General features: G+C 63.9%; 55 protein-coding genes and 4 pseudogenes. 29 read left to right on the top strand and 30 right to left on the bottom strand.

The window, feature by feature from the left end; all coding sequences use genetic code 11:
• The first annotated feature begins 221 nt into the window (after nt 1-221).
• A complete protein-coding gene (locus tag J7E83_RS18820) occupies nt 222-974 on the top strand; it encodes an ASCH domain-containing protein (protein ID WP_214965217.1) in 753 nt (250 codons plus the stop codon).
• Nucleotides 975-1,415: 441 nt separating this feature from the next.
• Here the strand turns inward: J7E83_RS18820 and J7E83_RS18815 are convergent, their stop codons facing one another.
• Complete coding sequence (locus J7E83_RS18815) at nt 1,416-2,090, bottom strand: ScbR family autoregulator-binding transcription factor (protein WP_214965215.1); 675 nt, start codon at nt 2,088-2,090, stop codon at nt 1,416-1,418.
• 402 nt (nt 2,091-2,492) lie between these two features.
• On the opposite strand from J7E83_RS18815, the pseudogene J7E83_RS18810 reads away from it, so the two are divergent.
• The 5 genes and pseudogenes from J7E83_RS18810 to J7E83_RS18790 all read left to right on the top strand — a co-directional run.
• A pseudogene (locus tag J7E83_RS18810) lies at nt 2,493-2,576 on the top strand (recombinase family protein); the annotation flags it as partial.
• A 219-nt stretch (nt 2,577-2,795) separates the two neighbouring features.
• Entirely contained in the window at nt 2,796-3,566 is a 771-nt protein-coding gene (map, locus tag J7E83_RS18805; RefSeq protein ID WP_214965213.1) for a type I methionyl aminopeptidase, read from the top strand.
• 45 nt (nt 3,567-3,611) lie between these two features.
• Complete coding sequence (locus J7E83_RS18800; RefSeq protein ID WP_214965211.1) at nt 3,612-4,445, top strand: alpha/beta hydrolase family protein; 834 nt, start codon at nt 3,612-3,614, stop codon at nt 4,443-4,445.
• Nucleotides 4,446-4,627: 182 nt separating this feature from the next.
• On the top strand, nt 4,628-5,065 hold the full coding sequence (locus J7E83_RS18795; RefSeq protein ID WP_214965209.1) for a helix-turn-helix transcriptional regulator: 438 nt from the start codon (nt 4,628-4,630) through the stop codon (nt 5,063-5,065).
• Between the two features lie 10 nt (nt 5,066-5,075).
• Nucleotides 5,076-5,477, top strand: coding sequence for a VOC family protein (locus J7E83_RS18790; protein WP_214965207.1), 402 nt, complete (start codon nt 5,076-5,078; stop codon nt 5,475-5,477).
• Nucleotides 5,478-5,626: 149 nt separating this feature from the next.
• Here J7E83_RS18790 and J7E83_RS18785 read toward each other — a convergent pair.
• The 3 genes and pseudogenes from J7E83_RS18785 to J7E83_RS18775 form a co-directional block, all read right to left on the bottom strand.
• A pseudogene (locus J7E83_RS18785) lies at nt 5,627-6,326 on the bottom strand (alpha/beta fold hydrolase).
• A gap of 19 nt (nt 6,327-6,345) precedes the next feature.
• A complete protein-coding gene (locus J7E83_RS18780) occupies nt 6,346-6,819 on the bottom strand; it encodes a zinc-binding dehydrogenase (protein WP_311379799.1) in 474 nt (157 codons plus the stop codon).
• Nucleotides 6,810-7,394: an alcohol dehydrogenase catalytic domain-containing protein gene (locus tag J7E83_RS18775; RefSeq protein WP_214965204.1), complete on the bottom strand. Its 585-nt coding sequence runs from the start codon at nt 7,392-7,394 to the stop codon at nt 6,810-6,812. Before J7E83_RS18775 ends, J7E83_RS18780 begins: the two co-directional genes overlap by 10 nt.
• A 134-nt stretch (nt 7,395-7,528) precedes the next feature.
• Here J7E83_RS18775 and J7E83_RS18770 point away from each other — a divergent pair, with 134 nt between their 5' ends.
• On the top strand, nt 7,529-8,101 hold the full coding sequence (locus tag J7E83_RS18770; protein ID WP_214965203.1) for a TetR/AcrR family transcriptional regulator: 573 nt from the start codon (nt 7,529-7,531) through the stop codon (nt 8,099-8,101).
• A 1-nt stretch (nt 8,102) separates the two neighbouring features.
• Here J7E83_RS18770 and J7E83_RS18765 read toward each other — a convergent pair whose 3' ends face one another.
• Nucleotides 8,103-9,170, bottom strand: a complete 1,068-nt coding sequence (locus J7E83_RS18765) for a LacI family DNA-binding transcriptional regulator (RefSeq protein ID WP_214965201.1) — start codon at nt 9,168-9,170, stop codon at nt 8,103-8,105.
• 227 nt (nt 9,171-9,397) lie between these two features.
• On the opposite strand from J7E83_RS18765, the gene J7E83_RS18760 reads away from it, so the two are divergent.
• The 5 genes from J7E83_RS18760 (at nt 9,398) to J7E83_RS18740 (ending at nt 18,530) form a co-directional block, all read left to right on the top strand.
• Nucleotides 9,398-10,660 (top strand): extracellular solute-binding protein, encoded by a 1,263-nt coding sequence (locus J7E83_RS18760; protein WP_214965199.1) that lies wholly within the window; start codon nt 9,398-9,400, stop codon nt 10,658-10,660.
• 32 nt (nt 10,661-10,692) lie between these two features.
• On the top strand, nt 10,693-11,661 hold the full coding sequence (locus tag J7E83_RS18755; protein WP_251044091.1) for a carbohydrate ABC transporter permease: 969 nt from the start codon (nt 10,693-10,695) through the stop codon (nt 11,659-11,661).
• Complete coding sequence (locus J7E83_RS18750) at nt 11,658-12,476, top strand: carbohydrate ABC transporter permease (protein ID WP_214965197.1); 819 nt, start codon at nt 11,658-11,660, stop codon at nt 12,474-12,476. Before J7E83_RS18755 ends, J7E83_RS18750 begins: the two co-directional genes overlap by 4 nt.
• A gap of 89 nt (nt 12,477-12,565) precedes the next feature.
• The gene (locus J7E83_RS18745; protein WP_214965195.1) at nt 12,566-14,473 is read left to right on the top strand and encodes a beta-L-arabinofuranosidase domain-containing protein; all 1,908 of its coding nucleotides are present in this window, start codon (nt 12,566-12,568) and stop codon (nt 14,471-14,473) included.
• Between the two features lie 121 nt (nt 14,474-14,594).
• Nucleotides 14,595-18,530, top strand: coding sequence for a LamG-like jellyroll fold domain-containing protein (locus J7E83_RS18740; RefSeq protein ID WP_214965193.1), 3,936 nt, complete (start codon nt 14,595-14,597; stop codon nt 18,528-18,530).
• A 67-nt stretch (nt 18,531-18,597) separates the two neighbouring features.
• Here the strand turns inward: J7E83_RS18740 and J7E83_RS18735 are convergent, their stop codons facing one another.
• The 3 genes from J7E83_RS18735 to J7E83_RS18725 form a co-directional block, all read right to left on the bottom strand.
• Nucleotides 18,598-20,883 carry a glycoside hydrolase family 127 protein gene (locus tag J7E83_RS18735; protein WP_214965191.1) on the bottom strand — a complete coding sequence of 762 codons (2,286 nt, stop codon included), beginning with the start codon at nt 20,881-20,883 and terminating at the stop codon, nt 18,598-18,600.
• 109 nt (nt 20,884-20,992) lie between these two features.
• The gene (rsgA, locus tag J7E83_RS18730) at nt 20,993-22,162 is read right to left on the bottom strand and encodes a ribosome small subunit-dependent GTPase A (RefSeq protein ID WP_396020575.1); all 1,170 of its coding nucleotides are present in this window, start codon (nt 22,160-22,162) and stop codon (nt 20,993-20,995) included.
• A gap of 234 nt (nt 22,163-22,396) precedes the next feature.
• Nucleotides 22,397-22,600, bottom strand: coding sequence for a DUF2306 domain-containing protein (locus tag J7E83_RS18725; protein WP_214965190.1), 204 nt, complete (start codon nt 22,598-22,600; stop codon nt 22,397-22,399).
• Between the two features lie 215 nt (nt 22,601-22,815).
• On the opposite strand from J7E83_RS18725, the gene J7E83_RS18720 reads away from it, so the two are divergent.
• Nucleotides 22,816-23,037 (top strand): hypothetical protein, encoded by a 222-nt coding sequence (locus tag J7E83_RS18720; protein ID WP_214965188.1) that lies wholly within the window; start codon nt 22,816-22,818, stop codon nt 23,035-23,037.
• Between the two features lie 1,028 nt (nt 23,038-24,065).
• On the opposite strand, the gene J7E83_RS18715 is transcribed toward J7E83_RS18720, so the two are convergent.
• The 6 genes from J7E83_RS18715 to J7E83_RS18690 form a co-directional block, all read right to left on the bottom strand.
• Nucleotides 24,066-24,530: a VOC family protein gene (locus tag J7E83_RS18715; protein ID WP_214965186.1), complete on the bottom strand. Its 465-nt coding sequence runs from the start codon at nt 24,528-24,530 to the stop codon at nt 24,066-24,068.
• Complete coding sequence (locus tag J7E83_RS18710; RefSeq protein WP_214965184.1) at nt 24,469-24,906, bottom strand: MerR family transcriptional regulator; 438 nt, start codon at nt 24,904-24,906, stop codon at nt 24,469-24,471. The genes J7E83_RS18715 and J7E83_RS18710 overlap by 62 nt, the downstream gene beginning before the upstream one ends.
• Before the next feature lie 162 nt (nt 24,907-25,068).
• Nucleotides 25,069-25,308, bottom strand: a complete 240-nt coding sequence (locus J7E83_RS18705; protein WP_214965183.1) for a hypothetical protein — start codon at nt 25,306-25,308, stop codon at nt 25,069-25,071.
• A 117-nt stretch (nt 25,309-25,425) separates the two neighbouring features.
• A complete protein-coding gene (locus J7E83_RS18700) occupies nt 25,426-25,839 on the bottom strand; it encodes a hypothetical protein (RefSeq protein WP_214965181.1) in 414 nt (137 codons plus the stop codon).
• Nucleotides 25,832-26,416, bottom strand: coding sequence for an Asp23/Gls24 family envelope stress response protein (locus J7E83_RS18695; protein WP_214965179.1), 585 nt, complete (start codon nt 26,414-26,416; stop codon nt 25,832-25,834). The genes J7E83_RS18700 and J7E83_RS18695 overlap by 8 nt, the downstream gene beginning before the upstream one ends.
• Nucleotides 26,407-27,009, bottom strand: coding sequence for an RNA polymerase sigma factor (locus J7E83_RS18690; RefSeq protein WP_214965177.1), 603 nt, complete (start codon nt 27,007-27,009; stop codon nt 26,407-26,409). The genes J7E83_RS18695 and J7E83_RS18690 overlap by 10 nt, the downstream gene beginning before the upstream one ends.
• Before the next feature lie 200 nt (nt 27,010-27,209).
• Here J7E83_RS18690 and J7E83_RS18685 point away from each other — a divergent pair, with 200 nt between their 5' ends.
• From J7E83_RS18685 to J7E83_RS18665, 5 genes are read left to right on the top strand one after another with little or no spacing between them, the layout of a single operon-like run.
• A complete protein-coding gene (locus J7E83_RS18685) occupies nt 27,210-27,722 on the top strand; it encodes an Asp23/Gls24 family envelope stress response protein (RefSeq protein WP_396020574.1) in 513 nt (170 codons plus the stop codon).
• Between the two features lie 58 nt (nt 27,723-27,780).
• Nucleotides 27,781-27,960 (top strand): hypothetical protein, encoded by a 180-nt coding sequence (locus J7E83_RS18680; RefSeq protein WP_214965176.1) that lies wholly within the window; start codon nt 27,781-27,783, stop codon nt 27,958-27,960.
• Nucleotides 27,957-28,352, top strand: coding sequence for an Asp23/Gls24 family envelope stress response protein (locus J7E83_RS18675; protein WP_214965174.1), 396 nt, complete (start codon nt 27,957-27,959; stop codon nt 28,350-28,352). The genes J7E83_RS18680 and J7E83_RS18675 overlap by 4 nt, the downstream gene beginning before the upstream one ends.
• Complete coding sequence (locus J7E83_RS18670) at nt 28,349-28,930, top strand: DUF6286 domain-containing protein (protein WP_214965172.1); 582 nt, start codon at nt 28,349-28,351, stop codon at nt 28,928-28,930. Before J7E83_RS18675 ends, J7E83_RS18670 begins: the two co-directional genes overlap by 4 nt.
• Before the next feature lie 44 nt (nt 28,931-28,974).
• The gene (locus tag J7E83_RS18665) at nt 28,975-29,595 is read left to right on the top strand and encodes a hypothetical protein (protein WP_214965170.1); all 621 of its coding nucleotides are present in this window, start codon (nt 28,975-28,977) and stop codon (nt 29,593-29,595) included.
• 310 nt (nt 29,596-29,905) lie between these two features.
• Here J7E83_RS18665 and J7E83_RS18660 read toward each other — a convergent pair whose 3' ends face one another.
• Nucleotides 29,906-30,559, bottom strand: a complete 654-nt coding sequence (locus J7E83_RS18660; RefSeq protein WP_214965168.1) for a lactate utilization protein — start codon at nt 30,557-30,559, stop codon at nt 29,906-29,908.
• Nucleotides 30,560-30,666: 107 nt separating this feature from the next.
• Nucleotides 30,667-31,041 carry a DoxX family protein gene (locus tag J7E83_RS18655; protein WP_214965166.1) on the bottom strand — a complete coding sequence of 125 codons (375 nt, stop codon included), beginning with the start codon at nt 31,039-31,041 and terminating at the stop codon, nt 30,667-30,669.
• 171 nt (nt 31,042-31,212) lie between these two features.
• Here J7E83_RS18655 and J7E83_RS18650 point away from each other — a divergent pair, with 171 nt between their 5' ends.
• From J7E83_RS18650 to J7E83_RS18630, 5 genes and pseudogenes are all read left to right on the top strand, one after another.
• On the top strand, nt 31,213-31,692 hold the full coding sequence (locus J7E83_RS18650; protein ID WP_214965164.1) for a MarR family winged helix-turn-helix transcriptional regulator: 480 nt from the start codon (nt 31,213-31,215) through the stop codon (nt 31,690-31,692).
• 164 nt (nt 31,693-31,856) lie between these two features.
• A pseudogene (locus tag J7E83_RS18645) lies at nt 31,857-32,392 on the top strand (recombinase family protein); the annotation flags it as partial.
• A 169-nt stretch (nt 32,393-32,561) separates the two neighbouring features.
• Entirely contained in the window at nt 32,562-33,251 is a 690-nt protein-coding gene (locus J7E83_RS18640) for a TetR/AcrR family transcriptional regulator C-terminal domain-containing protein (protein ID WP_311379788.1), read from the top strand.
• 105 nt (nt 33,252-33,356) lie between these two features.
• Complete coding sequence (locus J7E83_RS18635; protein WP_214965162.1) at nt 33,357-33,950, top strand: DM13 domain-containing protein; 594 nt, start codon at nt 33,357-33,359, stop codon at nt 33,948-33,950.
• Nucleotides 33,951-34,018: 68 nt separating this feature from the next.
• A complete protein-coding gene (locus J7E83_RS18630; RefSeq protein WP_214965160.1) occupies nt 34,019-35,170 on the top strand; it encodes a GGDEF domain-containing protein in 1,152 nt (383 codons plus the stop codon).
• Here J7E83_RS18630 and J7E83_RS18625 read toward each other — a convergent pair.
• The 3 genes from J7E83_RS18625 to J7E83_RS18615 are packed head-to-tail and all read right to left on the bottom strand — an operon-like array spanning nt 35,126 to nt 38,171.
• On the bottom strand, nt 35,126-36,250 hold the full coding sequence (locus J7E83_RS18625; protein WP_214965158.1) for a Gfo/Idh/MocA family protein: 1,125 nt from the start codon (nt 36,248-36,250) through the stop codon (nt 35,126-35,128). The two genes, J7E83_RS18630 and J7E83_RS18625, sit on opposite strands and share 45 nt — an antisense overlap.
• Nucleotides 36,235-36,933 carry a ThuA domain-containing protein gene (locus J7E83_RS18620; RefSeq protein ID WP_214965156.1) on the bottom strand — a complete coding sequence of 233 codons (699 nt, stop codon included), beginning with the start codon at nt 36,931-36,933 and terminating at the stop codon, nt 36,235-36,237. Before J7E83_RS18620 ends, J7E83_RS18625 begins: the two co-directional genes overlap by 16 nt.
• Nucleotides 36,934-36,962: 29 nt before the next feature.
• Entirely contained in the window at nt 36,963-38,171 is a 1,209-nt protein-coding gene (locus tag J7E83_RS18615; RefSeq protein WP_214965154.1) for a Gfo/Idh/MocA family protein, read from the bottom strand.
• Between the two features lie 147 nt (nt 38,172-38,318).
• Between J7E83_RS18615 and J7E83_RS18610 the strand changes: the two genes are divergently transcribed.
• Nucleotides 38,319-39,350, top strand: a complete 1,032-nt coding sequence (locus tag J7E83_RS18610; RefSeq protein ID WP_214965152.1) for a LacI family DNA-binding transcriptional regulator — start codon at nt 38,319-38,321, stop codon at nt 39,348-39,350.
• A 50-nt stretch (nt 39,351-39,400) separates the two neighbouring features.
• Here J7E83_RS18610 and J7E83_RS18605 read toward each other — a convergent pair whose 3' ends face one another.
• The 6 genes from J7E83_RS18605 to J7E83_RS18580 all read right to left on the bottom strand — a co-directional run bounded on the left by J7E83_RS18605 (nt 39,401) and on the right by J7E83_RS18580 (nt 46,078).
• Entirely contained in the window at nt 39,401-40,984 is a 1,584-nt protein-coding gene (locus J7E83_RS18605; protein WP_214965146.1) for a long-chain fatty acid--CoA ligase, read from the bottom strand.
• Between the two features lie 56 nt (nt 40,985-41,040).
• Entirely contained in the window at nt 41,041-42,408 is a 1,368-nt protein-coding gene (locus tag J7E83_RS18600; RefSeq protein ID WP_214965144.1) for an MFS transporter, read from the bottom strand.
• 42 nt (nt 42,409-42,450) lie between these two features.
• Nucleotides 42,451-42,906, bottom strand: coding sequence for a MaoC family dehydratase (locus J7E83_RS18595; protein ID WP_214965143.1), 456 nt, complete (start codon nt 42,904-42,906; stop codon nt 42,451-42,453).
• 86 nt (nt 42,907-42,992) lie between these two features.
• Nucleotides 42,993-44,246, bottom strand: coding sequence for an acyl-CoA dehydrogenase family protein (locus tag J7E83_RS18590; protein ID WP_214965141.1), 1,254 nt, complete (start codon nt 44,244-44,246; stop codon nt 42,993-42,995).
• Nucleotide 44,247: 1 nt separating this feature from the next.
• Complete coding sequence (locus tag J7E83_RS18585; RefSeq protein ID WP_214965244.1) at nt 44,248-45,084, bottom strand: amidohydrolase family protein; 837 nt, start codon at nt 45,082-45,084, stop codon at nt 44,248-44,250.
• Between the two features lie 58 nt (nt 45,085-45,142).
• Nucleotides 45,143-46,078 carry an SDR family NAD(P)-dependent oxidoreductase gene (locus J7E83_RS18580; RefSeq protein ID WP_214965139.1) on the bottom strand — a complete coding sequence of 312 codons (936 nt, stop codon included), beginning with the start codon at nt 46,076-46,078 and terminating at the stop codon, nt 45,143-45,145.
• A gap of 125 nt (nt 46,079-46,203) precedes the next feature.
• On the opposite strand from J7E83_RS18580, the gene J7E83_RS18575 reads away from it, so the two are divergent.
• Nucleotides 46,204-46,674 carry a MarR family winged helix-turn-helix transcriptional regulator gene (locus J7E83_RS18575; RefSeq protein WP_214965137.1) on the top strand — a complete coding sequence of 157 codons (471 nt, stop codon included), beginning with the start codon at nt 46,204-46,206 and terminating at the stop codon, nt 46,672-46,674.
• Nucleotides 46,675-46,722: 48 nt separating this feature from the next.
• On the opposite strand, the gene J7E83_RS18570 is transcribed toward J7E83_RS18575, so the two are convergent.
• Genes J7E83_RS18570 through J7E83_RS18560 form a run of 3 tightly spaced genes read right to left on the bottom strand, consistent with a single transcriptional unit; the run spans nt 46,723 to nt 50,256 of the window.
• Complete coding sequence (locus tag J7E83_RS18570) at nt 46,723-48,225, bottom strand: SulP family inorganic anion transporter (RefSeq protein ID WP_214965136.1); 1,503 nt, start codon at nt 48,223-48,225, stop codon at nt 46,723-46,725.
• A 5-nt stretch (nt 48,226-48,230) separates the two neighbouring features.
• Nucleotides 48,231-49,337, bottom strand: a complete 1,107-nt coding sequence (locus J7E83_RS18565; protein ID WP_214965134.1) for a GTP pyrophosphokinase family protein — start codon at nt 49,335-49,337, stop codon at nt 48,231-48,233.
• A gap of 58 nt (nt 49,338-49,395) precedes the next feature.
• Nucleotides 49,396-50,256: a polysaccharide deacetylase family protein gene (locus J7E83_RS18560; RefSeq protein ID WP_214965132.1), complete on the bottom strand. Its 861-nt coding sequence runs from the start codon at nt 50,254-50,256 to the stop codon at nt 49,396-49,398.
• Nucleotides 50,257-50,552: 296 nt separating this feature from the next.
• On the opposite strand from J7E83_RS18560, the gene J7E83_RS18555 reads away from it, so the two are divergent.
• From J7E83_RS18555 to J7E83_RS18540, 4 genes are all read left to right on the top strand, one after another.
• Complete coding sequence (locus J7E83_RS18555; protein WP_214965131.1) at nt 50,553-51,398, top strand: alpha/beta hydrolase; 846 nt, start codon at nt 50,553-50,555, stop codon at nt 51,396-51,398.
• 2 nt (nt 51,399-51,400) lie between these two features.
• Nucleotides 51,401-52,339 (top strand): carbohydrate kinase, encoded by a 939-nt coding sequence (locus J7E83_RS18550; protein WP_214965129.1) that lies wholly within the window; start codon nt 51,401-51,403, stop codon nt 52,337-52,339.
• A 129-nt stretch (nt 52,340-52,468) separates the two neighbouring features.
• The gene (locus tag J7E83_RS18545) at nt 52,469-53,650 is read left to right on the top strand and encodes a glycosyltransferase family 9 protein (RefSeq protein WP_214965127.1); all 1,182 of its coding nucleotides are present in this window, start codon (nt 52,469-52,471) and stop codon (nt 53,648-53,650) included.
• Complete coding sequence (locus J7E83_RS18540) at nt 53,647-54,582, top strand: glycosyltransferase family 9 protein (protein WP_214965242.1); 936 nt, start codon at nt 53,647-53,649, stop codon at nt 54,580-54,582. Before J7E83_RS18545 ends, J7E83_RS18540 begins: the two co-directional genes overlap by 4 nt.
• Before the next feature lie 30 nt (nt 54,583-54,612).
• Here J7E83_RS18540 and J7E83_RS18535 read toward each other — a convergent pair whose 3' ends face one another.
• Nucleotides 54,613-55,017, bottom strand: a complete 405-nt coding sequence (locus J7E83_RS18535) for a hypothetical protein (protein WP_214965125.1) — start codon at nt 55,015-55,017, stop codon at nt 54,613-54,615.
• A 126-nt stretch (nt 55,018-55,143) separates the two neighbouring features.
• Nucleotides 55,144-55,406 (bottom strand): annotated as a pseudogene (locus tag J7E83_RS18530) (sulfonate ABC transporter substrate-binding protein); the annotation flags it as partial.

The raw sequence follows: 55,406 nt of genomic DNA, 5'->3' as shown, positions 1-55,406 counted from the left end.
GTCCCTGGGCAGTACAACTAGGACAGACCGACACCAACCGCGTCACCTTCTACCGGCTCCTCGACCAGTTTTTCTAAGACCTCATCTACCGGGACCGTTTATATGCGCCAAAGGCGTGGCGTACCTTGCAAGCAAGCTAGGCGCGGTCCGAAACAAGGACACCGGCAACACCAATGGATCCATTGCGTTAAGACTGCGCCCCAGCTCGCACGGCTCATGGGATGCTGGTCTTCATGGAACCCCTGGACATGGAACGCCGCGTCATCGAGGCAGCAGAGGCGCTGGCTCGATCACTCGGTAACGACCCGAACCACACGGTGGCGGCCGCCGCCATGGACACCAACGGCCGGATACACACAGCTGTGAATGTCTTTCATTTCACCGGTGGGCCCTGCGCCGAGCTTGTCACGCTGGGGGTTGCCGCAACCGCTGAAGCTGGTCCTTTGGTCGCGATGGCAGCCGCCGGGGATGGAGGACGTGGTCTTATTTCGCCGTGTGGCCGATGCCGGCAGGTGCTGCTTGATCTGCACCCCGATATTCTCGTTGCGGTCCCTACCGTTGCTGGCCCCCGGATGCGCCCCATCGCCAAGCTCCTTTCCGACACCTACTTCTTTCCCGATACACAGGCCAAGCGAGTGTTCAGCTTTAACCGGCGCTACTATGATGCGGTCGTAAGCGGCCGGAAAACCTCTTCGGTCCGTTGGGACGAACAGATTGCAGTTGGCCCCGCGATTTTCTACTTCGAAGACGACGCGGAGTGTCCACCGCTGCGTGGCGAGATCCTTGAGGTCCAGCGGTATCGGCTCAGTGACCTGACTCCCGAACGACTTCGCCTATTAAACGGTGAAGCAACCGAGGGCTACCTCGAAGGTCTTCAACGGCACTACCCGGCTATGCCGCCCGACGCGTTCGTGGACATCGTGGACTTTCAGGTAATTCCGTCCGGCCTCGATCATGCTTCGATGAACTCGTAGAAATCCTCTACCGTTGCTTCGCTGCAAAGAAGGCGGCCGTCAGTGGCCCCTACCCTGTGCAACAGTATGCGGACTCGGAGTCCGAGAGAACCCTGCAGCCACGGAAAGTGATGCACGCCCGGACCAGGCAGAGACATTATGGCGAGCTGTCCCGGTGGTTCCGGCCGGAGATCAAGGGATCGCCGTGGCGGGCGCTCTCGTGGAATAGGGCCGGGCCAGCGGGCAGGTCCAATCCCGGGGGTCTGTGCGGCGCCCCCCCAATAGTGCGCCGACACAGCCGCTCATCGAGCGGATCTCCCAATGGATCCGTGACAAGAGTAAATGATGACCATGGCATAAACAAGACGGTCATCCGGTTTTGGATTTGGGGGAGCGAGCCAGAGGATGGCGACTAAGGCGACCCCTCCCAAAAGGCCCAGCCTCGTTGGCCGTGCGAGCCGGTCAGGGCCCCGGTAAGGTAGGACTCTGAGCCGGGCTGGGGATTGCGGCGGAAATGAGTCGGGAAAGGGCACGGGGGTCCTCGTGAAAATTCTCATGCAAGATCCCGGGCAGCAGGATCCCCCACATCTCTTCGATCCGTTGCATGACGTCCGCACGGCCGGTCAGCACGCCGGATACCATCTGAACTCCGGTGAAGGAGGCAACAAGGTACCGGGCGAATGCTCCGGCATCGACGGAGGGCCGGATCTGCAATTCTGTCTTGGCCCGCTCGGTCAGCTGCACCATGACGGCGATCCAGTCCTCGTAAGGGCCGCGTGCGGGTGGACCAAATGCCGTCGCTTCGATCGTCAAGCGAATGCCTGCTCTGACAACTGGCTCGTGCAGGAGCTGGAGGCCGAAAGCGCGGCACAGGATGATCATGGCCGTCAGGCCTGGCGCATCCTCGTTAAGGATGCTCACGCTTTCGGCCAGGACGATCCGATGCTGCTCCTCGATGACAGCCCGGGCGAGATCTTCCTTGGACTGAAAGTGGAAATAGAGCGCGCCCTTGGTCACCCCGGCCGCTTCAGCTACCTGGGTCAGGCTGGCACTCCCGTAGCCGTGCTCCTCAAAGACTGCAGCGGCACCGATGATGATGGCCCCACGGGTGGCTTTCGCCCGATTCTGAAGGACCATCTAACCTCAACTCTTGGACGTGAAAATCGGGATTATCAACCGCCCGCTGCGCGCGATGGGAACTGCTGCGGCCGCGTGCCGGTGTTTCCGTGATGGCATAAAGGTGTGCGGCACGCTGACAGTCCGGGTACTCCGTCCGCGCACTGATCCCTTGGAGGCTGATGACTCATTTGATCCTAACAAGACGGTCCTGTTTGCTGAACTTCATCACCCTGCAGGTCACCGCCACGGGGATTCCACCGCCGGTGTCTTGAAAACAACAGCTTTCCAAGACACCCCTCCATGGCCCAAATGAGCCGGTCGAGTCGGCGGAAAAGCCGGACTTCTTATGACTCGGAAACGCATCTCACCAAAACGTCTCGCCGGCGGGCGCATAATGGACTTTCGAGTCAGAATGGCCTGGTGAGACGACTGGGCTACATACGCGTCAGCACTTCCAGCCAGGACGCCCAGCTGCAACTGGATGGGCTGGTCGCCGCCGGAGTGCTGATCATGCAGCGGGTCAACGCCGGCATCGCCGCCGCCAGGCTACCGGCATCAGCAAGCCCTCGCTGCACGCCAGAACAGCAACCTGGAGGTGCTCCTGAACGGCGGGTGACGGGGGCCTCGTTTTCTAACTTCGCAGTGTGAAGCCGCAGCTCGCCGATCAGCGCGGCCGATAGGCGTTGGCGAACGGTTAATACTGGTACTACCTTGGAGGACACATTGATTGAGCTACTCACGCCCCGAGAAATTGACGCGGCACGCATCTCTGGTCAATTCGTCGCGAAGACTCTCTCGGACCTGCGGGACAGAATCGAACCCGGCACGAATCTCCTGGAGATCAACGACTGGGCAGCCACGATGATCCGGGTAGCAGGAGCTCGCTCCTGCTATGTCGACTACGCCCCCTCATTCGGACGCGGCCCATTTGGAAAGGTCATCTGCACCTCGGTCAACGAAGCCGTTTTGCACGGCCTGCCTCACGACTACGTTCTAATGGATGGCGATCTGCTCACCCTTGATTTCGCAGCGAGCGTTAACGGGTGGGTCACAGATTCCGCCATCAGCTTCGTTGTCGGGGATTCCTCTGCACCTGAAGACCGGCACATGATTGAAACCACGGAGAAAGCGCTTCTTGCCGCGATCCAGGCGGCCCAGTCCGGAGCGCGTATTGGAGATATCTCTCATGCAATCGGCTCAGTGCTCGAATCAGCACGCTTTCAGGTCAACACCGAATTTGGCGGACACGGTGTGGGAAGCACCATGCATCAAGACCCGCACATACCGAACATCGGTACCCCCGGTCGCGGGTACGTGCTTCGTCCGGGACTGCTTCTGGCAATAGAACCCTGGGTCATGCATGGCACCAGCAAGCTTGTGACGGCTCCTGACGGGTGGACGTTGTGCAGTTCCAATGGTCGCCGGACCGCGCACTCCGAGCACACGATTGCTGTCACGGAATCCGGACCCGTCATTCTCACGCAGCGGTCCTAAGAGCAACGTCCCGACTCATCCCCGTAGGGGGCCTATGATCGGGCGATGGGATCGCTTGGAATTTCCCGACGCCGGCTGCTGGGCCTCGGAACTGGCGCCGTGGCAGCCGCTTCGCTGGCGGCCTGCACTGACTGGACCGCGTCCGGCCAGGCCTCGCCAATCGCCATGCGCACCGGCAGTTTCACGTCTCAGTTCCGGCCTCAGGTACCCACAGGCTGGTCCGTGGCGGTGCCCGAACCCGCCGACGTGGACTCTTCCCAGCACCCCGTTGCCGTCTTCCTGCATGGGGTGGGCGCGGACAACCGCATGGTCTTCGACGACCTGCACGCGGACCGCGTCCTGGCGCAGCACGTGGCCCGTGGAGGGACGCCTTTCGCGATCGCTGCCGTGGACGGAGGTGAAAGCTGGTGGCACCGCCGCGCATCAGGCACAGACACCCAGTCCATGCTGTCGGAAGAACTCCTCCCCCTGTTGGCGGGCCAGGGACTCAACACCGGGCGGCTCGCTGTGTTCGGCTTGTCGATGGGCGGATTCGGTGCCCTGCTCCTCGCCGCCCAGCACCGCGTCCCTGGTCTCCGCGCCGTCGCCGCAATGAGTCCCGCAGTCTGGAGCCTGTACGACGCCGGCCGGTCAGATAATTTCGACGACGCCGAGGACTTCGCGGCCAACGACATCTTTGCCCTGCGGCCGGAGCTTGAGTCGCTGCCGAAGAGAATTGACTGCGGCACACGGGACAACCTGGTGTACAGCGTAAAGGACTACGTGAAGGGCCTCCCGGGCGAACACGAGGGAGAGTTCCAGGACGGCGGGCACGACAGCGGCTACTGGAGCTCAATTCTCCCGGATGTCCTGTCATTCCTGGGCCGGAACCTGGCTTGATACCGGGGCTATCGGAAGAGAGCTGCTCCATCCCCAGCGCGGGGGACTGTCCCCGTTCAGTTGCCTGGAAGGCGACGTTCGTGGGCAAAGGCTTTCACCAGGAATCTCAGACTAAAGTCGGGGATTATTCATCCCGAAGGCCAGTTCTCAACATGCCGCCCCTCAACAACTAGAATGGCGGCATGACACCGCAGGAGTTGGCCAACCTCGCCCACCTGCGCCGGGCCCGCGACCTGATCGATCGCGAATACGCCCGGCCGCTTGATGTGCCCACCATGGCCGCCGGTGCACTCATGTCCGCCGCGCACTTCTCCCGCCAGTTCAAGGCGGCCTACGGCGAGACGCCGTACAACTACCTCATGACGCGGCGGATCGAACGGGCGATGGCGCTGCTGCGGGCCGGTGCCAGCGTGACGGATGCCTGCATGGAGGTCGGCTGTACCTCGCTGGGCTCGTTCAGCTCGCGCTTCACCGAGATCGTTGGCTTGACGCCGAGCGCCTACAGGGCTGGGGAACACCATGCAGTGAAGGCCATGCCATCGTGCATTGCCCGTCAGCACACGCGCCCCCCGCGCAAGCCGAGCAGGATTGAAGAAGTATTCCAGCCACCGCTGCAATAGCGTGTGAGACATGAACATTTCACTTCAGTATGCACAGATCACCGTCAACGACCTCGACGAGTCGCTCAAGTTCTACCGTGACGTCCTCGGGCTGGAAGTGCGCAACGACGTCGGCTCGGACGGGCAGCGCTGGGTCACCCTCGGCAGCGCAGCACAGCCCAATCTCGAGTTCGTGTTGTCCGTCCCGCACGCCGGCCGCTCCCAGGAAGACGGCGACGCGCTCCAGCAGTTGCTCACCAAGGGCGTCCTGCCCATCCTCGTCTTCCGCACCGACGATCTGGACGCCACCTTCGAGGCCGTCCGGGCCTCCGGCGCGGAGGTCCTCCAGGAACCCATCGTCCAGCCCTGGGGCCCTCGCGACTGCGCCTTCCGCGACCCTTCCGGCAACATGGTCCGCTTCAACCAGTCCTGACACCCTTCGGTCAGGTCTTATCCCCAGGCACCCTAACGAGGAGGACCACCAATGGACGCGGGGTGGCACGCGTCTATGACATGGCCTTTGTGGATGGCGTCTGGTCGCTTTTCCGGACGGGCCCGACTGGCCTCTGCCGCAAACCATGGTCAGCCCGGGCGGTCCACTGCCCTGAGGATGGCCTGGCCGAGCTCAGCAGGTTTGGTGAACTGGGGCCAATGTGGGCAGGTCCACAAACTCCACGTCGTGAATGCGCGCCAGCTCCGCAACGAACGGATGGCCGGAGTCGATCCATTCCTCGAGCAGAGAGGACGGGAACTCGCAGGCGATCACCGTAGCGGGGACCTCGTAGCGCCGCTCATCGTGAAGCTGCTGCCTGTCGTAGGCAACGCCCTTCGGCTGTGGGATCGCACGGGCCCGGAATGCCGCGCGGAGGCCGTCGTCGAGGTCCACGAGGTCAGCCTCCTCGAAGCCGTCCCACGGCGGAAGCGGCACGTCGTCGCCGTCGGCCGGAAGTTCGTCATTGATGACGCCGCCCTCACCCAGGGGTCCGCTGTCGACATAGATCGCCCGCGCCACCCGGTCCGGACGGGCGTCAACCACACCGTGGATGATGGCCCCGCCGCCGGAGTGGCCCACCAGGACCACCTTGCCTTCGAGGTCATCGACGGCGGCCACGACGGCGTTGATATGGTCCCGCAGACCGATGCCTGAGCGCGGTGCGTCAGGTGATTCGAGGCCGGGCAGAGTCAGCGGATGGGGCCGGTGGCCGGCCGCCGCAAGGGGTGGAGTGACCTCCGCCCACGACGAGGCGTCCAGCCAGAAACCGGGTACAAGGATGATGTCCATGACGGGAACCCTACCGGCATCAGTCGAACGTCACCACAACCTTGTCCGCCGCTCCCGGTGTTCCGGCCGTGGTCAGCGCCTGCTCGACGTCGTCGAAATCGAATTGGTCGCTGACGATTGGAGCGTAGCGTTCCCAGTTTTCGATGATGTCTTCGGTCACCTCGAAGATCTCGGTGGGGTAGCCGCTGGACATCACGATGGTCAGTTCCGTGCTGAGGATTGCGCCGAAATCGACTTCCACGGGCTTCTTGTGCACCGCCACGATACCGAGTGTTGCTCCGGGTTTTGCGATGCGCAGCACGGACTGAATCACGGACGGGGCTCCGGCCGCGTCCAGGTAGATATCCGTTCCGGGGCGTTTTTCGCCCGGCCGCCGCGGAGCGTTCCCGTGCAGTTCCACGAGCCGCTCGACCAGATCCTCCTCGGCTGAATTGATGACGGCATGGGCGCCGACCTGCAGCGCCTTTTCAAGGCGGGAGGGGATCATGTCCACGACCACCACGCTCTCAGCGCCGCGGAGCTTGAAGCTGATGGCGGCCCCCAGACCGATGGGTCCCGCACCGAAGACCACCACACGGTCGCCGGGAGCGGGTTGGTCCGATTTACCCCGTGACGTGCGACGGCCATGGGTTCGTTGAGCGCGGCGACGGCGAAGGGGACATGATCCGGCACGATCGCCAGGCTCTTGCCGAGCTCGGCATTCTCGATTAGCAGGTAGTCGGCGAGGGCGCCGGCGGCACCGCCGTTGCCGATGATCCCACTAGGGGCCGCCATGGGGTTGATCACGACGTGGGCACCGACGGGAATGCCTGTGACGTTCCCGCCCACCTCCACGACCTCACCTGCCGGCTCATGGCCGAGGGGCGTGTTTCCTTCGCGGGGAGGAATGCCGCCACGGCTGATATAGAAGGCGTCCGATCCGCAGATGCCGCAGGCGCGGACCTTGACCAGGACGTCGTCCGGGCCGGGGACAGGGCGGACCACCTGCGTCACCTCTACGGTGCCAGGGCCGCTGACAACTACTGACCGCATCTTCTCCGGAAGGGTCGTTAAATCCGATGAGCCCATGTTTTTGGTGCCTTTCCTATTCGGCGGGCCTCCCCCTTGAAGGATCGGCGCGCGGTACTAGCCGATCGGCTAGCTAGCCATGCGGCTAGTCTAGAGCAAGAAGGGGCTTTTTCGCACAGACGGACGGGAATTGCATGACGGTACAGACGAAGGGGGGCGGCACGCCGCGGACGCGCGTAATAGCGGCCGCAGAAACGCTCTTCCTGGAACGCGGGGTCCATGCGACCTCGCTGCAGATGATCGCGGACCGTATCGGCGTGACCAAGGCCGCGGTGTACTTCCAGTTCCGTTCCAAGAACGAAATCGTGCGGGCGGTCATTGCTCCGGCCATCGCCAGAATCACCGAAATGGTGACGATCGCGGAAGCGGAGGAGTCGGCGGTGCGGCGCTTCGACATGGCACTCGACGGGCTTGTCGGCGTCGTGATTGAGCAAGGCGAAGTGGCAGCGATGCTGCGCCTGGATGCCGAGGTTTCCGAAATGGTGGAGGATGACTCGGATTTCAGGAGCCTGATGGCTCGTCTCGACGGGCTGCTGGTCGGGCCCGAGCCTTCACAGGACGCTAAAGTGGCACTGGCGCTCGCAGGAGGCGGACTCATGGCGGTCGGCTCGGACCCCACGTGGAAGCGGTTGCACGCGGACGAGCTTCGGCGCACCCTGCGTGAGACTGTCCACCGGGTTCTGGGGCCCTACCGTCCGCTGGACTGAACTATGACGCGTTCGTGGCGCCGCCCCGACTGTCCTCGCGGTTCGCCAGGGTTCCGTCGAGGCCTGCCGTCGATTCCCGCGGGACCAGCCGTACCGGCAGCTTATGGAGGCCAGGGCGTGTCACACCGGCGATGGCCGCCGCGAGCTCACCGGCGACTTCCCGGCCCATATGCTCAAGGTTCATGTCTATGGTTGTCAGCGGCGGCCGGGATGTGGTGCTGAAGAGCTCCCAGTCATCGAATCCTACGACCCCTACATCGTGGGGGACAGAGCGTCCTTCTTCCCGCAGGGCGTCCACGACGCCGCGGGCGATCTGGTCGCTGCCGCAGAAGATCCCGTCAAAGTCGAGGCGGGCGTTCAACAACGCACGGACCGCCTGCCGTCCCCAGGATTCACTCCAGTCGCCATACAGGACCTCTCCTGAGACGAAGCCCAGGCCATGGCTTTGCAACGCCGCGTGAGCTGCCGAACTCCGTTCCTGTGCTGCCTCGAAACGCGGTTCTCCATTGATCATCGCTATTTTCCTGCGCCCCCTCGCCACCAGATGGTCGATGGCCAGTGCAGCGCCCATGGCGTTGTCCGGTGTAAAGGAGCAATCTGTCGCCAGGACGGAGGGTGTGTAGGCATAAACCACCGGAACCGGGACATGTTCGGAGAGGGAAGGGCGTGCGTTGGCGTCGTCGCCGAGGACAATGATGCCGTCCACTCGCTTGGCAATCAGCGTCTGCAGCAGGAACTTTTCCCGCACGAGGTCTTTGCGGGCGTCGCTGATGATGACAGAAGTGGATCCCGCCCCGAAGGCCTCCTCAACGCCCATGAGGATGGGCAGGACAAACCGGCTGGAGAGGTCGGCCGTCAGTACTCCGATAGTCCCGGTGACCGGGAAGTTGAGGGCCTGGGCGAACGGATTCGGAGAGAAGTTCAGCTTTTCCGCTGCGTCAAGAACGCGCTGCCGCGTGTTCTTGTTGACATGGTTCCGGCCGTTCAACGCCTTAGATGCCGTGGCGACAGACACGCCCGCGGCGATGGCAACATCCGTCAGGACCGGCCTCTTTCCCGCCTTTGTCATGGATTCCTCTCCCCAAGCCAGCATTCCGTTACTCAAGGATACCGAAAATGTTTCCGAAACTAACAGCACGCGCCGTTAGTAGACCAAGAAACCGTTGACACAGGCTAGCAGGCGCTGCTAATTTCTTCTGAAACCACTTTCGGTTTTTCGGAAACTGTTCTCCCCGGCGCCTCATCATCGCTGCGGCAGGCCGTCAGATTTTCAAGGAAGAAAAGGACGAAAGCATCATGCCTAGAAACACCACGCGCCACACGTTGGCGGCCGTCAGCGTCATCTCCCTGGCGCTCCTTGCGACAGGCTGTTCCGGCGGAGCGCCTGGGACCGGTACGGAGTCGTCTGCGGCTGCCAAGGCGTTCACGGTCTGGGACCCGTACCCCCAGCACACCGAAGGCTCGGACTGGGCAAAACGCATCAGCGCCTGCGGGGACAAGGCCGGTGTCAAGATCGAACGCACGGCGTATGACACCCAGGCCTTGACCAACCAGGCTCTGCTGGCGGCCCAGGAGGGTACCGCCGCGGACGTCATCCTCCTCGACAACCCTGCTGTGTCCACGCTGGCGGACACTGGAGCACTGATCGACATGGAAAGCGTTGGCCTGGACACTTCGGCCATTGAACCCAACCTGCTTGCTCCAGGCGTGCTGGACGGCAAGACCTATGGGATCCCTCTTGGCGCCAACACACTGGCTCTCTACTACAACGCCGACGTCCTTGCTAAGGCCGGAGTGGATCCTGCCAGTATCACCGACTGGGCAAGCTTCCAAACTGCCCTGACGAAGGTCAAGGACGCGGGAAGCAAGGCCATCACGTTCTCTGCCATCGGAACTGAAGAAGGTTCCTTCCAGTTCCTTCCCTTCTTCTGGGGATCAGGCGCGGACCTGAAGGATCTTGACTCCCCAGCCGCGGTGGAAGCACTGGAGCTGTGGACGAACTGGGTCAAGACCGGCATCGCCCCCAACTCCGTCATCAGCAACTCCCAGAACACCACGTGGGAAGAGTTCCTCACGGGTGACTTCGGCTTCGCCGTCAACGGAACGTGGCAGGTAAACGCTGCGGCAAAAGCCCCGTTCAAGAGCGGATATATTCCCATTCCCGCGAAAAGCGGGGGCGTGGCACCGGCACCAACCGGCGGCGAGTTCCTGCTGATGCCGGTCCAAAAGGACGAAAGCCGCTACGACACGTCAAAGAAGATCATCGAGTGCATGAGCACCAATGAAGGCCAGGTGGAGACCGCAAACACCTTCGCGTACTACATTCCCGCCACGAGTGACGGCCAGGGCCTGCTGCTCAAGCAACACCCTGAACTCAAGGTCTGGGTTGACGCGGTGAACAAGGCGAAGGGCCGCACCAGCGACAACCTCGGCACCAATTACCCCATCATTTCCGAGCAGCTGTGGACGGCCGTCCAGAACTCGCTCAGCGGTGCCGCGTCCCCCGCAGATGCCCTCAAGGCAGCTCAGAAGGCGGCATCCGAGAAAACGTCCAAGTGAGCTAAGGCCGGTCCCTCAACGGAAGATATGCCATGACAACCACTCCCGCCCCGGTACGAACGCGTGCCGGGGACCGGGCGGCTCCTGCCGCCCCGCCACTCCGGCCCCGACGGCGGCCGAACGATACTTCCCAATGGATCGCGTGGGCCTTCGTCACACCCCTGATGATCTATCTTGTCCTTTTCTACGCGTTCCCGTTGTACCGCAACATAGAGCTCAGTCTGCACGACTACACTCCGCGGGCCTTCGTGCGGGGAAATGCCGAATTCGTCGGGTTCCAGAACTACGCCGACATCTTTGGTTCGTCCTCATTTGCGAAGGCGGCAACAAACACCGCACTTTTCACCATCGGATCCATCGCCTTCCAGTACGCGGCAGGGCTGGCCCTCGCGGTCTTCTTCCGGGCAAACTTCAAACTTTCAGCAGTGCTGCGCGGGCTGTTCCTGATCCCCTGGCTCTTGCCGATGATTGTCTCGGCATCAGCGTGGGCCTGGATGTTCAACAGCGATAACGGCATCATCAACGCCGCGCTTCGGGTGGTGGGCCTCGACCCCGTGAACTGGCTGACCTCCCCGGACGTCGCCCTGACCTCCGTGATCATCGCCAACATCTGGCTCGGGATTCCCTTCAATCTGGTGATCCTGTACTCGGGCTTGCAGAACATTCCGGCTGACTACTACGAGGCGGCATCCCTGGACGGCGCCAATGCATGGCAACAGTTCTGGCGGCTTACCTTCCCGCTGCTTAAGCCCGTTTCAGCGATCACGCTGCTGCTGGGGCTCATCTACACGCTCAAGGTCGTTGACCTGATCTGGATCATGACGGCGGGCGGCCCGGGAGATACGTCCACAACGTTCGCCACCTGGTCGTACCGGGAAGCATTCGGCGCTGGGAATCCCGATTTCAGCCCCGCCGCCGCCGTCGGAAACCTGCTCATCGTCGTGGCGCTGGCCTTCGGGCTGATCTACCTCCAGATGCAAAGGAAGCTCGAGAAACAATGACCGGAACAAGATCACTGTGGAAGACCCTCATTGCGCTCGCCCTGACCGCGATCATGCTCTTCCCCGTCTATTGGATCGTTAACGTTTCACTGACAAAAACCAGCAACCTGCGGCGCTCCCCGCCGAGCCTGCTTCCCCTTGATCCAACCCTGGAAGGTTATGTCGCAGCTTTTTCACAACAGCTTCCCCAGTTGGGCACCAGCCTTCTGGTGGGCGTGGGAACAGTTCTGCTGACTCTCGTCGTCGCGGCACCGGCCAGCTACGCCATGGCGACCCTGAATCTGAAGGGGCGGCAAGGGCTAAGTTTCATCCTGCTCGTGGCCCAAATGATTCCAGCCGTCGTCATGGCCATGGGGTTCTACGCCATTTACCTGAAGCTGGGACTGCTGAATTCGTTGTGGGGACTGATCCTGGCGGATTCAACGATCGCCATACCCTTTGCCGTTCTCCTGCTCCAGGCTTTCATGTCCGGGGTCCCCACGGAACTCCTGCAGGCTGCGAAACTTGACGGCTCCGGCGTCTGGCGGACGTTTGTCTCGATCATCCTTCCGCTCAGCCGGAACTCGCTGCTGACCGTTTCGCTTTTCGCGTTCCTCTGGGCCTGGTCGGACTTCATCTTCGCGTCCACCCTGAACCGGAGCGGCGATCTCATTCCCATCACCCTCGGCATCTACAAGTTCATCGGCAACAACACCACGCAATGGAACGCCATCATGGCCACAGCTGTCATCGCATCAATTCCGGCTGCCATCCTCCTGGTCGTGGCCCAACGCTATGTTGCGGCCGGGGTAACGGCCGGCGCCGTCAAAGACTAAGAACATCCGCTGTCCGTGACCTCAACTGGCACGCTATCCCAGCTCAACCATGACTATTTTCAACTCAAGCACTGAAGCGGAGACAACTCGTGTCAACGACCAAACTCGACCTCACCGGAGGTCCTGTCCACCCGGCCGTGTCGGCCCTTCGTCCTCTCGGCCCTCACGAGATCACTGTCAACGGCGGCTTCTGGGGGGACCGGCAGGAACTCAATGCCCGGGTCGTCCTGTCGCATTGCGAGCAGTGGATGGAGCGGATCGGCTGGACGTCCAACTTTGACAGGGCAGCTGACGGCACAGTCAGCGGCGCACATGCGGGCATCGAATTCGTGGACTCGGAGGTCTACAAGCTCCTTGAGGCGATGGCTTGGGAACTGGGCCGGCAGCATGATGAGAGCCTGGACGGACGCTACCGCAGCCTGGTTGCCCGGGTAGTCGCCGCCCAGGAGCCGGACGGTTACGTGCACACGAGCTTCGGCCGGCCAGGCCAGCGCGCCCGCTACTCCGATCTGGAATGGGGTCATGAGCTCTACTGCTTCGGACATCTCCTCCAGGCCGCCGTGGCCCGGCTCAGGTCCGGACACGACGACGGCCTGGTGGGCGCCGGGCGGCGCCTGGCCGACCACCTCTGGCAGGAGTTCGGCCCGGACGGCCGGAACGCCGTCTGCGGCCACCCGGAAATAGAGGTCGCGCTGGCAGAATTCGGACGCGCCACCGGAGAGCCGCGCTACCTTGAGCTCGCCCGTCTCTTCGTTGAACGGCGGGGTACCGGAACCCTCAAACCCATCGAGTGGGGCCAGGAGTATTTCCAGGACGAGGTACCCGTTCGTCAGGCCCATGTCCTGCGCGGGCACGCCGTCCGGGCCCTGTACCTTGCGTCGGGAGCCCTCGACGTGGCGACGGATCAGGGCGACGAAGAACTTGCCCGCGCGGTGGAACTGCAGTGGGAAAACACCGTAGCCCGCAGGACCTATATCACCGGAGGAATGGGTTCCCACCATCAGGACGAAGCTTTCGGCTCGGACTATGAACTGCCCCCGGACCGGGCGTACTCCGAAACCTGCGCCGGGATCGCCTCGGTCATGCTGAGCTGGCGGCTCCTGCTGCGCACCGGGGACCCCAAATATGCGGACCTTATGGAACGCACACTGCTGAACAACATCCTGGCTTCCCCCCGGCAGGACGGACGAGGCTTCTTTTACACCAACACGCTGCACCAACGCGTGGAAGGCAACGAGCCAAATAGCGATGAAATCAACGCCAGGGCCCTCGCGACCCTCCGCGCACCCTGGTTTGAGGTCTCGTGCTGCCCGACGAACGTGGCGCGGACGCTGGCCAGCGTCCACCTGTACTTTGCGACGGCCACCGACGACGCCCTCCAAATCCACCAGTACGGCGACGCCGACATCCGGACACAGCTGCAGTCAGCCGGGCATCTGTCCGTCACCATGCGCACCTCCTATCCGGATGAAGGCCGCATCGACGTGGTGGTTGCGGACGCTCCGGTAGTTTCCGCCGGCATCTCCCTGCGGGTGCCTGCCTGGGCCAAAGAGGGGGCGACCCTCCACGTCAATGGCGAAGAACACGACCCCCACCAGGAGGTTCGCCGAATCTTTCAGCCGGGGGACACGCTCACCCTCAGCCTTCCGATGCGTCCCCGCGTCATCCGGCCCCATCCCCACATCGATGCAGTCCGCGGGACCGTCGCCGTCGAGCGCGGACCGCTGGTGCTCTGCCTGGAATCGGTGGACCTCCCCTCGGGAACCGTGAATGATGTTTCTTTCGATCCGGAGGCGCCCATTTCCGAGGCCTTCGACAGCACGCGCATCGTTGTTGAACCTGCCCACGCAGGGCACCCCGCCTGGCCCTACTCCGAGGTGACTGACGCGCGGCGAAAGGAGCACTGGACCGTCAACCTTGTTCCCTACTATTCCTGGGGAAACCGCGGCCCCTCCACCATGAGGGTCTGGATCCCGGTGAAGACGCCGTCTTCATAAGGACAGTTTCATCGAAAGCGGCTCCACAGGAACCACATCACTCGAATCCCCACTCATCCTCAATGAAAGCGAGCAGGTCGTGCCACAGAGAAGTCCACGACGCACCCCAGGACGACAGCTATTGGCCGTTTCGGTCAAGGCTACATGCGGCGCAGTTGCCGTTACCCTGGCCGGCGCAGCGTTTGTCCAACCGGCAGCTTTTGCCGCAACCAGTCCTGCTGAGAGCCTGCTGGTCCAGTATGATTTTGACTCGATCGACGCCGGCATGGTCGCCGACAAGTCGGGCAACAACCGCAATGGCAAAGTCATCAATCCTTCCACCGCGGCAATTGTTCCCGGTGCGGACGCCGGTTCGGGAGCATTGGCCCTGCCGGGCGGTTCTGCCTCTTCCAGCGGAGCCTACGTCGAACTTCCCAAGTCCATCCTCGAAGGGGCCAATGACCTCACCGTCTCAACCAGGGTGAGGTGGAGTGAATCAACGTCGGCGTGGCAGTGGCTGATTGGGCTCGGAACGGACACCACCAAATACCTGCTCACCACACCCCGAAACGGCGACGGAGTGCTGCGCAGCGCCATCACGTCCGCAGGAGCCGGGGCAGAGTCCAAAGTCACCGCCTCCCAGCCCCTCCCGGGCGGGTTATGGAAAACCATCACCGTCACACTGGATACCGCCCAGGACCGGCTGACCACGTACCTCGACGGTGCCGCCGTCGGCTCCGCACCGACCTCGATGAGCGCCAGCGAGCTTCTCAGCGCGACGTCCACGAGGGCCGGGTACATCGGAAAATCTACCTATCCGGATCCCCTGTTCCAGGGCGACATCGACGACTTCCGGGTTTACGGCACTGCCCTGACGGCAGAGCAGGTAGGGGACCTTGCCGCGGGAGACACTCCTACGTCAACGGGGCTAACGCAGAGCGCGTTCGAGGTCCGCACGGCTGAGGGCGTCGCACCCCAGTTGCCGGCCGCCGTCGACTCTTCCTTCAGTGACGGCTTCGACCGGCAGGTAAGCATCCTGTGGGACCCGGTTGACCCTGCGTTGTACGCGCAAAGGGGCAGCTTTACAGTAAAAGGTATGGCAGCCGGGCGGGCAGTATCAGCTGCAGTCACCGTCGTGCGCGAGGGCGAACTCTCGATTGACCTCTCCACAGACACCGGGGCTTTCCATGGAGGTGCCTCGGGAACCCTTTACGGCCTTTACGGTGAGGGGCTTCCATCGAACAACCTCATCGACGGAATTAGCCTTCGGACGGTATCCACGAAGGCCCAGGACGGTCCGCAGCACCCCGGCGCGGACGCCCTCGAAGTCGTCAAGCCCCTGGCCAACAGCTCCGACGGCGACGTCTACATCTACATGACGGACATCCATCGCGGTTTCCCGTATGAGTGGCCGGGCAGCACGCCGGCCGAAAAGATGGCACTTTTCAAGGAGAAAATAGCCACCCAGGTGGACCAGGTCCTCACTCTCGAGCCGCAATACCAGGACAATATCGTCTTCGTGCCCTTTAACGAGCCCGAAGGCAACATGTTCGGCACCGGTGACTGGAGCTATAACCGCATCAGCTGGCTGAATAACCCTGCCGACTACTTCAAGGCGTGGGACGAAGTGTATGCGCTCATCAAGGGCAAAATGCCCGCGGCCCGCATCGCAGGACCCAACACCAGCCTCCTTTTCTCCCAGGTCAAGGGCTACCTTAAGCACACAGTGGATGCCGGAACCGTTCCGGACGTCATGACCTGGCACGAGCTCAGCGATCCGGCCAAGATCCGCAGCAGCGTCAAAACCTACCGCGGATGGGAAGACGAACTTTTCGCCGGCACCGCGCACGCCGGCAAGAACCTTCCCATTAACATCAACGAGTACGCCCACAACTACCACACCTCCGTTCCAGGCCAGATGATCCAGTGGGTTTCGGCCATCGAGGAGTCCAAGGTCGATGCCGACATCGCCTACTGGAACATTGACGGGAACCTCAGCGACTCGGCAGTCCAGGCCAACCGCGGCAACGGACAATGGTGGCTCCTGAACTCATACGCCCAGATGTCAGGCCACACCGTCAAGGTGTCCCCGCCGTCGCCGGACAAGAGTTACACCCTGCAGGGTGTAGCCACCCTTGATGAATCGAAGAAACAGGCCCGCGCCATCTTTGGGGGCTCCACGGGTGCTGCCCACGTGAGGTTCGATCACGTTGATGGTGCTCTCTTCGGAGGAACCGTCCATGCCAGCGTCCGCGAGATCCAGTGGACCGGCCAGCTCGGCGACTCACAGGGACCCGAGGTCATCAAGGACGTCGAGCTGCCCGTCGTGGACGGCTCGGTCTTCTTCGACTTCGGCGCCGGACTCCCCGCCGTCAAGGAATCCTCGGCCTACGAAATCATCCTGACTCCGGGGACCCACACGTCCGTGGCCGCCCAGGCTCCCAAGCTGTTCCAGGCCACGTACGAGGCCGAAGACGCCGCACACACCGGCACTGGCTGGAGCCGCAATGGCCCCGAAGGCAGCCCCGCCGACGTCGGCAAGTTCTACACATCGGCCGGCTACAACGTGGGCGGGCTGCGCTCCGGATCGGACGTCAAGCTGGACTTCAACGTCTCCGTTCCCCAGGACGGCAGCTACGACCTGAGCGTGTTCGCCAACTCCCTGAACACTTTCAACCTCATCCAGGACCAGGGGCCGACCAACGTCTTCGTCACCGTTGACGGGAAAGCCGAACAGGAAATCTTCCTGACCCTTGGCTACAAATGGGTGGTGTGGGACCACACCGATACGGCAGTGGACCTGACGGCCGGTGACCATGTAATCTCCCTCTCGGCCAGAAGCCTGGACGGGACAAAGGCAACGAAGGGCGACGCCATCGTCGACAAGATCGACCTGTCGCTGGCCAACCCCGACGCCGGGCAGCGGCTGTACGAAGCGGAGTACGCAACCCTCCACGGTGCAACCCTCGATTACTCGGCCAGCAACACCACGGCATCAGGCGTCGCGGCACTTGCACCGGGCCAGTCGGCAACCTTCTGGGTCTACTCACAGAAGGACGGCGAATCCACCCTTGGCATTGACACCGTCGGAGGCGGCACCGCGGCGCTGTCCATAAACGGCCAGGCCATTACCGACGTAGGAGAGTCCAAAAGCCTTCCCGTCTTCCTCACCGGCGGAATCAACAAGGTAACTGTCACGGGTACCTCCGGCACCCTCAAGGTGGATCGGATCCGCTCGCAGGACAGCGGCGGCGCCCTCGTTTCCACCGTCTACCAGGCAGAACAGGCCACAGTCAGCGGTTCGGCCGCGGTCACCGACCTTTCCCTGGCCGACGGGGGTAAGGCCGTGACAGGAATCGGAGGGGAGCCCGGCAACAACAACAGCCTGACGTTCAACGACATCACAGTCGATAAGGCCGGAACGTATGCGCTCACCGTCCGCTATTCCAACGAGGAGCAATCACCCGCTTCCCACTACAACCCCGACCCGTTGGCGCGCCCGGCCGACATCTCCGTCAACGGTGGCGCGTCCCGGCGTGTCCTCTTCCCGCACACGTTCCACAAGAACAACTTCTGGGAGATGAGCATCCCCGTCGAGCTCAAGGCAGGAACGAACTCCGTCGCCTTCTCCTCGGAAGAACTGCCCGACTTCGACGGTAAGACGTACATCTCAGACACCTGGCCGGGGATCCTCCTCAGGTCCAGCTACGCGCCCAACATCGACCGGATCAGCGTGACGCCATACAAGGTGGATCCCCCGGTGGATCACGAGCCGACGGTGACGCCGGCCTACCCTGGGAAGAAGCTCAAGGGCGACACCGAAAAGAACTTCGGACTGGACGGGCTGACCGCCCCTGTTGGAGCCTCCGATATTTCCCTGAGTAACCTTCCGGCCAGCCAGTGGGTCTACGTCTACCTTGACTCGATGGGACTTGGCTGGCACAAAACTGACGCAGCCGGAACCGCGACAGCGAAAGCTCCGGATTCCACCAAGTCCGGGAACAGACAAATGATCGTCTTCAGCTCCGAAGGGAATCTGCTCGGCTGGGACGGCCTCACCGTCAGGAAGACCAAGTAACCCTCTAGGAACTGCCTCGAAAGGGAGCCCGGACAGCGCCGCTGTCCGGGCTCCCTTTCGTGTGCCGTCAGCCCTGCCGCAGGAGCTCCACGGACAACAGGTCCCCGGTGGCTGCTCCGGGAAGAGCGTGCACCGAGAACGTCAGCTTCGCTGTTCCTTCCGCCGCCGGGACCGTGAAGTCCTGCATCTCTGTACCCCCGTCACGCACTGATCTGAGCGGCTCGCCGAGAGGTCCACCGTTGAGCCGGAGCTCGTGCGCCGTGTGCCCGGCGCCTTCGGTCCTGCGGAACCGGACCCGGAGCACGGCGGTGCAGTCTTCCTGGCTGGCCAAAGTGTAGGAGAACCAGCCGGTGGCATTGCGCCAGTGCAGGCCGTCGCTGCCGCCCGCCCGGGTGGATTCCCCGGCGAAGTGGTGGTCGGACTCGGGCTGCTGTTCGCCGGCTGTGACGCTGTCGATAACGTCCCCCGCCGACGCGGCCAGTTCATCCAGGCGCCGGAGCGCGGCGGTGCGCTCGGCGTCGGATGTTCCGGTGGGCCAGTAGACCGTGTAGCGCTCGCCGTGGATCCCGGCGAACGGCTCCAGGCCGATGCTCAGCGGGTCCCCGTCGAGCGCGGCCGTCAGTTCGGCGGTGAGCGTTTTCCGGTCTAGGAGTACGACGGCGTCCGCCGGGTTGGGTGCGGTCACCACCGGCGTCTGGGCCAGGGGGAGTTTGGGGCCTGAAGCCACGTGGCCCATGCGTTCGTCAGGGGCTTCGAATCCGGGGACGCCGTCAGAGCCGCCGCGGGAGGCCAGGACCACCGGCCCGTAGCTGAAGGAGACCCAGGGCGAGCCGTCGGGCAGTGCTTCGGCTTTGACCTCGGCCGCGAGCCGCACAGTCACCACGGTGGTGCCTTCCCAGATCCGGCGGACCGCGAACTCCGGGCTCACGCCGGAAGGTGACGCTGCCCCGAGGGGCTGCCCGTCGACGTCGGCCTCCATGCCCACTGCCCAGACCGGGCGGCGGAGCCGGAGCGTGAACTCCGTGGGTGCGGCTGCGGTGACGTGGAGGGTGGCGGTGTCCGAGCGGGGGAAGTCTGTCTCCAGCCTGACCCGCACGCCGCGCTCGGCCCAGTCCAGTTCGGCGGGCACGTAGAGGTTCACCAGGAGGTCATCGGGAGTGTGGCTGTAGATGAGTTCGCCGTAGCGGGCGTGGTTCTCCAGCCCGGAGCCCACGCAGCACCACATGGACTGCTGGGCTTTCGAGTAGACGCGGTAATGGTGCGGGCGCATGGGGGTGAAGTAGGCAAAGCCACCGTGCTCCGGGTGCTGCGAGGACAGGATGTGGTTGTACGTGGCCCGCTCGTAGAAGTCGATCGCGGCGGGATCTCCGGTCCGTTCGAAGCGAAGTTTGGCCAGTTTGAGCATGTTGTAGGTGTTGCAGGTTTCCGGTCCCTGCTCGTCCGTGACCATGGGAGTGAAGTCGCGGGAGGGGTGGAAATGCTCCCGCACGCTGTTGCCGCCGATGGAGACGCTCCGGCTGCCGGTGACGGTGTCCCAGAAGAAGTCGGAGGCGGCCGTGAAGGATGCGTCACCGGTAGCGGCGGCGAGCCTCGCGTAGCCGACAATCTTGGGGATCTGGGTGTTCGCGTGCAGCCCGTTCAGCTCATCCCGGCCGGCGGCCAGCGGATCCAGGATCGCCCGGTGGGAGAAGCGCCGTGCTTCGCGGAGGTACTCTTCCCTGCCGGTGATTTCCGCCAGCGCGGCGAACGTGTCGTTCAGGCCGCCGAACTCGGTATGCAGGATCTTCTCGAAGGCCTCGTCATCCAGGGCCGCGGAGATTCCCAGCCACCAGTCGGCGAGGGCGGTCAGCATGGGAAGGGCCGGCCCGGCGCCAGCGTAGGTGTGGGCGTCAAGCAGGCCCGCGAAGGTTTTGTGCAGGTTGTACAGCGGCACCCAGCGCCCGTTGAGCGCGAAGAGGTCCGCGTCCACGTTCCCGGCCGCCAGCTCCCGGCCGAGCTTCCGGCCGCCCGGGACCCCTCCCAGGTAGCCGCTGCCCGCTGCCGCCTGGCACTCCGCCAGGATGTCCAGGGCACGGCCCAGCCGCTCACGCAGGATTGGATCGCCGGTGGCCGCGAAGAGCTGCGCGCAGGCAGAGAGGTAGTGCCCGCCGATGTGCCCGTCCAGGCCCTCGGCTTCCCACCCGCCGTAGCTGGGGGCCGCCGTCGGAAGTCCCGCTTCCCTGCGGAACGGCGCGAAGAGCCGCTCCGGGTCGAGGCTGAGCAGGTACCGCACGTCCACGTCCTGCGCTTTCTTGAAGTCGCTGGCCAGGAGCCGGACGCTGGACAGCGGAAACGAGGACGTGCGGTGGCTCATGGGGTCCTTCAGACGGCGCGCTGGAGTGGGATTGGTTCCAAGATTAGCGAACAAACCCGGGCCCTTTGGGGTAAGTCCGGGAACCGTCCGAATGTGAAGCAGGGCGCCGTCAGCGCCGTTTCCGCCTCGACCGCTGCTCCTCCTGACGCTCGGAGCTGGCACGCTCTGAGGACCGCTGCGATTTCCCTGCCGCCGCCACCTTCTGGTGCCACTCGCGCTGGTAGGCGCGTTGGGCAGCGACATCGCTGCGGCGGGCCAGCGCGGCAAGCTCGCGCTGAAGTTTCAGGTAGTTGTTCCAGCGGCGCTCCTCGAGGGTCCCATCAGCCAAGGCTGCCTGCACCGCGCAGCCCGGCTCCCGCTGGTGGGCGCAATCCGAAAACCGGCAGCGGCCTGAGAGCTCCTCCACATCCCCGAACATCTGCTCCATGCCGTCGTCGGCGTCGAAAAGCCCGAATCCCCTTACGCCGGGGGTGTCCATGAGGACCCTGCCGTCCGCCAGCGGCACCAGCTCCCGGGAGGTGGTGGTGTGCTTGCCCCTGAAATCGCCAAACCGGACTTCGCCGGTAAGCTGCACGTTGTGGCCCGCCAGTGCGTTGATCAGCGTGGACTTGCCTGCGCCGGACGGCCCCAGGAGGACCAGGGTGCCGCGTGCAGGCAGGCGGGCCAGTAGCTCGTCGATCCCGTCGCCATTCTCGGCTGACGTGGTGACCACGTCCACGCCCGCAGCCTGCAGCATGACCTGCCCGATGACGTCGTCCTCCATGCCTGCAAGGTCCGCTTTGGTGATGATCACCAAAGGGATGGCTCCGGAATCCCACGCGGCAACGAGGGTGCGTTCGAGCCGGTTGTGCGTGAGAGGCCGGTCAACCGGAACTACCACGCCCACTACGTCCATGTTGGCTGCCAGCACCTGGGCAGTGGAGGAGTCCTCCGAGGCCCGCTTGCGGCTCAGTTCCGAACGCCGGGGGAGCACGCCGACGATCTGCCGATCGCCGGCCCGGTTGGGCCCGACCCATACCCAGTCTCCCGTGACCGGCACTCCGGCATCGAGGGGATAGGGCAGATGGAGGAGGTCCCCGCCCGCCGCCGCCAGGACCAGGCTGCGGTCAACACGGACCACGCGTCCGCGCTCGCCGGGCACCCCTGCGGGCAGAGGGGCTGGATGTTCGTCAAACTGCCGGGCGACGGCGGCGGTGTAGCCATACAGCGTCGACGCCAATTGCTCATCTGTATTTGATGCAACAAAGCTGTCCAGGTCTGTGCCTGAAGAATTTTTCAATGTGATACCTCGGGAAGAGTCCCCTGGCACCTGCCAATTGCCGGCTTGCGCCGGTGGTGGTAAGGCTTCGTGGGCAGGGCCCTACGCAGTGCGGAAGGTGGAGACGGGGATTGTCGGTTTGATGTTCGCGGAGCGCTCAGGGCACACGGCTGCAACAGTCATCAAAACCACCTCCCATCTCGCTGGGTCCTCGCGATGCCTTCACAAATGAAGGTGCCGGACAGGTTTCCTACTCTAGCGGCGGGCCACCCTGTTAGCTAGGGGTCGCAGCCGCCGGCGGATGACGTACTCGGGCACGGCAAGGTTGATCACCCATGCGGCCCCCATGAGCAGTGCCCCGGTCAGCCCATCAGGAGGGCCGACGAGGAGCATCCAGGGGAGGATCGCCAGGGCTTGGTTCCCGCGGCGACGCCGATCGCATAGCCGCGCGTCATCCACGCTGTCATTTTCAGAAGCTGACTGCACCGAATGTCAGAAGTCGTCTGCACTGCGATTGTGTGTTCGTAAGCGGATCGGCTATCGGACGCGGTGGTTGCCGGACTGAAAGCAAGCAAAACGCAAGAAGCACCAAGTAATCTTCCTCTGTCTGGGGATTCGTGAGTGATTCGTTCCATGGATTGGGAAGGGGTGGCACGAGTGCGGATGGGCAGGGCATGGGTGAAGCGATAGTTTTCGCAGTCATGGGCACGGTATGGCTCATTTTTCGAAAAGGTATTGCTCGACAGCAGGCGCAAATTATTACTGTGCTCTTCGGACGTGGGGAAGTGCCGGAGGGCCGCATGAAGGGATTGGAGCAACTGGGAATGGCCTTTAGCATCCTGCTGCTGGCGGCTGCAGCTGCCATCGGGGTCGTAGCCTTGGCGAGCAGAGCGTGACTTGGGGACCCGGGGTGGCTGGCGCCTTCTTCATCATCCTGGGTATCTTTCTGCTACTCAGTGCCGGCGGTCTATTTCTGCTTCGCAGGACCATGGCCCGTATCGGGGAGCAGTCGTGGAAATCACTCCCGGGCGCCGGAAAATTCAAGACTTATGAATTTCAGTACAAGAGCTCGGTGGCCGCCGCCGTCCTGGTAGGACTTGGAGGTCTGGCAAGTCTGACTGCAGGAATGTTGAACCTATAGACCCCCGACGAGGGTGCCCGTAAGCCGATCGGCTTCGGGCACGCGGTCCGACGCGTGTTCTGCCGAAGAGTTCTTAAGGTCGTCTAGGTCCGCGCGGGATGCTGATTGCCATGGCCCGGGGTGCGGAGGGTTTTCATGTCCGTGTGAACTACGAGCGATGTCCATTCGGGCCCAACCAAGAAAATGGGACCCTTGCACCGGGCAGCAGCCCTTAACGGTCCCGGGGCGGGCAAGGAGTGCATAAGGATGCTCTCAACTTGCCCGCCCCGTGTTACTGGTGTTGCTCTGGCCGTCTCAAGCTGTCCGACGACCAGGTGTTACTGGTGTTGCTCTGGCCGTCTCAAGCTGTCCGACGACCAGGTGTTACTGGTGTTGCTCTGGCCGTCTCAAGCTGTCCGACGACCAGGTGTTACTGGTGTTGCTCTGGCCGTCTCAAGCTGTCCGACGACCAGGTACTGCTGTATCCGTCTCCTACTGCTTGACGGCCCGGGACTGCTGGTGTTGCTCTGGCCGTCTCAAGCTGTCCGACGACCAGATGTTACTGCAACGGTACTTCCCCCTAAACAGCCAAATACAACCACTTCAGGCGGGGGAACTTCCGTTCTCTTTTTCTTACGAGAAAAAAATATAGCCGCTCTCTGAAATCGCGTCAAGTCGCCTTTGGACGCTCTGAGTTAGGTCCCCTTTTGCGGTTGGTTCGGAACCTACCTTGTAGGGCACGCAAGCCGCAGGCGGACGGCAGCCACTACGGAGCCGGCTTACACGCGTTCGATGCGGGATCCTTTACCGGGCACGGTGGACGTCAGTGGTGAAGCCTTTCCTCCTGGTGCGTTCTTGCAGTGTTTCAAGTTCTTGGAAGAATGTCAGCTGCCAGCCAGCAGGACCTTGCACTCTTCCGTTGATGGTCTCGAACGGAGTTCTGATTGGGGGCGCGAGCACCTTCAACCCAAACTCTTCGGTGGAGGTCATCGCAACTTCGGTGTTGTCCACCTCAAGGGCGATTCGGAGCGTAGGCCCTTCGGCAGATGGTGCGTTTTCGATAGCGTCAATGTTGCGAACGTGTGTGGGTGTGGCGAGCTCAATTGTCGCCGCGCCGACGTTCAGTATTGACACTCGATCCTCACCATCAGTTGCGAAAGCGGGCTGGTCCATAAGGCCAAGGACATCGCGATAAAAACGTAATGCGCTATCGAAGTCGTCTGTTTCGATGATCAAACGCAATTGCTTGGGCTGCTGTGAAGGAGTCATGTCCATCATTTTGGAGGGTGACATGCGTGTCAGGTGCAAGCCCGTATCGATCCCCCAGCCGTTTCAGTTTTAGAAGTTCGCCTTCGACGGATTCCTTCTCGCTCTTCAGCCGCGCCTGCGCAGCAGTTAAGGAGGCCCGGAGCAGATCACGGTTTCTTACGGGATTGACCAGGGCGGGAAGCAGCGTGCGAATTACGGAGCTGCAAAAACCAGCTTCAAACAAGTCTTGGATCTGAAGCACAAGACGCTCGTCCTCGATCGAGTAAAAACGGTGACCCGCCGAAGTGCGTTGCGGCTCAAGCAGGTCTTGCTGTTCGTAGTAGCGCAACGACCTGACGCTGACGCCAGTCTTCGTCGCGAGTTCTCCAATCCTCATGCCCCCATCTTCGCTGATTCCTGGCGCCCGTTAGCCGATCCCCTTGCGGACGGCCGACCTGAGAATCTCCCAGAGATTTTGGCTCTTGTGTAACCTTTCCGGTGTTCCCGGACAAGCCACCCCAAAAGGCCTGGATTGCCGGCCGGAAGGCCGTTCCGGCGTCTATTTCGGGCTGCGGCCGCGCCGGCTCCTGGCTGCGAAGTAGGCCAGAGCGGCCATTGCGGCAAAGAAGAACACGGCGGCGAGAAAGTAGCTGGCAATCAGCAACAGCCAGACGCCGCACAACAGCAGCGCCGGCGGGAGGAGGATGGCCGCTGCCCAGAATGTCCTGCCTTGGTGCCGGCCGGTTCCGTTCGTGTTTCCTTCGGCCGGATTTTCCTGGTTGTTGGGTTCAGAGTCCATGCCGGTTCCATGCCGATGGGGTAGCGCTCGGGAGTCCGGGTGCGGTGCGGTGGTTCGGAATCCTCAGGCTGATCCGTAACGATGATGGTGGGGTGGCCGTCATGCTGGTGTCCTGGATCAGAGGGGCCTGGGAGGACGGGCCGCTGTGGCGGTGGGTGGGTGCTCTATGGCCAGGACCGAGATGTCGATGCGCCCGGGGATGAGGCCGGTGTGGCTGATGGTCCGGGCGATCTGCTCCCGCACAACCTGGGCGACGTTCAGGGCTGCGAAGGCGATATCGGTGGCGATGTCGAGCTGGACGTCGGCGATGCCGTTGTGGACGGTGACGAAGACGCCGTCGTGCCGGGCGGGAGTGGTGCGGGTGTCTGTCCTGCGGAGATTTTGGATTGTTCCTTTTCCCAGGCGGGTGAAAAGGTTTTTCAGGGTCGGTTCGAGACGGAGGACACCTGGTGTATCGAGGGCGGTGCGGGCAGCAAGGTCGGCGATAAGGTGGCTGCTGATCAGCCGGGCTTCGAGGGGATGCTCAGACATCGTAGAAATCCTCCACGGTGATGTTGATGGCTCCGGCGTTGAGCCCGACGTGTGCTGTGATCATGCTGGTGATCCGCTGACGCAGCAGCTCGGCGGTTCCGGGGATGTCAGTGCCGGAGGCAACGGCGATTCGAAGGTTAACCGCGATGTCGGAGGTCCCGGCCGAGCGGGGGGCGTCCGCGGTATCCGGGCCAGGATGGACGCGGCAGCGACGGGCGCGTACTCCCGGAAGGGCGTCGGCGCCGAACCAGATGACTGAGGTGATGGCTTGTTCGCTGATCGTGATGCCCCCCTGCTCAGCCCGGTAGACGGGTAGCAGGCTCCCCCTCCGGACTTCGGCGCGGGCCAGGTTCATGATGGCGTCCTTGACGGCGTGACGCGGCTGCAGGGAGGGGTCTACTGCATCGTTGTCCCGAAGCGTGCGGGTGGCCTCCGCGAGCTTTGCCAGGCTGGCCCGTGCGGTCCGGCACTGGACGCAGCCGTTTTCATGTGCGGTGGGGGGCTGTTTGATGGTTGCCCAGACCTCGTCGATGCTGCGGCCACAGCCCAGCCTGGGGATGGTTTCGTCTATTGCCATGGACTCATCTTTTCCGCGAGTTGTGCGCGTGCTCTGGCGAGGCGGCCTCTGACCGTCTGTTCACTGACCTTCAGCGTTGCGGCTATTTCAGCGTAGCTGCGTTCGTGGATTTCCCGCAGGAGCCAGCAGGCGCGCAGCCCGGGCGGGAGGGTCAGCAGCGCTGTGGCCAGGCCATCGATCTCGCAGGAGATTTCCGCTTCGCGGGCGGGATCGCCTCCGGCTCCCGGTCCGGTAAAGGAATCGGCGGTTGTTTGCAGAGTTTCCGGTCCTTGGACGACCTCCGGGTGGCCGGACCGTCGACGCAGACTGTCCAGGCAGCGGTTGGTGGCCATCTGGTAAAGCCACCCGCTGAAAGCCTGCACGTTTGTCAGCAGCGGCAGCTTTCTCCAGCAGGCCACCAGGGTGTCCTGCACGACGTCTTCGGCGTCGCCCCGGTCATGCAGCATCCGGAAAGCGAGACGGAAAAGTCTGTCCTGATACGCCTCGACGAGGTATTCGAAGGCATCCAGGTTGCCGTCCTGGGCCCGGGCGACGACGGTTGCCTCATCCAGATCATCGGGCCGTGTCAGGACAACGGGTTCACGTTCATCCATCGTCGCTGCCGTCCTCTGTGCACCCGAACCGCGCCACACGGGTTCCGGGCTTATGACCCATTTTTTCAGACGGCGCCGGTAATGGGAATGCCCGGTGCGGGGACGCCGGCACAAACAAAACAGTTTGCGTATCCGTGTGACGTTTGGCGGTGACGTGCGTCTTTAACCATGTAGGCAACATCGCACGGTCAATTGAGGAGATGGTTCCCGTGACAGAAGCCCCGCAGTTCCCTGAACAGTCCGGTGGCATGGTGGCTGCCGAGGAGGGACAGAAACGGAACGCCCCCGCTGAGACGCGCCGCACGACGGACCTGCTGCACACGGACCGGGGGGATACCACCATTGAGGAAACCGTGGTCCAGAAGCTGGCCGGCATGGCCACGCGTGAGGTTCCCGGCGTGTATGCGATGGGCAGCGCTGCCCGGCGCGCGTTCGGCGCGATGACCGAGCGGATTCCCGGTTCCCAGACGAATGTCAGCGGCGGGGTGAGCGTGGAGAAGGGCGAACGCCAGACCGCCATCGACTTGAGCATCGTCGTCGAGTACGGACCGTCCATTGTCGAGGTGAGCCAGGGTATCCGGCGCAATGTCATCCAGTCGGTGGAGCGCGCGACCGGTCTGGAAGTGCTGGAAGTGAATGTCCACGTCACCGATGTTCATCTGCCCGAGGATGAGCGGCCCGAACAGGAGGACGCGAAGAAGCCTCTGGAGTAGCCACCTCAGCCGCTCCGCCCCGTTGTCGGGCGGTAACCGATGTTGGAAGGAGTGCCGCATGTCCACTACACGATGGTGTCTGGCCATCGGTCTGGTCTTAGGAATCGTTTTGGCCTTCGGAGGTTTTACAGCCCTGGTGATTGCGGTCCTCTTCGGCCTGATCGGGCTGGTAGTGGGCCGTATTGCGGAAGGGAAACTTGATCTTCAGGCCCTGTTCGGCAAAGCATCCAGCCGATGAAGACCCCCGCAGCACCTGCCGGTTCCCGGGACCTGGATTCGCGGGGGCGCACTGTCCTTTACCGGAAGGTGGTGGAGAAGATCGCCGGCCAGGTCGCGAGCGAAGAGTCCTTTGCAGGCGGGTCCTCCGGAGGGTTTCTGGGCATCGGAGCACATTCGGACTTTTCCGCCCGGCCCAAAGTCACAGTGGAGCTTGCGGGCAATATCGCCGCCCTCAGCGTGGAAATAGGGCTGCTCTACCCGGTACCGCTTCGCCAGGTAACCGAACAGATGCGCCGCCGGATCAGCGAACGCGTCAACGCCCTGACCGGGGTGGAGGTACGCCAGATCGACATCACCGTGTCCTGGCTGAAACCTGCCGATGAAACCACCGGCCGCCGGAGGCTGTTATGAGCCGGCACGATGGGAAAGCCACACCCCTGCGGCACCGTCCCAGCCGGGCAGTTCCTGCCCTGATCCTGGGAACGTTGCTTGCGGCCGCCGGCGTGGCACTGGTATGGGCGGCAGTGGCCCGGCTGGCCACCGGTTCGTGGCCGGTGTATCCGGCCGGCCCCCGGGACTGGCTGACCGGTTTGACCTGGAACGATCCGGAAGTCTGGGCCGTCGGGGCTGCGGCAGCGGCCGTGGGCGTCGTCCTGCTGGCGGCAGCACTGGTTCCGGGCCGCTTTAACGCCTTGCGGCTGCAGGCGCCCGGGGACGAGGGGCAGACCCCGGTGGCGGACGCGCAAGAGATTGTCATGACGCGGCGGGCAGTTGCGCGGTACGCGGCGGCGCACTGCGAATATGTCGACGGCGTCCGTTCAGCATCGGCCACGGCCTCCGCACGCGCGGTCCACCTGAACGTAACCACGGCCCTGCACGAAACAGGGGAGCTGCGCGACCGTGTCATCGCAGTGGTCAGGGAACGCCTGGCCGGTACCGGACTCAACCCGGTCCCGAAGGTCACCGCGTCCGTCCGGTCCAAGGAATGACCCCGGGCAACCATCCTCCCGTACTCCGGAAAAGAAGGCACCCCATGCGACAACACGCCGGAGCGCTGAACCGCACCTGGCTGGTCATCCTTGGCATTCTCGCCCTGGCCGGCGGCGTCCTGATACTGCTGGCGGCCAGCGGAACACTGCACGCCATGAGCTCTGCAACGGTCGCTGCAGAGAGTCCCGTCGTGCCAGGGGACCTGCACACGGTCCTCGAGCAGGCCTCTGTCACGGCCCTTGTCCTGATGGCCGGGGTTCTCATGGGCGCCCTGGGGCTGTTGTGGATTCTGGCACAGATTCCACGAAGGAATCCCGCCGACAGGTACCGGCTGCATCAGGACCCCGCCTCCGGAACCACGCTATGTGATGCCTCCGTGCTGGGCGCCGCGGTGGAAAACCAGATCAATACCCTGCCCGGGGTCGTGGGTTCCTCGGCACTGCTGCGCGGCACCGCCATGGAACCGGACCTCACGATGAAAGTCACGGTTAACAACCGCGCCGACATCCAGGACGTCCTCCACAGCATCAACACCAGGGTCATTCCAGACCTCTCCAAGGCACTGGAGACACCGCTGCGGCGGACAGGAATCCAGCTCGAGGTCAGCGGCCGCAACGCCGTTGCCGGCACCACCGTGGAGACCACCGGAACCGTCATCTACTAAGAACACGCCACGTCGAAGAGCACGACCTTAGTCGGATATTTCACTTTTCCACAAGCCACCCCAGGAAGTGCCCGTCCGAGGCTGTTGGGACGTAGACGTTCAGTTGCAAGCGTCCCCGCCCCCTCCTTGACGACCTTAGGCACATAGTTGTGGAACGAAGTTACGTGGCAAGCCACTTCCCGAGTGAACAATCCCCGGGCGTCCAACTTCCTAGGAAGTGGAACGCCCGCGGTAATCCATCCGGGCCGGATCGGTAGGGCCTCATGGGCCGGGCGTTCCGTCGCTGGATCATGGGGTCGCCCTGCGGGTGTCAGAATCCGATGGCGTCCTCCAGCAGGAGCATGGTGTTTCGACCGGGCCGTTCGTGGCTGACTACGAGCTGTTTGCCGATAATGCTCGGCTGGCCATAAACCTGCTGCAGGCGTTCGCTTTCCAAAGGCAGGCTGTACTGTTCGATCCGGGCAAGGGCCTCGTCGAGATCCTTGACGATCTTTTGGGCGCCGACGACCCAGATCACGTGACTGGCGCCGAAGGCGTATGGGGCGAGCTGGCTGCCGCTGGCTGATGCGATCACGACGTGCCCGTCCTCGGTGACGGCGTGGACGCTGCCAATTACGACGTCCATGGTGGAGACATGACGGCGGAACTCGTCCATTTGGGTGGCAGGGTCGAGCGTTTCTGTGTAGCTGCGAGTGGTCCGGTATCGCGTTGCAGACCGGACATCGTCGGAGATCCCGAGTTCATCGAGGGTGCGCGAGGTGGTGGTGTAGACCAAGGTGCCATCGGGTATGAGTTGGTCGACGGCGGCTCTGGCCTCCGAACGATCAGACAGGATTCGGACATCGGTTCCGCGGGCGGTGAGCGCTTCGACGACGCGCTCCAGTGTCGTACGGTCGGCTGGCTTACTGAAGTCGGACGCGGCGGCCGACGCTGGTGAAGTGGACGGTTCAAATGAACTAGTCACGGTTGTGCTCCTTGTGGATCCAGTACTGGGTGACGATGCGGCGTTGGAAAGCATTTGCTGGCGGCCTTTCGATGACTGCGGAGACTTCGGGGCGAGGCTCTGCCCGATCAGAAGTTGTAGGTGCCGAAGCGGGTAATGGCGATGGTCACGGCCAGGAGGCCCAGGACGACATTGGCAACGATATTGGGGATTTCTTTTCGCCGGCCGTGCGTGATGGCGGCGCCGATCATGAGCAGGAACAGTCCTGTGGCTGCGGTCGGAACCAGGATGGGGACGATATTCAGCAGGGCTGGAAGGACCAGGCCCAGCGCGCCAAGAATCTCTGCTGTGCCGATGGCCTTGATCGCCGTTTCGGGGAAGTCTTCGACCCATCCTTGGCCGGCGGCGGCAAGTTTTTCCTTGGGCTGGGCCAATTTCATGATGCCCGTGGCAAGAAAGAGCAACGCGAGCAGGGACGCGATGATCCAGAGGAAAATGTTCACGAAGTTTCCTTGAAAAGTAGTTGGAGATTTCCCAAGGTCGCCGCCCGGACCTAGGTCCGTCGCTTTAGTGCCACCTTTCTTCGCCGAACCCCGCTGATGACATGTCAATTTGTAAGTGACGTGTCAATTCTTGTCCCCTTATGATTGACATGTCAATGGAAGGGGCAGTAGATGAGCAATCACCCCCGCGAACACGCACGGCGGAGTCCAAACCGGACAGAACTAGCCGTATGGCGGGAGTACATCGAGACCGCTGGGGCTCTGCAACGGGCCCTGGCCTCGGGACTGCAATCCTCATCAGGAGTCTCCCCGGGCGACTATGGGGTGTTGCTGGCACTCAGCGAGGCGGCTGACCATCGGCTTCGGTCATCCGTCCTGGCCGAGGTCATTGGCTGGGAGCGCAGCCGCCTCTCGCACCACCTGGGCAGGATGGAAGCCCGCGGGCTGATTCGCCGCCGCCGGTCGGATGCGGACAACGGCGGCGCGGCCGTGGAGCTTACCGATGACGGTGCAAGGAAATTCCGAAGCGCGTCCGTCTCACACCTCCGCCTTATCCGTGAACTCTTCATCGACGCACTGACAGCGGCGGAAATCGACAACGCCGGAAAAATTGCAGCCAGCCTCCGCCGGCAGCTGGGTGACGGCGGCTGACGCCGGCACGAAATGTACCCACCGCACCCGGGCACCCGGATGCCTGGCCATCAGGAGCGGCAAGTGCAGACGACTTCTGACATCCCGTGCAGACGACTTCGGAAAATGACATCCACACCCGGAGTTCCGGGATTTCCAGATTCCCGTATGACCCGCCCGCAAAGCTGCCCGGTGAAGGTGCCTTAAACGCTACACTCGGGGGCATACTCATCGGATACGCCCGCGTCTCGACCAACACCCAGGACTTGACCGCGCAGCGGGACGCTCTCTCGGCCGCCGGCGTGGACCCCGATGCGATCTACGTCGATCACGGATCCACCGGCACCCAGCGCGAACGCCCCGGGCTGGGCAAGGCCGTGGCAGCGTGCCGGAAGGGTGACACTCTGGTGGTAACCAAGCTTGATCGTCTGGCCCGTTCGCTGCCGGACGCCAGGGACATCGCTGATGAGCTCACCCGCCAAGGTGTCGCCTTGAATCTCGGCGGCAGCATCTACGATCCCCACGATCCGGTGGGAAAGCTCCTCTTCAACGTGCTGGGGATGGTCGCCGAGTTCGAAGCTGACCTCATCCGCGCCAGAACACGGGAAGGGATGGCCGTAGCGAAGGCGAAGGGCCGTCTCCGGGGGAAGCAACCGAAACTCTCCAAGGCCCAGGGGAAACTCACCTCGTCAGCCTGCATCGGAACGGGGTACACACCACCACAGGCAGCACCGCCGGTCGGCTCTGCTAGCCGCGACGCTCCGGCGATCACCGGGATGAGGCTGAGAAGGATCAGTCCGGCAGGCACGAGCCAGGAGGCCAGGGAGCGCCTGACCGGCTGGATGGTTGGAATGGTAACCGTTGGCATGACTGGTCCTAGCCCTTAATGGGTGTACGGTCTACACCTGCTGGGCGCCGCCGTCGTTCTGGCTGATGAAGCCGGCATCGAGTCACTCAGCATGCGCAGGCTCTCACAGGAACTCGGTGTGGTGCCCATGGCTCTCTACAAACACGTCGCCAGCAAGGAGGAACTCCTTGACGGCATGGTGGATGTCATCGTCGGCGAAATCGGTCCTGCAGTCCACGACCCCGGCTGGAAGGGTGCCGTCCGGGCGAGGGTGCTCTCGGCGCGGCAGGCGTTGCTCCGCCACCCGTGGGCTCGTCACCTGCTGGAATCGCGCACCAGCAGGACGCCGGCAGTCCTCCGGTACATGGATGACATTATCGCGATGTTCCTGGCCGGGGGGTTTACTGTCGATCTCACCCACCACGTCATGCATGCCCTTGGCAGCCGCATGTGGGGGTTTACCCAGGAACTGTTCGACGAACCGGCCACCCACAAATCGGAGGCCGAAGTGCCGCCTGAGGTGCAGGCCGCCTCGTTCCAGGAGATGTCCCAGAGGTACCCGAACATCCTGCAGGTCGCCATGGCGGCCAGGCACGACGACGAATCGGTGGTGGGGCAAGGCTGCGATGACCAGGTTGAGTTCGAATTCGCCCTCGACCTGCTGCTTGACGGCTTTGAACAGCTTCACGGGCGGGACCGGTCATCCAAGCGCGCGAAAGAAGACCGCGGGTAGGTTTTGCCGATATCGGCGCCCGGAAAGCCAGTAATCAGGGTGAACGTTCGCAACTGGTAATCTCCGGCCGTTGCCCGGTGCATTAATCGCGCGGACGATGAACACATGAGCGAAGACAGCAAGACGGGCAGGCGCAGGCGCCTTGGAGCCCTCGCGGCGGCGGTTGCGGTGGCCGGACTCGTTGCCGCGCTTGTCGTGTTCAAACCCTGGCTCCTTTTTGTCGACATCCGCGTCGACGAACAGCTCCCGATCGTCGCCACAGCCGGGCCGGCCGCCTCGTCCCCGGCACCCATGTCCCCGGCACCGTCTTTGCCCGGAACAACCACCCCGCCGGTCCCTGCCGCGCCGGTAGAGCTGGCACGGGGCTCGTTGCTCAGCCACGAACACGCCACCACGGGGACCGTCCGAATCATCAAGCAGCCGGACGGCTCCCGGGTCCTTACCTTGGAGAACCTCGACACATCAAACGGGCCTGATGTGCACGTCTGGTTGAGCGCAGCCGACGTGGTGGAAGGAGCGGGTGGCTGGTACACCGCCGGATCGGCAGAGCGATATGACCTCGGCATGATTAAGGGCAACCAGGGAAACCAGGTCTACGACCTTCCGGCTGACGTTGAACTCTCAAAGTACAGTTCCGTTGATCTGTGGTGTGTCCAGTTCAGCGTCTCGTTCGGCGCGGCCCAACTGGTATCAGGATAACGGGCGCACGCTGGGGAGGGGGTGACATACTGGGGCGTGCATCACTTGCCCTCAGGGACGGCGGAAAAATGGCTCTGGACACGGCAACCCTAAGGATTGCGTTCGGCCTGATGGCCCTGGTGCTTGGGCCGCTATTCTACTTTTCGTCCTACCGCACCACGCGTTCCGCGTACAGCGGCTGGTGGTGTCTTGCCATCGTGTTTTTCCTGGCCGGATCGGCGTGTTTCCTGCTGAACGGCTCGTCCCACCAATTCTGGGCAAACCCGCTCGGGAACGTGCTGCTGGTGCACGGCGGGGTGGCGGTCTGGGCAGGGGCCCGCTCGCTGCGGACGGGTCCACCGCCAAGATGGGCGTTTACAGGCCTCCCGCTGGTCACCCTGGTTGCTTCCGTCTTGGACAATCCCGCCACGAACACGTGGTCCGGGGGGCCGGTGTTCCTGGCCGCCATGAGCATCAGCATCGGTCTCGGATCCAGGGAACTCTGGCGCCTGGAGCCTGGCTATTCCCGCGTCCGGATTCCGATGGCCGCGGCAGCAGCAGGCGTGTCTGTTTTCTACTTCGGACGCCTGGTGGCCTTCCTCCTGGATGGGCCTGAGGGTCCCGTCTTTGACGCGTTCTTTGGCTCCGCGGTCACCACCCTGGTCACGATGGTGATGCTGGTTGTGGTGTCCTTCAGCATGGCCGCGCTCAGCACTGAGCAGCAGACGCGTGCCCTGCGGATGGTAGCCACCCGTGACGACCTCACGGGGCTCCTCAATCGCAAGGCGTTCCTGGATCTCGCCACGGAGCAGCTGGCGGATCCCGCCGTATCGCGGGCGTCCGGCGCGCTCATCCTGGCTGACCTGGACCACTTCAAGGCGGTCAACGATACTTACGGGCACGCTGCAGGAGACCTGGCGCTGCAGGCCTTTGCCGGGGCCTGCCAGGACACTGTCCGTTCAACCGACCTGGCGGGACGGTACGGCGGGGAAGAGTTTGTTCTGCTCCTCCCGGGCGCCTCCGCCGACCGCGCAGAGAGTATCGCCGACGAGGTCAGCCGCCGGCTGGCCCTGGCCTCAGAGGCGGATGGACTGCAGATGCCCACCGTCAGTTATGGCGTTGCAACGTACGACGCCGGCACCGCCGGTTTGGGGGCGCTCATCGCCGCCGCTGATGCAGCCTTGTACACCGCGAAGTCATTGGGACGGAACCGCACCGCCCGCAGTGACAGGATCGGCTAAGGCAGTCAGCGGCACCAGCTCGGGGCGTGGCGCTGTGCTGCCGATCGTCACGGCGGACCCCGTCCGGGCTGATGCGAGCACCGATTCCATGACGTCCAGAACATGGAAAGCCAGCAATCCACCAGCGCGTGGTTCCGCTCCAGCCGGGGTCGCGGCGAGGTCCGCGATGCCGAAGCCCCTGCCGGCGTCCTTGTAGCCGGCCGCAACCGGGATGGTTTCCCAGCCCTCAGCGCCCAGGGCGAAAAGCTCCACCGCGCCGTCGAAGTTGTTGGGATCCGGGACCACCAGGGAGCCTGTTTCACCGTGGATCTCCAGATTGGGGCTCTTGGTGCGGGCGGCGTCGAAGCTCATGACCAACGTGGAGATCGCCCCGGATTCATGGGTGAGGAGTCCGGTCACGTGCGAATCGACGGTCACGGGGATCACGTCGCCGGCCCGTGGGCCGGACCCGATGGTGCGCTGGGTGCGGGTATGGCTGGCGGCGCCCGTTACGGAGACCACCGGGCCGAGGAGCGTGACGAGGGCGCTGACGTAGTACGGGCCCATATCCAGCAGTGGCCCGCCGCCTGGCTGATAGTAGAAATCGGGGTTCGGGTGCCAGAGCTCGTGGCCCGGGGTGGCCATGGTGGCGGAGGCTGAGATGGGCTTGCCGATCAGGCCGTCGTCGATCGCCTTCCGGGCTGTCTGCACTCCGGTGCCCAGCACAGTATCGGGAGCGCAGCCGACGACGACGCCCGCGGCCCGCGCCGCCTCCAGCACTGTCCGTGCTTCGGCAGTGGTAGCGGCCAGCGGCTTTTCGCCGTAGACGCTCTTGCCTGCGGCGATGGCCTTCAGCGCGACGTCGGCATGGGCTGCTGGGATAGTCAGGTTCAGGACCAGATCCACGTCGCCCGCGGCGAGGAGGTCCTCAACACTAAGCGCCCTGACGCCGTCGTAATCCTCAGCTACTGCCTGGGCACGGGACGGGTCAAGGTCCGCCACGGCCACCAGCCGGACGGCCTCCAGTTTCCGGAAGCTGGCCAGGTACTGGGCGATGATCGCGCCGCATCCGATGATTCCTACGTTTAGCGGCTGGCCCACAGCAGGCCCCTTTCGATGATGGTGCGGACGTTGCTGTCCTGAAGGATTTCCACGCGGTGGCCAGGGGTGCAGACGAAGATCCGCCCCTCGCCCCACTGTCTGGTCCAGATGGCCGGTGACGTCACCTCGCGGTGCCACGGATCCCAGTCGTGCACTTTCTGCGTGGTGGTGGCCAGCACGTCGATGTAGTCGTCCGAAAGCACCCAGTACTGTTCGGTGACCAGGTCAAAGTCGCTGATGCCTCGGGTGATGGGGTGGTCTGCGGCCTCCGGGAGCATGTTGACCGTGTAGGGCACGTAGTTGTCTGCCTGTTCTCCGCTGCATTCGTCCGAGTGCTTGCCGGGGTGGCAGGCGAACTGGCCGCCGATCAGGTGCAGATAGTCCGAAGTGTTGCGGTACGAATCGGCGATGCCGCCATGCCAGCCGGCAAGACCAGTGCCGTTTTCGACAGCGGTGCGCAGCCCTTCGAATTCGTCCCGTTCGATGGCGGACATGGTCATGCACTGCACGACCAGGTCCACTCCGGCCATGTAGTCTGCGTCCGCATAGATCTTGGGGGATTCCTCCACCCGCAGGTCATAACCATTTTCTTCGAGGAACGGGATGAAGAGTTCGGTGGCCTCGACAGGCTGGTGCCCGTCCCATCCGCCGCGGACCACCAGTGCGGTCTTCTTGCCTGTCATGGAATTCCTTTGCTTGGCTTGTTATTCGTTCAGACGTCGTGCCAGCGGCTGGCAGAGGCAGCGCTCGCCTCTACAGCGGCCAGCACACGCTGCACCTGAAGGGCATCGGCGAAAGACGGCTCTGGCTGGCGTTGTTCTCCGATCGCGTTCACCAGGTCCACCACCTGGTGGGTGAAGCCGTGTTCGTAGCCGAGGCCGTGGCCAGTGGGCCACCAGTTGCCTACATACGGATGCTCTGGCTCGGTGACCATGATCCGCCGGAAGCCGGCGTCAGGACTTTCGGCGGCGTCGTAGACGGAGAGCACGTTCATGTCTTCAAAGTCGAAGGCCAGCGAACCCTTAGTCCCGTTGACCTCGAGCCGCATGGCGTTCTTGCGGCCCAGCGCATACCGGGTGGCCTCGAATACGCCGATGGCACCGGTAGAAGCAGCACCGGCAGCGGCAGCGCCGCCGTCGAACCTTGCGCTGAAGATGGCAGCGTCATCCACGGTGACCGCTCCACGTGGGGCGTTTCCTGTAGCGTCCCCGTGGCCGCCGAGTCCCACGAGGTTCCCTGCAAGGGGCCGCTCAGGGACGAAGGTTTGCAGGAGTGCGGAGACGCCGCTGATTTTCTGGCCGGTGACCCACTGGGCGGCGTCGATGCTGTGCGCCCCGATGTCTCCGAGGGACCCGGAGCCGGACTTTGACTTGTCCAGCCGCCACGTCATGGGCGCATTTTCGTCGCTGAGCCAGTCCTGCAGGTACTGGGCGCGGACGTGCCGGATGTTTCCCAGGCGGCCCTGCTCCACCATCCGTTTGGCCAGAGCCAGCGCCGGGGTGCGGCGGTAGGTGAAGCCGCACATAGCGAATACGCCCTTCTTCGCTGCCTCTTCCGCCGCCTCTGTCATCCGCTCGGCCTCTGCTACGGAATTCGCCAGGGGCTTCTCGCAGAGCACATGCTTGCCTGCTTCAAGGGCCGCAATGGCAATGTCCGCGTGGGTATCGCCGGGGGTGCAGATATCGATCAGGTCGATGTCGTCCCGTTCAATCAGCCGCCGCCAGTCCGTCTCAGTGGATGACCAGCCCAGTTTGGTGGCGGCCGCCTGGACACCGGTGGCACTGCGGCCGGCCACCGCTGTGAGTTGCGGTTCCATCGGAAGGTCAAAGAACCGCGGCGCCGTACGCCACGCGTGGGTGTGCGCCGCGCCCATGAAGGCGTAGCCGATCATGCCGATGCGCAGGGGTTGTGGGGTGGTCAATTCTTTGTCCTTTGATGCCGAATTCTTCCGAAATATTTCGGGTACCGTATAGTTAGTGGGATAAAATCTAGTGTCCCCATGGTGGTCGGGTCAAGAGTATGCAAGCTAGAATCGGAACGAAATATTTCGAAGACGCAAGGAGTGCGCATGACCGTGCAACAGCAGGCCCGGCTGACGCTGGCCGCCATAGCGCGCGAGGCCGGCGTCTCCGCGCCTACCGTCTCCAAAGTCATCAACGGCCGCCATGATGTCTCGGTGGAGACGCGGGCCAAAGTGCTCGCTGTGCTGGCACGCACAGGCTACAAATCGCCGCTCCAACAGCGCCGGACCCTGGCGGATAAGCCCGCGGTGGAGGTGGCCGTTGATTCACTCGACTCCGCCTACAACATCGCGGTGCTCAACGGCGTCATGGAATGTGCCGTCGAATCGGACATTGAGGTCCTGCTCAACCTCACCGGGATCCAGGGCGCCTCCCCGGTGAATCCGGAACAGCGCGCCCAGCGGATTGTGGACGAAGGCCGCTGCGGCATGATCGTGGTGACGTCCGCGTTCGGTGACGCCCCGCTCGATGCCTTCCACCGCCGGGGCATTCCGGTGGTGGTCATCGATCCGCTCAATCCGCCGTCGGAGGAAGTGGTGAGCATCGGATCAACGGACTGGGCCGGAGGTAAGGACGCAACGACGCACCTCCTGGGGCTGGGACACCGCAGAATCGCCTACCTGGGCGGACCGGACAATGTTGAATGCAACCAGGCCCGGCTGCACGGCTACCTCGCCGCCCTTCGGTCACACGGCGTGTCCGTGGAGGACAACTACATCATCTCCGGACCCTTCCAAACCGATCACGGTGCTCGGGGGCTGGATGCACTGTTGCAGCTTGATCCGCCACCCACGGCGATATTTGCGGGAAACGACACCGTCGCCCTGGGGGTGCTGGCGGAGGCGCGCCGGCGGAATATCCGCATTCCAGAGGACCTGAGCGTGGTGGGCTTTGACGGGACCAGCAAGGCGGAGGAGTCGGTGCCTTCCCTCACTTCGGTCGCACAGCCGCTCCAGGAGATAGGCCGGGCGGCGCTCCGGACTGTCTTGCGCCAGCTGCGCGGCGAGGTCCCCGATTCCCGCCGGGTGGAGCTTGCCACCCACCTGGTGGTCCGGGAATCAACGGCAGCGCCCCGCTAAGCCTCGATCCACCGTGGTGTGCCCTTCGTGATGGCTGAACCGGCGGGATCCTAGGTGCTGGGGATTTGGTGCCTCAGTTCGGCTTTTCGGATCTTTCCGCTGGCTGTTCGTGGCATGTCGCTGACGAATACCACGGACTTCGGGATTTTGTACCGGGCCAGCTTCCCGTTGAGGTGTTCCTGAACCTGGTCTTCGGTGAGTCGCGCGCCGTCACGAAGCAGGATGACGGCACGGGGTACTTCTCCCCACTTGTCATCGGGAATCCCGATGACGGCGACGCTTCCCACGGCCTCGAGTTCGCTGATGGCTTGCTCCACTTCCGCCGGGTAGATGTTTTCGCCTCCGGAGATGATCATGTCCTTGAGGCGGTCGGAGATGAAGACGAACCCGTCCCCGTCCTTGTATCCCATGTCTCCGGACTTGAACCAGCCGTCTTCGGTGTACGAGCCGGCCGAGGCATCCGGCCTGTTCCAGTACTGGGGAATAACGTTGGGGCCCTTGATCTGGATCTCGCCCACGGCTCCCGGCGCTGCAGGGGCACCGTCGAAGTCGGCGATACGCACATCCGTAAAGAAATGCGGAAGCCCGGACGATCCCGCCTTTTCGCCGGACCGGGCAGCAGGAAGAGTGGTGGCCCCAGGTGCGGTCTCGGTCATGCCATAGCCGTTCGAAAAGCGCAGGCCACGCCGCTCGTATGCCTCCAGGACCCGCAGCGGAACTGCCGAGCCTCCACAGGTCAGCTTGTTCAGTGAACTGAGGTCCGTGCCCTCCCACGCCGGGTGCTCGCACAGCATCTGGTAGGTGGTAGGCACCCCGCTGATGGTGGTTGCGTGGTGCTTTTCGATCAGTTCCAGGGTCCGCTGGGCGTCGAATTTGGGTTCCAGGACTACGGTCCCGCCCTTCAGGAGTGTGGGCAGCACACCCATGTCCAGGGACGCCACGTGGAACATCGGCGAGATCATCAGCGCCACATCCGTGGACGCAAAATCGAAGTCCACAATCACGTTCAGGCAGTTCCACACAATGTTGCCGTGGGTCAGCAGCGCTCCCTTGGGCCGCCCCGTGGTGCCCGAGGTGTAGAGGATCATGGCGCCGTCGTCCAGCGCCACGTCCTCATCGAGGAACCGGTCCGAGCCGGCCGCCAGGACTGCCTCGAAGTCCTCCACCGCCGTCGCCCCCTGCTCAGGCGCCGTTTCCGCTTCCCTGAGGCCGGCAGTCCCGGCAGTTCCTTGGGTGGAATCTTCGACGACGATGCGCCAGGCCACCGGCGTGCTGGCAGCACCGCGGGCGGCCAGATCCTCCAGGCTCCGTGAATGGACCAGGGCCACCGCCCCGCAGTCCTGGAGCTGGAACTGGATCTCCGGCGGTGCCAGGCGCGTGTTGAGCGGCACGAAGATCGCCCCGAGGAGTCCGCAGGCGAACAGGGTTTCCAGGAAGGACGGATGGTTCTCGCCGAGGTACGCCACCCTGCCGCCCTTGGCCACCCCACGGTCCCGAAGCCCGTTGGCCAGCCGGATGCTCCGGTCAGCGAGCTCTTCATAGCTCAGTTCCCGTTCCCCGCTGATCAGTGCGGCCTTGTTGCCGGACTTGGGGCGGCGACGCTGCAGCCACGAGCCGATGCCAAAGTTTTCCACGGCGAAATCCTTTCTATTTTGAGGTTAGTCCGTCGTGACGGACCAGGCACGAAGAGTCAGGACTTCACCGTCAGGAGGTCGTTGTTCTTCGGCTCCCGGGTCAGCAGGATGAAGACGATCGACACCACCGACATGACCGCCAGATAGGTGACCACCGAGGCCGTGTCCTGGCCGGAGTCCTTGAAGATCTGGGCCACGATTCCGGGGGTGAAGCCTGCCCCGAGGAGGGTTGCCAGCTGGTAGCCCAAGGAAGCCCCGGTGTAGCGGGACGTAGTGCCGAACTGTTCCGATACGAAGGCCGCCAGCGGTCCGAACAGCGTGGAGTGGATCATCAGCCCTACGGCGAACGCAACGAAGATCAGCATCACGTTGTTGGAGGACAGCAGCGCGAACATCGGGACCAGGTAAATGACGAACAGGACTAGGCCGCCGATCATGACTGGGCGCCGGCCGAGTTTGTCGGACAGCCGTCCGCCCAGGATGACGAAAACGATGGACAGGGCTGACGCCGCGGCGAAGGCGTATAGGACACCCTGCCGGTCCGCACCCTTGGAAACGGCGAAGGTGACTGAGAACGTTGCCATGACCACCTGGAGCGCGAAGCCGGCGGCCCCTGCCAGCATGGTGAAGATCAACGTCTTGGGCCGGCGCAGCACCTGGAGCAGCGGGATGTCCCGCTTACTGGTCAGGCCCTGCTTCAGGGCTTCCTGCTCTGCGAGCTTCCGTTCGGCTTTCTCCTGTTCAAGGGCAGCCTTGAAGATGGGGCTCTCGGAAACCTTCAGTCGGACGAACATGCCCACGCCCAGCAGCACGAACGAGAGCAGGAACGGAACCCGCCACCCCCATGTGAGGAACTGGCCGTTGGGCAGGGCGGAGAACGCGCCCATGATGAGGGTTCCCAGGACTGCGCCGGTAGGCGCGCCGGCGTTGACGAATGATGCCCCAAAGCCGCGCTTCCCCGATTCGGAATGTTCCAGCGCCATCAGCGCGGCGCCGCCCCACTCGCCGCCCACGGCTATGCCCTGGAAAACGCGGAGGATCACCAGCAGCACGGCACCCCACGGGCCGGCCACGGAGGCATCCGGGACCACGCCGATCAGGGTCGAGGCGATGCCCATCATCAGCATGGAAATGATGAGCATGCTCTTACGGCCAACCTTGTCACCGAAGTGGCCGAAGATGATGCCGCCGAGGGGCCGGGCCACATAGCCGGCGGCGAAGGTGCCGTAGGCGGCCACCACGCCCACCCAGTCGTCCATTCCACTGAAGAAGACCTTGGGAAAGACCACAGCCGCAGCGGTGGCGTACAGGAGGAAATCGTAGTACTCGATGGTGCTGCCCAGGTAGCTGGAGGCGATGACCGTGCGTGCTTCTTTGCGACGCTCGGCGGTGCCCATACCTTGAAGCTGGGTGAGTCCGGACATGGTTGGTTGTTCCTTTGAACGGAGAAACAGGGATAGGGGAATTTAGTTGTAGAAGCGGGCGAGGAATTCGGCCACGACGGCGGGGCGTTCCTGGCCTTCGATTTCGATGGTGTTGGCCACCTTGATCTGGGCACCGCCCTTGACCTCGGTGACCTCGGCGATGGTGGCCTGCATGCGGATCCGCGAACCCACCTTTACCGGCGACGTGAAGCGGACCTTGTCCAGGCCGTAGTTGACCTTGGTGGTGACGCCGTCGACGTCGAACAGTTCGCCCCAGAACGGGATGATGAGCGAGAGGGTGAGGAAGCCGTGGGCGATCGGGGCTCCGAACGGGCCGTCCTTGGCGCGTTCCGGGTCCACATGGATCCACTGGTCATCGCCCGTGGCGTCAGCGAATTTGTTGATCTGTTCCTGGGTGATTTCGCGATATTCGGTGGCGCCGAGGTCGGTTCCGGCGAGGGTGAGCAGTTTGTCGAAATCGACGACGAGGTTGGGCATCTGTGCCTCCTGTGGAGATGGGTGGGTAGGGAAACGTCCGACGGCGGCGCCGGACGTGGGCGGATCTGGCGGGTAAGTGGGGTGGTTCAGCGGGCGAAGGCGCTTTCGCCGGTCAGGGCGCGGCCGATGATGAGTGCGTTGATGTCATGGGTGCCTTCGTAGGAGTAGACGGCCTCGGCGTCGGCGTGGAACCTGGCGACGTCTGTCTCGAGCGTGATGCCGTTCCCACCCACCACCTCGCGGGCCAGGGCCACGGTTTCGCGCATGAGCAGGCAGGTCTGCATCTTTGCCAGGGCCGAATCCTGGTCCCGGTAAATGCCCTTGGCCTGCTGTTCTGTCAGCCGGACCACAAGCGACAGTGAGGCGGTGACGTTGCCGAGCATCCTGGCGAGTTTCTCCTGGACCAGCTGAAAGGAGCCCAGGGGACGGCCGAACTGCTTCCGCCCGGTGACGTAACGCAGGGCGGCCTCGAAGGCTCCTGCCTGGATGCCCGTGGCAATCCAGGCGACATCAGAGCGCATGGCCCTCAACATCGCCGCGACGTCCCGGAACGAGTTCACGTTGTGCAGGCGCATGGACTCCGGGACGCGGACGCCTTCGAGCGTGATGTGGGCGTTCTGCATCATCCGCAGGGCAGTCTTGCCGCGGATCTTCTCCAGGGCCACGCCCTCCGCCTCCCGGTCCACGAGGAAGGCCTTCACCTGCCCGTCTTTAACGTCGCGGGCGAATACTGCCAGCACATCCGCCGTGGCGGCTCCGCCGATCCAGCGCTTGGCACCGTCCAGGATCCAGGTGTCTCCGTCCCGCGATACTTCGCGGCGGGCAGTTGTGGACAGCCCACCGGCGATGTCCGAGCCCGACTCCGGCTCCGTCAGGGAGAAGACGCCCTTGAGCGAGAAATCGATGACCCTGGGCATCCACTCGGCCTGCTGCCCGGCGGAGGCGCCCACCCGGATGGCCGTGCGGAAAAGCCCTGCCTGCGCGGTGTACCAGGTGGCCAGCGAAGCGTCTGTGCGGGCGAGTTCGAAAATCCGGAAGCCCTGGTAGATTCCCCGGGCAGTGCCGTTCGCAGTCAGCTCAGCGGGCTCCATCAGATCGAGCCCGATCAGGGGCTTAGCCAGCTGCTCAGGGAACTCGCCGCGCTCCCAGTACTCGGCCAGCAGCGGCAGTGCTTCCCGGTCCAGGAAATCCCGTAGCCGCCCCAGCACCTGGCGCTCATCCCCGGTGAGGAGGGACTCGGCGTCGTAATAGTCACAGACCCCGTAGAGTCTGGTTTGTTCCGCCGGCCCGCTGGCCCTGCCCGGCGCCGCGCCGGCGGGGACCGCCGTCGTCGTTGCCATGTCAGCGACCCAAACCGAGCAGGCGGACGGCGTTGTCCTTGAGGATCTTGGGGCGGACTTCGTCCTTGAGCGGCAGGTCCGCGAAGGCGCCGAGCCACTTTTGCGGGGTGATGAGGGGGAAGTCGGTGCCGAAGAGGACCTTGTCCTGCAGGACCGAGTTGGACAGCCGCACCAGGGATTCCGGGAAGTACTTGGGCGACCAGCCGGAGAGGTCGATGAATACGTTCGCTTTGTGCGTGGCGATCGAGTTGGCCTCGTCCTGCCACGGCACCGAGGGGTGGGCCATGATGATCTGCAGTTCCGGGAAGTCAGCGGCGACGGCGTCCAGCAGCAGCGGGTTGGAGTAGGCCAGTTTGATGCCGTACCCGCCGGGCAGGCCGGCGCCCATGCCGTTCTGTCCCGTGTGGAAGATCGCCGGTAGCCCAAGTTCCTGCAGCGTTTCCCAGAGCGGGTAGAACTGCTCGTTGGACGGATCGAAGCCCTGCAGGGACGGGTGGAACTTGAAGCCGCGGGCGCCCAGGTCGATGGCCTGGTGTTTGGCGCCCTGGATCGCCTCGGCACCGGTGCGCGGATCAACGCTGCCGAACGGGATCAGGACGTCGTTGTTCCGGGCGGCCCCGGCGATCAGGTCCGGGATGCTGTTGGGTTCGTGCTTGAGCTGGGTGCGGGCGTCCACGGTGAACACGACGGCGGCCATGTTCAGTCCGCGGTACACTTCCGCGATGCGGTCCAGCGACGGGGTGCGGTCCTCGGCCTTGAAGTACTTGGCCGAGGCCTCGGTCAGGGCCGCCGGCAGCGACTCGTGGCCGTGGCCGTCCACTTCGAGGTGGACGTGCATGTCGATCGCGTCAAGCCTTGAGGCGTCGACGCCCACTTCGTAACGGGGGGCGGCCACGTCAGCGGACCTGGGCCGGTTCGGGCTGGAGGTCCTCGGGCAGCGGCAGGAATTCCTCGCCGACACCCTGGAGCTTGTCTCCGAAGAGGGTGCCGAAGTTCTCGACGAGGTCCTGGTAGCCCCAGCCGCCTTCGCGGTATTCCGTAGTGGCGGCCTCCGGGTGTGTCCACACCTGCAGCCGGTCACCGCCGGCGCCGATTGCCTGGCCGGTGATGCCGGCAGCGTCGTCGGAGGCGAGGAAGGCCACCAGCCCGGAGACGTCGTCGGCCGTTCCGAACCCGAGTTCATGGCGGAAGAAGGAAGGCATGGCATCACCGCGTTCGTCCGCTTCCACTGCCTTCTGGAAGTACGGCACTGTCTTGGTCATCGCGGTGGCGGCGACCGGGATCACGCTGTTGACGGTGACGCCGGCCTTTTTCATCTCAAGCGCCCAGGTACGCACCATGCCCACGATCCCGGCCTTGGCCGCGGCATAGTTGGTCTGGCCGAAGTTGCCGCGCTGCCCGGTGGGGGAGCCGATGGTGATGATGCGTCCGGGGATGCCATTTTCCTTGAAGTAGCCAAAGGCCTCGCGGACACACGTGAACGTGCCGCGGAGGTGGACGTTAATCACGAGGTCGAAGTCTTCGTCGGTCATCTTCAGCAGGCTCTTGTCCCGCAGGATCCCGGCGTTGGTGACCAGGATGTCCAGTCGACCGAAGGCGTCAACAGCCGCCGCCACCAACTGCCGGGCAACCTCGGTGCTGCCCACGGGGGCAACGACGGCGACGGCGCGCCCGCCGTCGGCTTCAATGGTCCGGACCGCTTCGGAAGCAACATCGGCATCCACGTCATTGACCACGACGGCGGCGCCCTGGCGGGCGAGTTCCCTGGCGTAGGCGAGTCCAAGCCCCCGTCCGCTTCCGGTGACGATCGCTACTTTGCCTGACAGGCTCATCGCTGCTCCTTTGCTAGCCGTCCGTGTGCATCCTGCCGCCCGGCATGGGATGCTGTTCTGTATCCATGAAAATACGGATAGTTGAAAATGTCAACGGTTTATTTTGAGGATTATTGGAGTTTGATATGACGGTCGAGACGCAGGGCGCGGATCAGGCAGCCGCGGGGGACAAGCTGATCACCGCCCCGATCACCAATGACGCGGGTTTTCTGTTGGCCAAACTGCGCGCTACAGGTTCGGTCCTGAACAACAAGGCGCTGGCGGAGTTCGACCTCAAGGAGCGCTCCTATTCAGTGCTGATCCTCGCCAACAGCGGGTTGGAGCCGACACAACGGGAACTGGCGGATTTCCTCAGCCTGGATCCGAGCCAGATTGTCTCCCTGGTTGACGAGTTGGAGAAGCGTGGGCTGGTGGCCAGGGCTGCCGGAAAGCAAGACCGCAGGGCAAAGACCGTTACGGCCACGGCCAAAGGTTCCCGTCTCCTGGCCGAGGCGGCCGAGGCCGCGCACCGGGCGGAGGCTGAGTCGCTGGCCGGACTGGCGGAGGACGAAATCGTCCAGCTCAAGGCGTTGCTCCGGAAGGCCCTCTGGCCCTAGTGCCTTGCGGCTAGCGCCTTGAGGCGTGCTCGGAACCTGGCGGCGGCTCTAGTGGCCGGCGTTGAGCTTGCCCGCAAGGCGGTCGCGCATCTGGATGCTGGCCGAGTTCAGCCCGATCAGCTCAACTGCCCGTCCGTGCCGCCGGTACTTTTCCGTGACGGCATCCAGCACGGCGACAGTGGAGGCGTCCCACAGGTGCGAGGCGTGCAGGTCCACCACCACCCGGCTGATGTCCGGTTCCGCGTCCAGGGCGTATTCGAACTGCGTGTAGAGGTCGTTGGAGGAGGCGAAGAAGAGCTCGCCGTCCACGGTGTAGGTGGCCACGTTCTCGCCGTTCAGCTGCACCACGGTGCGCTCCACAGTGACAAAGTGGGCCACCCGGCGCGCGAACATGGCCATCGCCGCCAGGACTCCCGCGCCCACGCCGATGGCCAGGTTGTGGCTGGCCACCACTACCCCCACGGTGATGAGCATGACGGCGGTTTCGGACCTGGGCATCCGCCTCAGAGTCCGAGGGGCAATGGAATGCCAGTCGAAAGTGATGGCGGAGACGAAGATCATCACTGCCACCAGGGCGGCCATCGGGATGAGGCCCACGACATCGCCCAGTACCACCACCAGCACCAGGAGGAAGACGCCGGCCAGGAAGGTGGATACTCGGCTCCGCGCGCCTGAACCCTTGACGTTGATCATCGTCTGGCCGATCACGGCGCAGCCGCCCATGCCGCCGAAGAAGCCGGTGACGATGTTGGCCACACCCTGGCCCCAGGATTCACGAGTCTTGTTGGAGCGCGTGTCCGTGATGTCGTCCACCAGCTTGGCTGTCAACAGTGATTCCAGCAGCCCCACCAGAGCCATGGACAGCGAGAAAGGTGCCAGGACCTGGAAGGTATCCCAGGTCAGCGGGACGTTCGGGAAGAACAGGGTGGGCAGGCTCTCCGGCAGTTGGCCCTTGTCCTGTACTGTCGGCACGTCCACCCCTGCCAGGACAGCAAACAGGGTGAGCACCACAATGGCCACCAGCGGTGCGGGAACCGCCGTCGTGATTCTTGGCAGCCCCACCACAATGACTAGGCCCACGGCCACCAGCGGATATACCATCCACGGGACACCGATCAGCTCAGGCAGCTGTGCCAGGAACACCAGGATGGCCAGGGCATTGACGAAGCCAACCATCACCGAGCGAGGGATGAAGCGCATCAGCCTGGTGACACCCAGGACGGCCAGCAGGATCTGGAACACCCCGGCCAGGATCACTGCAGCGATGAGGTAGTCCAGTCCGTGACTGCGCATCAGAGGAGCAATCACCAGCGCCACAGCGCCCGTTGCGGCGGAGATCATGGCGGGCCTGCCGCCCACGAAGGAGATCGTGACGGCCATCGTGAAGGAGGCGAACAGGCCGATCCGGGGATCCACTCCCGCGATCACCGAGAAGGCGATGGCCTCCGGAATCAGCGCCAGCGCCACCACCAGTCCTGCAAGGACCTCGGTCTTGAGCCGGCGTGGTGAGCGGAGGGTGGCCCGGACGGACTGGAGCTGCAAGGGCTGCATGGATCCTATTTCTTGGTCTGGCGGTAACGCTCGATTTGTTTCAGCCGCCGCAGGAGGCTGTCGCGCCGCGGGTGCGGAACGGCGTCGGGCGCCTCGGCTGTGAGGTCGATGTGTTTGGGGCCGTACTGCCACAGCAGGAGATCATCCAGCAGGCGGTCCGGGCCGGGGGAGTAGCGGTGATCCAGCGCCTTCCGGACCTCAGTGATCCGGTTGGCGCTGAGCAGGCCGGCCAGCTGGACGGTCTGGTTGAGGCCGTGCGCCGCCATGAGTTCTGCGGCCCAGCCCCAATCATCATCCACTTTACGGTCCACGTGCGGAAGCAGCGTACGCCAGACATCGCGGATCCTGTTGGGCGTGAGCTGGGCAGCGCCCTCACCCTGCATATCCCAGTAGCTGCGGACTTCCTCGTAGCGCTCGTGCAGGTCCGCGAAGGCGCTCTCCACGGTTTCCAGCATGGCGGCGGTGGCGGTGAACTGCCGGTCGAAGTGCGGTGTCCAGGCGCGGGGGTCCTCGGCCTTGAACCGGATGTCATGCTCGATCTCGCTCCACGCGTGTGCGAACACGGTGCGGATTTGGCATTCGAAGAAGTAGCTGCCGTTGGGCTGGACGTCCGGATTGAAGACCTGCTGGTACTCCTTGACGGCCTCGTTCTGGATGGTCCGCAGAATGAGGTGGCGGCTGGAGTAGCCATAGGTGCCGGACTCAATGGAACCGATGTCCTTCTCCCGGTCCCCGCGGCAGTCGAAGACCTGGCGCTGGCGCTTGATGAGGTTGGCCACCGACGCGTTCTCGGCGGGCAGCTTGGTGATGACGCGGACGCCCACCATGTCATTGAGTGTGCGGAACGGGTCAGGAAACTTCAGCGCCGGGGGCCCGCCAGGCTCCAGCGGCTCCTCGATGCGGGAGATCTTTTCGCGGAACGACTCCACTGACTTGGTGCGGCCGGTGACAAACAGCGGAGTGACCTCGGTGTCCTTGAGCATGTCGCGGAGGATATGGAGAACGTCCTTGGTGACCAGCTTCAGGGCAGGCCGGACCCGCTCGTAGAGCTCCACGTTCTCCTGCACGGAATCCCGGAGGCTGACATCCAGGCTGTCCCAGTTACTCGGCATGGTCCCAGCTTACGGTGGAGGTCCGACCTTACGGTGGGGGCCCGACGCCAGCCGGCGCCTACCTGACGCCGAGGAAGTCCTCGAGCAGCACCACTTCCAGGCCAGCCGCCAACTGGGCCTGGCGGAAGGCCGCCAGGTCGGCTGCGAATTCAGGGCGGAAGTGCATCAGGACAATGTCGCCAGGGCGCAGCGCATTGCCGTACTGATAGTCCATCTTCCCGGCGTTGGCCTTCGCCTCCCACGTGATGATGGCCTTCAGGCCGGCGTCGGCCACCGCTTTTCTCATCACGTTGGAGTAGGCGCCACCCGGCGGACGGAACAGGGCGGGCAACCTCCCATAGTGGTCCCTGGCGAAGTCCTGCATGCCGTTAATTTCGGCGAGCTGCTGCGCGTAGCCCAGCTTTTGCACCATGTTGATGTTGTGGCTGATGGTGTGGTTTTCGATCAGGCTTCCCTGCGCCTGGAACTGCTTGAAGAAAGCCGGGTTGTCCTTGACGAAAGTCTGCGCCAGGAAAATCGTCACAGGGTAGTCATATTGGGACATGAGGGCGGCCATCTCCGGATTCTTGGTGTCACCGTCATCAATGGTGAGAAAGACTACCGGGTGCTTGGTCAGGATCCGGGTGACCACCGGTGCGAGCCCATTGACCACGGGCGGAAGGCCAACGTCCGGGATGAAGCTCTTCCGGATTCGCTTCGTGGCAGCCGGAGCCGGCGGCGTGGTAGGGGCCCCTGCATCCGCCAGCGCCGCCGGAGTTGAATCCGTGGCAGCCGGGTCGGGTGTGGTCCCGGCAGGCCCGGGATCCGATGTGCCGTCGGAGCAGGCGCCCAGCCCCGCCAGCAGTGATGCCGTCAGTGCCGAAAGAGCGATGCGCCGGCTGACGGCGGCGGGATTGAGGGTGGCGGGCCCTTGGCACATGCACATTCCTGGTTCTGTTAGGTTCTCGGAGAAGTAGTTCCAATCGAACAGTAATGTACGCCTGGCCAGGAGGGGTTCAGTGGCCCTTCATGGTGTTCACGGGGGCGGGCGGGAGAGTTGGCCGCGGATGGTTTCACGGTGAGGCCAGTCAGCAGCCCGGATATGTAGCCGGGGGTGAAGGCGTCACCGGCACCTCCCTGTAGGCTCGGGGCAGGGCTGGACGTTCGGCGTCGGGCATTGTCCCGGACAGTGGCCGGCAGCGGCGCCACAGCGGCAGGTGCCTCAAGGAGGATGCAGTGAAGCGGCACAAGTATCAGTATGGCGGGGATTCCAGCCAGTGGGGTGAGCTGTTCCTGCCCGAGCTGCGGGAAGGCGAGGCACACCGCGGCGTGGTAGTGGTGATCCACGGAGGCTATTGGCGCTCGCAGTACGGCGCAGAGCTGGGCGAGCCACTTGCCAGGGACCTTGCCGCGCACGGGATGGCCGCATGGAACCTGGAGTACCGCCGCGCGGGCAACGGCGGCGGCTGGCCACATACCTTTGAAGATGTGCTGGCGGGAATTGACAAGCTCAGGGACATCGCCGGCGCCCATGGCCTCGAACTGGGCTCTGTGGTGGCACTGGGGCATTCAGCCGGTGGGCATTTGGCTACCTGGGCCGCCGGCAGGAGCAAGCTTTCGCAGCTGGGCCTGGCGGACGCGGACCGCCAGATCGCGCGGAATACCGGGGCCGATGCTGTCCTCCTGACCGGGGTCGTGAGCCAGTCGGGTCTGCTCAACCTTGCCGCCGCGGAGAAGCAGGACCTCAGCAGCGGTGCCGTGAGCAACCTGCTGGGCGGATCATCGTCGAAATATCCGCTGCGACACAAGTACGCGGACCCCATGTCCGCCCTCCCACTCGACCTTCCCGTCCACGCGGTCCATGCCATGGGGGACGGGGACGTTCCACTGAGCCAGTCGGAGGCCTATGTGGCTGCCGGACGGAGGGCCCAGTCGCCGCCGCAATTGACTAAGGTGCCGGGCGACCACTACGCGCTCATCGATCCCAGATCCGCCGCGTACAAGAAGTGCCGCGAGCTGGTTCAGGGGCTCCTGGGCCAACCAACACGGATGTCCGGGGCCCGCTTCTCTGGCAGAGTATGAGCATGCTTACCGTTATCGGCGAGGGCCTGGTTGACGTTGTCCAGCGGGCCTCAGGAATTGAAGCCCATGTGGGGGGTAGTCCCCTGAACGTCGCCGTGGGCCTGGCCCGCCTTGACCATCCGGTACAGTTCATCGGCCGTTACGGCCGCGACGCCTATGGGGACGCCCTTGCGGCACATCTCCGTTCCAGTTCCGTGATGCTTCCGCTGGGCCCGGACGGTCTTCCCACCAGCGTTGCCACCGCCCTGATCGACGACGACGGCGCCGCGACCTACACGTTCGACCTCGCCTGGGAGCTTCCCGGCTTGGCGGACCGCCTGGCCTTTATGCTGCAGGGAACCACCCTGCTGCACACCGGTTCCATCGCCACAATGCTGGCGCCCGGTGCCGCTGACGTGCTGGCCGCCGTCGAGCAGGCCCACCCCTCGGCGACGATCAGCTTTGACCCCAACTGCCGTCCCAGCATCATTACGGATGTGGACTATGCGCGGCGGCAGGCGGAGAAGTTCGTCACCCTGGCGGATGTGGTCAAGGCCTCCGATGAGGACCTCGAGTGGCTTTACCCTGGGGAGGACGCGCTGGATGCGGCCCGCCGCTGGCTGAAACTGGGAGGATCTGAGGGGCCAGCCATGGTGGTGGTCACGCGCGGGGCGTCCGGTCCATGGGGCATTACCGCCGCCGGCGAGGCCGAGTGCGTAGCTACCCGCGTGGACGTGGCGGACACGGTGGGGGCGGGCGATTCCTTTATGGCCGCACTGCTCTCCGGGGTTGTGGACCGCGGCCTGGATGGTGCCCAGAACCGCAAGGACCTCCGCGAGCTTTCGGCGGAGGGACTGGTGGAACTCCTGGTCCACGCGTCCCGGGCCGCCGCCGTCACCGTTTCCCGACCGGGCGCAAACCCGCCCACACGCGCAGAACTGAATGCTGTACCTGGCCAATGATCCTGCGGCACGGTCCTGGGGGTGTTCTCTCGCACCTTCCGCCGGATCGCCGTATTGTGGCTGCACAAGCAGGGGCCCGGCGGCCAAAGGAACAAGGTGTAGTGGCCGCCTGATCCGAAGGGAGGCTCAGTGGAGCAGTTGACAGCAGAATTCGGCGGTTCAGGCCGCGTCGGCACCGGCGTCGGCCCCGTCCTTGAAAAGTTCGACGGCGTCTCCCGGATTGTTGTCCTGCGCGGCGGCGGCCTGGGAGACCTGATTTTCGCCATCCCAGCCATGGCCGCCCTCAAGGCTGCGTACCCCGGGGCAACAGTCACCTTGCTTGGGACACCTGTGCACAAGGCGCTCATTGAAGCGACGAAAGGCCCTGTCGACGAGGTGCGGGTCCTGCCCTTCTCCGAGGGGGTGCGCCCGGGCGATGAGGACCCGGATGAGCTGGACCGTTTTTTCGCCGAGATGCGGGAGCAACGCTTCGACCTGGCGGTCCAGCTGCACGGGGGAGGGCGCTACTCGAACCCGTTCCTGCTGCGCCTCGGAGCCAGCCACACGGTGGGTACGCGCACGGCGGATGCAGCCAGCCTGGAGCGGACGGTTCCTTATCTTTACTATCAGCATGAGCCCCTGCGGGCGTTGGAAGTGGCAGGATTTGCGGGCGCGTTCCCGGTGGATCTGGAAGCGAGGCTGGCGCCGGCAGAAGACTCCGCCGCATTGCCCCCCGGCCTCGGGGATACAAACGCCCAGCCGCTGGTAGTGCTGCATCCAGGCGCCACCGATCCGCGCCGCCGTTGGCCGACGGACCGGTTTGCAGAACTGGCGCTGGCCTGTGCCACGGACGGCTGCCAGGTGGTGGTGGTTGGTGACAGGAGCGAAAAGCAGCTGGCCGAGCGGATTGTAAATCTCGCAGGGCCTGGGTCCATCCGCTCCCTGGCTGGGGACCTGGACTTGGCGGGCCTCGTGGCACTGCTTTCCCGCAGTGCAGTGGTGGCTGGCAACGACAGCGGTCCCCGGCATCTCGCCCAGGCCCTCGGTCTTCCCACCGTCGGCATCTTCTGGGCCGGAAACATCATCAGCGCGGGAGCTTTGGGCCGGAGCCTTCACCGTGTGCACGCGTCCTGGGTGGCCACCTGCCCGACGTGCGGGATAGACATCACGCAGGTTGGCTGGACGGCGCCGCGGTGTTCCCACGACGACTCACTAGTGGCCGAGGTCGGCGTGCGGGAAGTCCACGAGGACGTTCGCAGCCTGATAGCAACTGCTCGCTTTCCGGAGGGCATCCAGCTTCGGGCGGGAAGGCAGGCGGATTGGAAGAAATGACCGTCCAGGACGGGAAACCGGAACTGCTGGTGCTGCGGGCGCTCAAACTCGGTGACCTGCTCGTAGCGGTACCGGCGCTGCACGCCCTCCGCCGCGCCTACCCCGGGCACAGGCTGCGATACGCGGCGCAGGCGTGGCTCACGGAAGCACTCAGCCTTGTGGGAGGTTATGAACTGCTGCCTACCCATGGGCTGGACGAACCGTTGGCGGTGAAGCCCGGCCTGGTGGATGTGGCCGTGAACCTCCACGGCAGTGGGCCGGAGAGCCAGGACAGGATCGAGGCCCTGCGCGCCCGCCAGACCATCGGCCACCGCAGCCGGTACCGTGACGGGCCATGCTGGCGGCCAGAACTGCATGAGCGGGAAAGATGGGCGCGGCTCCTGGAATGGCACGGAATCGAAGCGGATCCGCAGGACTACCGGCTCAGCGTTCCTCCCATGGCCAGCCCCGCACCGGCGTCCACTGTGCTGCATGTCGGCGCCGCCTACGGGAGCCGGCTCTGGCCCGTGGAACGTTTCGCCGCCCTCGCCGCGCACCTTGCGGGGTCAGGCCACGATGTCATTTTCACCGGTGGGGCAAGTGAACGTGAGCGTGCCCTCGACGTGTGCCGTCGTGCAGGGCTGCCCGAGACAACTGTCCTGGCGGGAAACCTGAGCCTCGGCGAATTTGCGGCAACCATCGCCGCAGCACGGCTCGTCATCTCGGCGGATACAGGTGCAGCGCACCTGGCCACAGCCTACGGCACGCCCTCAGTCGTCCTCTTCGGACCCGCACCACCCGAAATCTGGGGGCCGCCGCCGGGCCCGCACCTGGTGCTGACCCGCGCCGAACTGCGCCGCGGTGACACTTTTGCCCAAGATCCCGATCCGGCACTCCTGGCCGTTTCGGTCTACGACGTTTTTGCGGCTGTCCGGGAACTAGGCCTTCTCTGAGCTGGCGGCCTCAATGGCAGCGCGCTTCTGTTAGGTCCGTTCCTGGCGCAGGTCCACGCCTGTTCTGGCGCGCACGAAGGACGTCCAGTCGGTATGCCTGATCCAGTCCTTGGTGTCCATGAAGTGCAGCGTCCAGGCGAGTACCCGGGACGGAACTGCTATCTCGGCCACGTCGATGCTGTAACTCATGCTGCCCGAGTCCGGGTCGCAGGCGCTGTGGTACACCCGCCACTGGACCTTTTGGGGCTGCCCTGTCGTATCCGGGGTGAGCCCGGGTCCGCCCGCTCCGGACGGGTCCGGATGGATCTCCCGCTCCTGCCGCGCGCGTTCGGCCAGATTAACGGCCGGCATGTCAACGGAAAGGTAGCCTTGCGAACCTGCAATATCCCCGCCACACTTATCGCACTGCCATTGCACGATCTGGTCATTTGTCATAGCGATTCCCCCTGGACAGCTGTGCATCACACAATACAGTTGGAGCCGGTCGACGTCGACGCCCAGCGTTCTCCCAGGAAAACTGCCTATGCGGATGATCGGGCTCTCGCACCTGCTCGTCGAGCGCTACTCCTTGCCCAGACCGGCAGCTGACGTCTTGTCCCCGGTGACTTCGTTGAGGGCTGTCAGGTCGAAGATTCCGTTGATGTCGGCCTGCTTGGTGGTACCGGCGGTTACGCCGTCCTGCAGGAGCTTCTTGTATGTACCCGCCAGCGGATCCACCGTGAACACGATGTTCTGCAGCGACCGCTGGATCACGTCGGGACTGAGTTCGGCACCGGCAGCGGTCTTGAGGGCGGCGTTGATCACGTTTGCCTTGTCGTCAGCCG

Origin of the sequence: Arthrobacter sp. ISL-48 (assembly GCF_018613805.1) — a bacterium.
Taxonomy (GTDB): domain Bacteria; phylum Actinomycetota; class Actinomycetes; order Actinomycetales; family Micrococcaceae; genus Arthrobacter.
This window is presented reverse-complemented; position numbering and strand designations above follow the sequence as displayed.

Bases quoted from the DNA above. Each gene is read 5' to 3' on its own strand.
- J7E83_RS18820 (WP_214965217.1), top strand. From the start codon at position 222: ATGCTGGTCTTCATGGAACCCCTGGACATGGAACGCCGCGTCATCGAG.
- J7E83_RS18815 (WP_214965215.1), bottom strand. From the start codon at position 2,090: ATGGTCCTTCAGAATCGGGCGAAAGCCACCCGTGGGGCCATCATCATC.
- J7E83_RS18800 (WP_214965211.1), top strand. From the start codon at position 3,612: ATGGGATCGCTTGGAATTTCCCGACGCCGGCTGCTGGGCCTCGGAACT.
- J7E83_RS18795 (WP_214965209.1), top strand. From the start codon at position 4,628: ATGACACCGCAGGAGTTGGCCAACCTCGCCCACCTGCGCCGGGCCCGC.
- J7E83_RS18790 (WP_214965207.1), top strand. From the start codon at position 5,076: ATGAACATTTCACTTCAGTATGCACAGATCACCGTCAACGACCTCGAC.
- J7E83_RS18775 (WP_214965204.1), bottom strand. From the start codon at position 7,394: ATGGGCTCATCGGATTTAACGACCCTTCCGGAGAAGATGCGGTCAGTA.
- J7E83_RS18770 (WP_214965203.1), top strand. From the start codon at position 7,529: ATGACGGTACAGACGAAGGGGGGCGGCACGCCGCGGACGCGCGTAATA.
- J7E83_RS18765 (WP_214965201.1), bottom strand. From the start codon at position 9,170: ATGACAAAGGCGGGAAAGAGGCCGGTCCTGACGGATGTTGCCATCGCC.
- J7E83_RS18760 (WP_214965199.1), top strand. From the start codon at position 9,398: ATGCCTAGAAACACCACGCGCCACACGTTGGCGGCCGTCAGCGTCATC.
- J7E83_RS18755 (WP_251044091.1), top strand. From the start codon at position 10,693: ATGACAACCACTCCCGCCCCGGTACGAACGCGTGCCGGGGACCGGGCG.
- J7E83_RS18750 (WP_214965197.1), top strand. From the start codon at position 11,658: ATGACCGGAACAAGATCACTGTGGAAGACCCTCATTGCGCTCGCCCTG.
- J7E83_RS18735 (WP_214965191.1), bottom strand. From the start codon at position 20,883: ATGAGCCACCGCACGTCCTCGTTTCCGCTGTCCAGCGTCCGGCTCCTG.
- J7E83_RS18720 (WP_214965188.1), top strand. From the start codon at position 22,816: ATGGGTGAAGCGATAGTTTTCGCAGTCATGGGCACGGTATGGCTCATT.
- J7E83_RS18715 (WP_214965186.1), bottom strand. From the start codon at position 24,530: ATGACTCCTTCACAGCAGCCCAAGCAATTGCGTTTGATCATCGAAACA.
- J7E83_RS18710 (WP_214965184.1), bottom strand. From the start codon at position 24,906: ATGAGGATTGGAGAACTCGCGACGAAGACTGGCGTCAGCGTCAGGTCG.
- J7E83_RS18705 (WP_214965183.1), bottom strand. From the start codon at position 25,308: ATGGACTCTGAACCCAACAACCAGGAAAATCCGGCCGAAGGAAACACG.
- J7E83_RS18700 (WP_214965181.1), bottom strand. From the start codon at position 25,839: ATGTCTGAGCATCCCCTCGAAGCCCGGCTGATCAGCAGCCACCTTATC.
- J7E83_RS18695 (WP_214965179.1), bottom strand. From the start codon at position 26,416: ATGGCAATAGACGAAACCATCCCCAGGCTGGGCTGTGGCCGCAGCATC.
- J7E83_RS18690 (WP_214965177.1), bottom strand. From the start codon at position 27,009: ATGGATGAACGTGAACCCGTTGTCCTGACACGGCCCGATGATCTGGAT.
- J7E83_RS18685 (WP_396020574.1), top strand. From the start codon at position 27,210: ATGGTTCCCGTGACAGAAGCCCCGCAGTTCCCTGAACAGTCCGGTGGC.
- J7E83_RS18680 (WP_214965176.1), top strand. From the start codon at position 27,781: ATGTCCACTACACGATGGTGTCTGGCCATCGGTCTGGTCTTAGGAATC.
- J7E83_RS18675 (WP_214965174.1), top strand. From the start codon at position 27,957: ATGAAGACCCCCGCAGCACCTGCCGGTTCCCGGGACCTGGATTCGCGG.
- J7E83_RS18670 (WP_214965172.1), top strand. From the start codon at position 28,349: ATGAGCCGGCACGATGGGAAAGCCACACCCCTGCGGCACCGTCCCAGC.
- J7E83_RS18665 (WP_214965170.1), top strand. From the start codon at position 28,975: ATGCGACAACACGCCGGAGCGCTGAACCGCACCTGGCTGGTCATCCTT.
- J7E83_RS18650 (WP_214965164.1), top strand. From the start codon at position 31,213: ATGAGCAATCACCCCCGCGAACACGCACGGCGGAGTCCAAACCGGACA.
- J7E83_RS18635 (WP_214965162.1), top strand. From the start codon at position 33,357: ATGAGCGAAGACAGCAAGACGGGCAGGCGCAGGCGCCTTGGAGCCCTC.
- J7E83_RS18630 (WP_214965160.1), top strand. From the start codon at position 34,019: ATGGCTCTGGACACGGCAACCCTAAGGATTGCGTTCGGCCTGATGGCC.
- J7E83_RS18620 (WP_214965156.1), bottom strand. From the start codon at position 36,933: ATGACAGGCAAGAAGACCGCACTGGTGGTCCGCGGCGGATGGGACGGG.
- J7E83_RS18610 (WP_214965152.1), top strand. From the start codon at position 38,319: ATGACCGTGCAACAGCAGGCCCGGCTGACGCTGGCCGCCATAGCGCGC.
- J7E83_RS18600 (WP_214965144.1), bottom strand. From the start codon at position 42,408: ATGTCCGGACTCACCCAGCTTCAAGGTATGGGCACCGCCGAGCGTCGC.
- J7E83_RS18595 (WP_214965143.1), bottom strand. From the start codon at position 42,906: ATGCCCAACCTCGTCGTCGATTTCGACAAACTGCTCACCCTCGCCGGA.
- J7E83_RS18590 (WP_214965141.1), bottom strand. From the start codon at position 44,246: ATGGCAACGACGACGGCGGTCCCCGCCGGCGCGGCGCCGGGCAGGGCC.
- J7E83_RS18585 (WP_214965244.1), bottom strand. From the start codon at position 45,084: ATGCACGTCCACCTCGAAGTGGACGGCCACGGCCACGAGTCGCTGCCG.
- J7E83_RS18580 (WP_214965139.1), bottom strand. From the start codon at position 46,078: ATGAGCCTGTCAGGCAAAGTAGCGATCGTCACCGGAAGCGGACGGGGG.
- J7E83_RS18575 (WP_214965137.1), top strand. From the start codon at position 46,204: ATGACGGTCGAGACGCAGGGCGCGGATCAGGCAGCCGCGGGGGACAAG.
- J7E83_RS18570 (WP_214965136.1), bottom strand. From the start codon at position 48,225: ATGCAGCCCTTGCAGCTCCAGTCCGTCCGGGCCACCCTCCGCTCACCA.
- J7E83_RS18565 (WP_214965134.1), bottom strand. From the start codon at position 49,337: ATGCCGAGTAACTGGGACAGCCTGGATGTCAGCCTCCGGGATTCCGTG.
- J7E83_RS18560 (WP_214965132.1), bottom strand. From the start codon at position 50,256: ATGTGCCAAGGGCCCGCCACCCTCAATCCCGCCGCCGTCAGCCGGCGC.
- J7E83_RS18550 (WP_214965129.1), top strand. From the start codon at position 51,401: ATGCTTACCGTTATCGGCGAGGGCCTGGTTGACGTTGTCCAGCGGGCC.
- J7E83_RS18540 (WP_214965242.1), top strand. From the start codon at position 53,647: ATGACCGTCCAGGACGGGAAACCGGAACTGCTGGTGCTGCGGGCGCTC.
- J7E83_RS18535 (WP_214965125.1), bottom strand. From the start codon at position 55,017: ATGACAAATGACCAGATCGTGCAATGGCAGTGCGATAAGTGTGGCGGG.